Origin of the sequence: Nocardia sp. NPDC049220 (assembly GCF_040647855.1) — a bacterium.
GTDB lineage: Bacteria > Actinomycetota > Actinomycetes > Mycobacteriales > Mycobacteriaceae > Nocardia.
Genome location: NZ_JBEZDA010000004.1, coordinates 304,194 through 347,821, shown reverse-complemented (window position 1 = coordinate 347,821; position 43,628 = coordinate 304,194). Strand labels below are relative to the sequence as shown.

At 65.8% G+C, this 43,628-nt stretch carries 37 protein-coding genes and 2 pseudogenes; 25 read left to right on the top strand and 14 right to left on the bottom strand.

Annotated elements, in window-relative coordinates:
* Positions 1 to 36: 36 nt before the first annotated feature.
* The 6 genes and pseudogenes from AB0C34_RS15470 to AB0C34_RS15445 form a co-directional block, all read left to right on the top strand.
* Positions 37 to 243, top strand: a pseudogene (locus tag AB0C34_RS15470) (lytic murein transglycosylase); the annotation flags it as partial.
* 570 nt (positions 244 to 813) lie between these two features.
* Positions 814 to 1,053 carry a hypothetical protein gene (locus tag AB0C34_RS15465; RefSeq protein WP_357072256.1) on the top strand — a complete coding sequence of 80 codons (240 nt, stop codon included), beginning with the start codon at positions 814 to 816 and terminating at the stop codon, positions 1,051 to 1,053.
* Between the two features lie 395 nt (positions 1,054 to 1,448).
* Positions 1,449 to 2,768, top strand: coding sequence for a hypothetical protein (locus AB0C34_RS15460; protein WP_357072222.1), 1,320 nt, complete (start codon positions 1,449 to 1,451; stop codon positions 2,766 to 2,768).
* A 9-nt stretch (positions 2,769 to 2,777) separates the two neighbouring features.
* Positions 2,778 to 4,001: a serine hydrolase gene (locus AB0C34_RS15455; protein WP_357072219.1), complete on the top strand. Its 1,224-nt coding sequence runs from the start codon at positions 2,778 to 2,780 to the stop codon at positions 3,999 to 4,001.
* 258 nt (positions 4,002 to 4,259) lie between these two features.
* Entirely contained in the window at positions 4,260 to 5,501 is a 1,242-nt protein-coding gene (trpB, locus tag AB0C34_RS15450; RefSeq protein WP_357072216.1) for a tryptophan synthase subunit beta, read from the top strand.
* 205 nt (positions 5,502 to 5,706) lie between these two features.
* On the top strand, positions 5,707 to 6,849 hold the full coding sequence (locus AB0C34_RS15445) for a metallophosphoesterase (RefSeq protein WP_357072213.1): 1,143 nt from the start codon (positions 5,707 to 5,709) through the stop codon (positions 6,847 to 6,849).
* Positions 6,850 to 6,869: 20 nt separating this feature from the next.
* Here AB0C34_RS15445 and AB0C34_RS15440 read toward each other — a convergent pair whose 3' ends face one another.
* Positions 6,870 to 8,516 carry an alkaline phosphatase D family protein gene (locus tag AB0C34_RS15440; RefSeq protein WP_357072210.1) on the bottom strand — a complete coding sequence of 549 codons (1,647 nt, stop codon included), beginning with the start codon at positions 8,514 to 8,516 and terminating at the stop codon, positions 6,870 to 6,872.
* A gap of 64 nt (positions 8,517 to 8,580) precedes the next feature.
* Complete coding sequence (locus AB0C34_RS15435; RefSeq protein WP_357072207.1) at positions 8,581 to 11,208, bottom strand: LuxR C-terminal-related transcriptional regulator; 2,628 nt, start codon at positions 11,206 to 11,208, stop codon at positions 8,581 to 8,583.
* A gap of 417 nt (positions 11,209 to 11,625) precedes the next feature.
* On the opposite strand from AB0C34_RS15435, the gene AB0C34_RS15430 reads away from it, so the two are divergent.
* Positions 11,626 to 12,039, top strand: coding sequence for a hypothetical protein (locus AB0C34_RS15430; protein WP_357072204.1), 414 nt, complete (start codon positions 11,626 to 11,628; stop codon positions 12,037 to 12,039).
* A 571-nt stretch (positions 12,040 to 12,610) separates the two neighbouring features.
* Here AB0C34_RS15430 and AB0C34_RS15425 read toward each other — a convergent pair.
* A complete protein-coding gene (locus AB0C34_RS15425) occupies positions 12,611 to 12,823 on the bottom strand; it encodes a hypothetical protein (RefSeq protein WP_357072201.1) in 213 nt (70 codons plus the stop codon).
* A gap of 166 nt (positions 12,824 to 12,989) precedes the next feature.
* On the opposite strand from AB0C34_RS15425, the gene AB0C34_RS15420 reads away from it, so the two are divergent.
* From AB0C34_RS15420 to AB0C34_RS15410, 3 genes are all read left to right on the top strand, one after another.
* A complete protein-coding gene (locus AB0C34_RS15420) occupies positions 12,990 to 13,328 on the top strand; it encodes an Lsr2 family protein (RefSeq protein ID WP_357072198.1) in 339 nt (112 codons plus the stop codon).
* Positions 13,329 to 13,648: 320 nt separating this feature from the next.
* The gene (locus AB0C34_RS15415; RefSeq protein WP_357072195.1) at positions 13,649 to 14,428 is read left to right on the top strand and encodes a helix-turn-helix transcriptional regulator; all 780 of its coding nucleotides are present in this window, start codon (positions 13,649 to 13,651) and stop codon (positions 14,426 to 14,428) included.
* On the top strand, positions 14,425 to 15,348 hold the full coding sequence (locus AB0C34_RS15410; RefSeq protein ID WP_357072192.1) for a fructosamine kinase family protein: 924 nt from the start codon (positions 14,425 to 14,427) through the stop codon (positions 15,346 to 15,348). The genes AB0C34_RS15415 and AB0C34_RS15410 overlap by 4 nt, the downstream gene beginning before the upstream one ends.
* 5 nt (positions 15,349 to 15,353) lie before the next feature.
* On the opposite strand, the gene AB0C34_RS15405 is transcribed toward AB0C34_RS15410, so the two are convergent.
* From AB0C34_RS15405 to AB0C34_RS15395, 3 genes are all read right to left on the bottom strand, one after another.
* Positions 15,354 to 16,229 carry a TIGR03619 family F420-dependent LLM class oxidoreductase gene (locus tag AB0C34_RS15405; protein ID WP_357072189.1) on the bottom strand — a complete coding sequence of 292 codons (876 nt, stop codon included), beginning with the start codon at positions 16,227 to 16,229 and terminating at the stop codon, positions 15,354 to 15,356.
* A 1-nt stretch (position 16,230) separates the two neighbouring features.
* Positions 16,231 to 16,398 carry a hypothetical protein gene (locus tag AB0C34_RS15400; RefSeq protein ID WP_357072186.1) on the bottom strand — a complete coding sequence of 56 codons (168 nt, stop codon included), beginning with the start codon at positions 16,396 to 16,398 and terminating at the stop codon, positions 16,231 to 16,233.
* A gap of 75 nt (positions 16,399 to 16,473) precedes the next feature.
* Positions 16,474 to 17,061 (bottom strand): XRE family transcriptional regulator, encoded by a 588-nt coding sequence (locus AB0C34_RS15395; protein WP_357072184.1) that lies wholly within the window; start codon positions 17,059 to 17,061, stop codon positions 16,474 to 16,476.
* Positions 17,062 to 17,142: 81 nt separating this feature from the next.
* Between AB0C34_RS15395 and AB0C34_RS15390 the strand changes: the two genes are divergently transcribed.
* A complete protein-coding gene (locus AB0C34_RS15390; RefSeq protein WP_357072250.1) occupies positions 17,143 to 18,162 on the top strand; it encodes an NAD(P)/FAD-dependent oxidoreductase in 1,020 nt (339 codons plus the stop codon).
* A gap of 213 nt (positions 18,163 to 18,375) precedes the next feature.
* Positions 18,376 to 18,630, top strand: coding sequence for a hypothetical protein (locus AB0C34_RS15385; RefSeq protein WP_357072181.1), 255 nt, complete (start codon positions 18,376 to 18,378; stop codon positions 18,628 to 18,630).
* 426 nt (positions 18,631 to 19,056) lie between these two features.
* On the opposite strand, the gene AB0C34_RS15380 is transcribed toward AB0C34_RS15385, so the two are convergent.
* Positions 19,057 to 19,929 carry a hypothetical protein gene (locus tag AB0C34_RS15380; RefSeq protein ID WP_357072178.1) on the bottom strand — a complete coding sequence of 291 codons (873 nt, stop codon included), beginning with the start codon at positions 19,927 to 19,929 and terminating at the stop codon, positions 19,057 to 19,059.
* 647 nt (positions 19,930 to 20,576) lie between these two features.
* On the bottom strand, positions 20,577 to 21,902 hold the full coding sequence (locus AB0C34_RS15375; protein WP_357072247.1) for a family 1 glycosylhydrolase: 1,326 nt from the start codon (positions 21,900 to 21,902) through the stop codon (positions 20,577 to 20,579).
* 609 nt (positions 21,903 to 22,511) lie between these two features.
* On the opposite strand from AB0C34_RS15375, the gene AB0C34_RS15370 reads away from it, so the two are divergent.
* From AB0C34_RS15370 to AB0C34_RS15355, 4 genes and pseudogenes are all read left to right on the top strand, one after another.
* Complete coding sequence (locus tag AB0C34_RS15370; RefSeq protein WP_357072175.1) at positions 22,512 to 23,603, top strand: hypothetical protein; 1,092 nt, start codon at positions 22,512 to 22,514, stop codon at positions 23,601 to 23,603.
* A gap of 1,376 nt (positions 23,604 to 24,979) precedes the next feature.
* Positions 24,980 to 25,117, top strand: a complete 138-nt coding sequence (locus AB0C34_RS15365; RefSeq protein ID WP_357072172.1) for a hypothetical protein — start codon at positions 24,980 to 24,982, stop codon at positions 25,115 to 25,117.
* Positions 25,077 to 25,424: pseudogene (locus AB0C34_RS15360) on the top strand (hypothetical protein); the annotation flags it as partial. The gene AB0C34_RS15365 and the pseudogene AB0C34_RS15360, both read left to right, overlap by 41 nt.
* Positions 25,425 to 25,438: 14 nt before the next feature.
* Positions 25,439 to 25,807 (top strand): hypothetical protein, encoded by a 369-nt coding sequence (locus AB0C34_RS15355; RefSeq protein ID WP_357072253.1) that lies wholly within the window; start codon positions 25,439 to 25,441, stop codon positions 25,805 to 25,807.
* Between the two features lie 70 nt (positions 25,808 to 25,877).
* On the opposite strand, the gene AB0C34_RS15350 is transcribed toward AB0C34_RS15355, so the two are convergent.
* From AB0C34_RS15350 to AB0C34_RS15340, 3 genes are read right to left on the bottom strand one after another with little or no spacing between them, the layout of a single operon-like run.
* Positions 25,878 to 26,594, bottom strand: a complete 717-nt coding sequence (locus AB0C34_RS15350; RefSeq protein ID WP_357072169.1) for a metal-dependent hydrolase — start codon at positions 26,592 to 26,594, stop codon at positions 25,878 to 25,880.
* 55 nt (positions 26,595 to 26,649) lie between these two features.
* On the bottom strand, positions 26,650 to 27,516 hold the full coding sequence (locus AB0C34_RS15345) for an alpha/beta hydrolase (RefSeq protein WP_357072166.1): 867 nt from the start codon (positions 27,514 to 27,516) through the stop codon (positions 26,650 to 26,652).
* Positions 27,411 to 27,914 (bottom strand): hypothetical protein, encoded by a 504-nt coding sequence (locus AB0C34_RS15340; RefSeq protein ID WP_357072163.1) that lies wholly within the window; start codon positions 27,912 to 27,914, stop codon positions 27,411 to 27,413. Before AB0C34_RS15340 ends, AB0C34_RS15345 begins: the two co-directional genes overlap by 106 nt.
* Before the next feature lie 82 nt (positions 27,915 to 27,996).
* On the opposite strand from AB0C34_RS15340, the gene AB0C34_RS15335 reads away from it, so the two are divergent.
* The 5 genes from AB0C34_RS15335 (at position 27,997) to AB0C34_RS15315 (ending at position 34,719) form a co-directional block, all read left to right on the top strand.
* Positions 27,997 to 28,458 carry a MarR family transcriptional regulator gene (locus AB0C34_RS15335; RefSeq protein ID WP_357072160.1) on the top strand — a complete coding sequence of 154 codons (462 nt, stop codon included), beginning with the start codon at positions 27,997 to 27,999 and terminating at the stop codon, positions 28,456 to 28,458.
* Positions 28,459 to 29,017: 559 nt separating this feature from the next.
* The gene (locus AB0C34_RS15330) at positions 29,018 to 30,070 is read left to right on the top strand and encodes a hypothetical protein (RefSeq protein ID WP_357072157.1); all 1,053 of its coding nucleotides are present in this window, start codon (positions 29,018 to 29,020) and stop codon (positions 30,068 to 30,070) included.
* Positions 30,071 to 30,603: 533 nt separating this feature from the next.
* Positions 30,604 to 31,248 carry a hypothetical protein gene (locus AB0C34_RS15325; RefSeq protein ID WP_357072154.1) on the top strand — a complete coding sequence of 215 codons (645 nt, stop codon included), beginning with the start codon at positions 30,604 to 30,606 and terminating at the stop codon, positions 31,246 to 31,248.
* A 191-nt stretch (positions 31,249 to 31,439) separates the two neighbouring features.
* Positions 31,440 to 32,366: an SGNH/GDSL hydrolase family protein gene (locus tag AB0C34_RS15320; RefSeq protein WP_357072151.1), complete on the top strand. Its 927-nt coding sequence runs from the start codon at positions 31,440 to 31,442 to the stop codon at positions 32,364 to 32,366.
* A gap of 148 nt (positions 32,367 to 32,514) precedes the next feature.
* Entirely contained in the window at positions 32,515 to 34,719 is a 2,205-nt protein-coding gene (locus tag AB0C34_RS15315) for a molybdopterin-dependent oxidoreductase (RefSeq protein WP_357072148.1), read from the top strand.
* A 316-nt stretch (positions 34,720 to 35,035) separates the two neighbouring features.
* On the opposite strand, the gene AB0C34_RS15310 is transcribed toward AB0C34_RS15315, so the two are convergent.
* A complete protein-coding gene (locus AB0C34_RS15310; RefSeq protein WP_357072145.1) occupies positions 35,036 to 35,926 on the bottom strand; it encodes an alpha/beta hydrolase in 891 nt (296 codons plus the stop codon).
* Positions 35,927 to 36,050: 124 nt separating this feature from the next.
* Here AB0C34_RS15310 and AB0C34_RS15305 point away from each other — a divergent pair, with 124 nt between their 5' ends.
* Complete coding sequence (locus AB0C34_RS15305) at positions 36,051 to 37,910, top strand: Na+/H+ antiporter (protein WP_357072142.1); 1,860 nt, start codon at positions 36,051 to 36,053, stop codon at positions 37,908 to 37,910.
* A 10-nt stretch (positions 37,911 to 37,920) separates the two neighbouring features.
* Here AB0C34_RS15305 and AB0C34_RS15300 read toward each other — a convergent pair whose 3' ends face one another.
* A complete protein-coding gene (locus AB0C34_RS15300; RefSeq protein WP_357072139.1) occupies positions 37,921 to 38,469 on the bottom strand; it encodes a TetR/AcrR family transcriptional regulator in 549 nt (182 codons plus the stop codon).
* Positions 38,470 to 39,105: 636 nt separating this feature from the next.
* Here AB0C34_RS15300 and fadD11 point away from each other — a divergent pair.
* Together fadD11 and AB0C34_RS15290 are read left to right on the top strand one after the other, a co-directional pair.
* On the top strand, positions 39,106 to 40,917 hold the full coding sequence (gene fadD11 / locus AB0C34_RS15295) for a fatty acid--CoA ligase FadD11 (protein ID WP_357072136.1): 1,812 nt from the start codon (positions 39,106 to 39,108) through the stop codon (positions 40,915 to 40,917).
* Positions 40,918 to 41,160: 243 nt separating this feature from the next.
* Positions 41,161 to 42,069: a MerR family transcriptional regulator gene (locus AB0C34_RS15290; RefSeq protein ID WP_357072134.1), complete on the top strand. Its 909-nt coding sequence runs from the start codon at positions 41,161 to 41,163 to the stop codon at positions 42,067 to 42,069.
* A 103-nt stretch (positions 42,070 to 42,172) separates the two neighbouring features.
* Here AB0C34_RS15290 and mshC read toward each other — a convergent pair whose 3' ends face one another.
* Complete coding sequence (gene mshC / locus AB0C34_RS15285; protein ID WP_357072131.1) at positions 42,173 to 43,411, bottom strand: cysteine--1-D-myo-inosityl 2-amino-2-deoxy-alpha-D-glucopyranoside ligase; 1,239 nt, start codon at positions 43,409 to 43,411, stop codon at positions 42,173 to 42,175.
* Between the two features lie 18 nt (positions 43,412 to 43,429).
* Between mshC and AB0C34_RS15280 the strand changes: the two genes are divergently transcribed.
* Positions 43,430 to 43,628 (top strand): hypothetical protein (locus AB0C34_RS15280; RefSeq protein WP_357072128.1); only part of this gene is annotated, 199 nt, incomplete at its 3' end.

The following is a 43,628-nucleotide window of genomic DNA, read 5'->3' as shown; positions in this document are numbered from 1 at the left end:
GCGGGGGGTGGGCGTACGGATGCGGCGGGGACGACGGTGGGGCGGATCGAGGGTCCGGTGTTGGATGGTCATTTGCCGGGTGATGAGGTGGTGCGAGACGGGCGTGGTGGTTTTGTGCGGGCGGTGGGTCCGATGCAGTTTTTGCCGGAGACGTGGAATTCGTTTGCGGCTGACGGTAATGGTGATGGGGTGGCTGATCCGAATAATGTGTTCGATGCGGCGTTGGGGGCGGGGAAGTATTTGTGTTCGGGGGGTTTGGATTTGCGTGATCCGGGGCAAGAGTTGCGGGCGGTGTTGCGGTACAACAATTCGTTGTCGTATGCGGCGAATGTGTTGAGTTGGTCTGCGGCTTATCGTGGTGGGGGTTCGTCGACGCGGGTGCCGGCGGTTCCGCGGTGGATTCCGCCGGGCGGGTTGCCGGGGGACGGGCGGGATAGGAGGGCGACTGTTCCTGTTGTTCCGCGTGTCGGTCCGGTGGTGCCGCCGCATAGTTTGCCCGTGGTGCCGCTGGCTCCGGCTCCGGCCGAGGTGATGATCAGCGTTCCGGGTTTGCCGCCGATTCCGTGTGGGGTTTTCTGTCCGGCTCCGGGTCCGGTTGCGCCGCCGGCGGATCCGTGTCTGGTGCGGGCGGTTCCGGCGCCGATGCCGCGTTCGGGTCGACCCGCGTTCACGCCGCGACTTGGGCCGGTTCCGGGTCCAACCGACGATGTCGGATCTGGTGTTCCCCGCTCCATACCGGCTGATGCCGGGGATGGGAGCGATTCCGCGGTGGGTGATCTCGAGGATTCGTGGGCCGGTACCTGCATGCCGCCCGTGACCGACCCAGATACCGCCCGCAGTCGGCCCGCGGATTCCGGGAGTCGGTCCGGTGGTGAACCCGGGGAGCACGCGCCGACCACACCGGACACCACCGGCGCCCCGCGGCCGGCCACCACACCCGACCCCGCCCAACCGACACCCCCACCCCCACCCGTCATCACCCTGCCCTTCGGCATCGTCATCCCACTCCCCGCACCCCAGGCAGGTGGAGATACCGAGCCACCCGTGCTCTGACCGCGCTGTTCGGCCGAGGGCATCGCGCACCGTGCGGTGTCGTTCAGCTAGGACCCGGGGCGCGTGTCCGCGCCCTCCGTGGTCCGAACCCGGTGGGGCCGAATCGACGCGCGGCGGGTCGACGAGTGGATCGGCATCGAGAAGGTAGCCCCGCTCGGTAGATATTCCGTCCGCACGGTTCTGGGCCTGCGGACCAGCCCAGCCGTAACGTGCGGCCTGGTCGTCCTGCTCACCGGCCTACCACACGACCACACTGCACGTCGTACCGTGCGCTCGGAGGGCCGGTCGGGAAGCGCCGTTGTCACCGGCCCACTCAGCGGGGATCGCGAACCGTGCCAATCGCTGGGTGCTCTCGTGACGAACCTCTATCGAGAGCGTTCGGAAAGAGGTGATTCATGAGGGCCACAGTCGGAATAGCAGCAGAACAGACCGTGGTGCGCGGGGTGATGCTCTCGTCGCTGCCGCGGACGGGTCCGCGGCCGCCCATGCTGTGCGCGGTCGAGCGCCCGGTCGAGGAATCCACCGCTGCTTCGGTCGCCGCGACGCTCGAAGCCCTAGCGGCCGATGCCGAGCCGAATACTCCGATCGATGAGGTCGGCATCGCTTATCACACGGTGGCCGAACGACACGCGATCGTGTCGGGGCTTTCGTCCGAGTCGTGGTGTACGTCGTCGCTCGTATCGGCCAGAACTGCGCTCCTCGCGCTGCTCGACGAGATGCTGCCGGAACTCGCGCACATCGGCACCCTGTTGGCGCTGGAGGTCGTTGGCTACCACACGTCCTACCTCGTCGTCGGACCGCGACGCGGCGAAATCCTCGCCTCCGATTCCTGGTCGTCCGGCGTCGTCGACGCCGACACGGCGGGCCCGGTGATCGGTCGCATTTGGGCGACCTTGGACGCCATCGGAGTGCGACCCGATGCCATTGTCCTGTGCGGTTCGTCGGCCGGGAAGCCGGAGGTCGTGTCCGCGCTGCAACTCGGACTAGCCGCACCCGTGATCCAGGTGCCCGACTTCGCCACCGCGGCGGCGCGCGGGGCCGCGTTGGTCGCCGCGAGCCCATTCCGGAGCCGTTCGGTGCACGCCCCGCCGAGTCGGCGGCACGCGGGACGCGTAATCGTGATCGGAGCGGCTATCGCCGCCTTGCTCGGTGGAACCGGTGTCGCCGTGATGCAGCTTCGCGACGAGCGGCCGGCGAACGCCGCCGAGGTTGGCAAAACGGTGACGAATCCGATCCCGGCCCAGGTCTCGGAAACTCCGGCGGCCGTGTCGGGGTCGACTCCCGCGCCGGCCGTGCCGTCACCGGTGGCTGAGCCATCGATGCTCCCGGTCGAGTCCGCACCCGGGCCGCCTTCGGTGCCACCGGGGGCCGCACCGGAGATACCGCTGGTAGCGCCGCCGGCAGCGCCGCCCCCGGTCGCGCCTGTCCCCGAGGACCATGTCGCTCCGATCGCGCCCGTAGTCCCACCTGACGCCCAGCAACCGGCCGCGCCGATCGAACCGGCCGCCCCGCCCGAGGCACCTCCGCCCGAGACACCTCCCGCGGAGACTCCGCCGGCGGAGGCTCCGCCGCCCGCACCGGTGACTCCGCCGGACGGCACCTTGCTGTTCCCCGGCGAGCCACCCCCTCCAGCGCTGGATGCCGGTCCCGCGGCCGTGCAAGCCTGGTGGGACAACCACTGGAAGCTGACTGAGCAGTGGTTCGGTGGTCGATAGGCTGGCGGTATGAGCGCGCGTACGGCTGGATCGGTGGCGATTGTCGAGGATTTGGACACGGTGACCACGCTCGGCCGTGAGGATGATCCGGAGGAGTCCGGACTCGGCCGCGGAACTGTCGAGTCGCTGTGGGAGTCGGTTCGGGCGTGGTATCGATTGGGCACCACGCCGGCGATTCAGGTGTGTCTGCGGCGCAACGGCAAGATCGTGCTGAACCGGGCCATCGGGCACGGCTGGGGGAACGCACCGGCCGACGGGCCTGACTCGGTGCAGGTGCTTGCGACGCCGGATACACCGTTCTGCGGCTTCTCGACCGCGAAGGGTGTAGCCGGTGCGGTGATGTTCATGCTCATCGAACAGGGTGCGTTCGGATTCGACGACCCGGTGTGCGACTACATCCCGGAGTTCGCCGCGAATGGCAAGGCCGCCATCACGATCGGTGACGTGCTCTCGCACTCCGCGGGGGTGCCCTTCGTCACGCCTCCGTACCGGGGCATCGATCTGGTGCTCGACGAGGACGTGGCGGTACGCGGATTGGCTGATCTCGTCCCGAGCTGGCGGCCGGGACGTTTTCGGGTATATCACGCGCTGACCAGCGGTCTGATCGTGCGACTTCTGGTGCAACGGGCGACCGGCAAGCGCCTGCGGGAGCATCTGTCCGAGCGAGTGCTCGAGCCGTTCGGATTCCGCTGGACCACGTTCGGTGTGCGCCCGGAGGATGTCGACAAGGTGGTGCCGAGCGTCATGACCGGCGCTGCGCCGGGTCGAGTGGCGACCTACCTGGCGCGCAAGGCGATCGGCGGCGGTATGGATCGCGCCGCACGGTCCGCGACCGCGGCATTCCTGACCGCCGAACTGCCATCGGGCAATCTGATCACCACGGCCTCCGAGCTGTCGCGGTTCTACGAAATCCTCACCCACGGCGCACCGGACGGTCGCACGATCATCACGCCGGAGACATTGCGCGACGCGGTGCGTCCGGCTCGGTGGCTACCGGGTGTGGCCGGGCGGGTCAGTCGCGCGGGTTTCGAACTGGGCGGGCGGAGGTCGAAGTTCGGTCGCGACACCGCGGCGCACTTCGGGCGTAGCGGTCTGACCACGCAGTACGGCTGGGCCGACCCGGCGCGGGGCCTGTCCGGTGCCATCCTCACCAACGGCAAGGCCACGACCGACACCAAGCGGCCCTGGCAGTTGGTTGCGCAGATTTCCGACGTCGCCGCCGAATCTCGGTGATTGCCGCGCGAGCGTGACTGGCGCAGGGACACCGTCATCGGATGTCACCAGGGTGGGGCGCTGCTCGAACCTCCGCGCGCACACGCGCCGGCGATCGCAGCACACCGCGATGGCTGACTATCTCCAACAGTGAGAAGTTGTTAGCTATCCGAAAAACCTAGTGTGTTAACTCTGCTGTTGCCGACCAGTGGGGTTGCGCTAGCACGAGCAGAACAAACTGATCCGTCGAATTGTCGACGGTGAAAGCGTTGGTGTTTGATGAGGATTGATCACGACGTGCCGGCGAGCGAGTATCTGCATGGCATGTTTCCCGACGAGCATGGACGATTCGGCGTGTTCGGCGGAAGATTCGTTCCCGAAGGCCTGATGGCCGCCTTACTCGATCTCGAGCAGTCTTATCGACTCGCCCACGCCGACCCGGGCTTTCTGGGCGAGCTCCGCGAGTTGTTGCGTGACCGGGTCGGGCGGCCCACGCTGTTGCATCAGGTGCGGCGGTTTGCCGAGTTGCTGAGGGTGCCAGGCGTACGGGTCTACCTGAAGCGTGAAGACATGGCGTACACCGGCGCGCACAAGATCAACAATGCGCTCGGACAAGCCCTGCTGGCCAGACGCATGGGCAAGAAACGAATAGTCGCGGAGACCGGCGCGGGGCAGCATGGCGTCGCGGTGGCGACAGTCTGCGCGATGCTCGACCTGACCTGCGTCGTCTACATGGGAACCGACGACATGCGACGCCAGGAAACCAATGTGATGCGGATGAGACTGCTCGGCGCCGAGGTGCGCGCGGTGGACATCGGTTCACGGCGGCTCAAGGACGCGATCAGCGAGTCGGTGCGTGACTGGGTGGCGAATCTGGACACGACGCACTACCTGTTCGGTACCGCAGCTGGGCCTGCCCCCTACCCCAGGATCGTGCGCGATTTTCAGACGGTGATCGGTGCGGAGACCAGGAGTCAGATCCTGCGCAGCGAAGGGCGATTGCCGGACTACGTCCTGGCCTGTGTGGGCGGCGGCAGCAACGCCATCGGCGTTTTTCGTCCGTTCGCGGACGATCCACAGGTCCGATTGATCGGCGTCGAGGCGGCCGGCCGTGGCGTCGAGACCGGTGATCACGCCGCGACCCTCTGCATGGGTAGCCCGGGCGAGATCGACGGCTCCTACAGTTACCTCTTGCAGGATGAGGACGGTCAGATCGCGCGGACGCACAGCATTGCGGCGGGGTTGGACTATCCGGGCGTCGGTCCGGAACTCAGTCATATGAAGGACAGCGGCCGAGTGGTCTACCGTGCGGCCACGGATGCTGTGGCGTTGCGCGGGATGCAGGCGCTCAGCCACACCGAAGGCATCCTGGCCGCCCTGGAATCCGCCCACGCGGTGGGGCACCTGTTGGACATGGCCGACCGCGGTGAGGTCCCCGCCGATTCGGTGATTGTGCTGTGCCTGTCCGGCCGGGGCGACAAGGATCTGGCGGTGGCGGCCGAGCTTCTCGGCCTGTCGTGATCGCTGGTGGGTCCGATGACAGTGCGGACGACCGGACCGCCGGCCGCCACGGTTACGGCCGGCACCGGCTGTGACAGCCCAGGAGGGTGGTGATGGTCACGCGTCCTTCTGCAGCCTCGCGGAGAGGGCGTTATGGTCGATAGCGTCCCTGGCGCGGGGGTTGAGGGGCCGCGCGCCGCTTTTGTGCCTACGAGGATGAGTCTTCTTGAAGTATGCGTCCCGCCTGATCTTGTTTCTGGCTATTCCCACCGTCCTGTTCCTGCTTCCATGGTGGACGCTGATACAAGCGCCTGCTCAGGGAACCGGACCGCTGTTCTGGCTGGGGTCCGCGCTGTTTCTACTGGGGTTCGTCTGCCTGCCGACATCGATGTACCTCGGACACGGCCCCGCGCAGTCGGATGCCGCGTCGATCGTCGGTGACACGCTGCTGGGCGTGATGTGGGTGGTGTTCAGCTGGTCGGTGCTCGGAAACCTCGCACGGGTGGGCTTGGCTGTCGCGGGCGTCGCGGATCCGGCCCGCTCGTGGATCGTCGCGGCAGGCGTACTCGTGGCCACGACCGCGCTGGTGGTGTGGGGAGTGGTCGAGGCGCGGCGCGTGCCGAGGGTACGCACGGTCGACGTGACCATCCCAGGACTCGGCGCGGCACTGGACGGGCTACGCATGGTGGTGATCACCGATACCCACTTCGCCGCACTCGACCGAGTGCGTTGGTCGGAACGTGTGGTCGAGGTCGTCAACGCGCAACGCCCCGACATCGCCTGTCACGCCGGCGATCTCGCCGACGGCTCGGTGGCGAAGCGGCACCCGCAGGTCGATCCGCTGGGCAAGATCGAGGCCGAACTCGGCCGGTTCTACATCACTGGCAATCACGAGTACTTCGGTGACGCGCAGGGCTGGATCGACCACATGGCGTCCCTCGGCTGGCAGCCACTGCACAACCAGCACGAGACGGTGCGCCGCGGCGACGATCAGCTGGTGATCGCGGGCATCGACGACCCGACAGGCGTCGGCCTGACCGGGCACGGGCCCGATCTGCCCGCGGCGCTCGCCGGGGCGGAGCGGCACGCGCCGGTCGTTCTACTCGCCCATCAACCCAAACAGATCGCCGACACCGTTGCCGCGAGCATCGCCCTGCAGATCTCCGGCCACACCCACGGTGGCCAGATCTGGCCGTTCCACTACCTTGTTCGCCTCGACCAGCCGGTCGTCGCGGGACTGAGTCGCCACAGCGAACACACCCAGCTCTACACCAGCCGCGGCACCGGATTCTGGGGACCGCAGTTACGTGTCTTCGCTCCCAGCGAAATCACTGTTCTGGTCCTGCATTCGGAGTCGTCACCCCGCTGAGATCTGCGCCGGCGTCCTGATCAGCGGGTACCGCGGGTCGGGCTTGCGGCGTCGACCGCGGGCGGTGGCTCGATCGGGGCATCCGCTCGCCATGTCTCGGTGACACCGGGTACGCCGTCCTCGACTACGTAGCTTGCCCGGGTGTGGACGGGCGCGCCGGGGCGACGAACGTAGGGCACGACACGGAAATCGTTGCGCCACGTGTGATGATCGAGTTGGACGCGGACGTACCCGCGCTGTGCGTTGAAGAACTCGATGTCCGGGTTCGCGGCGAGCAGCATGCGGCCTTTGTCGTTGAGGTCGGCGCCATCGCCGTTGCTCGTGATCGAGGTCCCTGTGAATTCCGCTGCTACGACGGGGGACTCGGGATCGGAGTAGTCACGGCGTAGGCGGGCGGCCTGGTTTTCATGCCGGTCCCCGGTGACCACCACGAGGTTGCGGACCCCGCGGTCGGCGGCGGCGGCGAGTACCGTGTTGCGGTCGGCGACGTACCCGTCCCACGAGTCGGTGGACACCGCGACCGCTGTGCCGGGGTCGCTGTCGTTCTGGCTCATGCCGACCTGGTTGCCGATGACCTGCCAGCGTGCGGGCGAATCGGTGAAGCCATCGATCAGCCAATCCCGTTGCCGTGCACCCAGAATCGTGCGTCCGGTGGCGAACCGGTCGGTGCAGTGATTCGTTACCGTCCCTCCGCACGCCTGCCGGGTGCGGTATTGGCGGGTATCGAGCATCGTGATCTCCGCGAGGTCACCGAATCGGTAGCGGCGATGCAGGAGCATGGACGGGCCGGACGGTAGTTGTGCTATCCGCAGCGGTTGATGCTCGTACATGGCTTGGAACGCGGCGGTCCGGCGACGGCGGAACAGGGCGGGGATCCGTGAGATATCGAGCCCGGCGCCGGGCGCGTCGCCCGCCCAGTTATTGTCGACCTCGTGATCGTCCATGGTGACCAGCCACGGAAACGCGGCGTGCGCGGCGCGTAGCGGCTGTTCGGCTTTGTAGAGCGCGTAGCGTAGCCGGTATCCGGCCAGATCGACGGCTTCGTCGCGGAACTCCGGCCCCTTCGTGGCTGCCTCGCGGCCGCGTATCCATGCCCGTTCGTAAATGTAATCGCCCAGATGCAGCACCAGGTCGAGATCCTCCCTACTCAGGTGTTCGTAGGCGGTGTAGTAACCGGAGCTCCACGACTGGCACGAGGCGAACGCGAACCGCAGCCGACTGAAGGGCTGTCCGAGTGGGGGAGCCGTGCGGGTGCGGCCGACCGGGGAGATCGCCGAGCCCGCCCGAAACCGGTAGAAATACCAACGGTCTGGCGTCAACCCGTGGACCTCCGGGTGTACGCTGTGGCCGAGCGCCCGGGTCGCCACCGCTGTTCCCCTCGCGACCACCCGCCGGAAATTTTCGTCCTGCGCGACTTCATAGTCGACGGTCACCGGATCCAACGGCATACCACCGAGCCCATCAGGGGCCAACGGGTCCGGAGCCAGCCGCGTCCACAGCACCACACCGTCCGGTGTGGGATCACCCGACGCCACACCCAGCGCGAACGGATCACCCAGCCACCGCGGGGCCGGGTGTCGAGCGCTGCTCGCCGCCGCCGTACCTACCAGCACTGCGGCCGATCCCGCGGCGCCGACTCGCAACAACTGCCGCCGAGAGAATGCCATACATCAGCGTACGGCCGGCGTCTCGCAGTTCGTTCGGACCTGCGCGGACGAAACCGGTGCGGGCTCACAGCAAACCGCTGCGGCGGGCGTTGCCGAGGGCATCGACCCGAGAATTCGAATCCAGTTTCGCGTAGATGCCGCGCAGATGGGTCTTCACGGTATTGACCGAAACGCCCAGTTCAGCGGCGATCTGCTGGGCTGTGCGGCCGGAGGGAAGCAGCTCGAGCACGGTCATCTCGGTGTGTGTCAGGGCCGGGTAGGTTGGCTTGCGGCGCGCGGCGGGGTGCCGTCTGGCGAACTCCGCGAAGCGCTCGTATCGGCCGAATCGGCCGACCGAGTCGTCCAGCAGGGGAATCGCGGTCGGGACATCCAGGAACGGACGCACGAGTCGGTGTGGCGCGGCGGCGCGCAGCGCCTTCTCCAGTGCCGCGACCGACTTCGACGGCGCACCACAGTCATGCTGTGCGGTGGCGTACAGCAACCACCCGGTGATTTCGGTGACCGGCCGCAGGTCGGCCGCATGGTCGAGGACTGGCCCGAGGGCGGCGCAGGTCGCCTTGGGCCGGTGGGCCGCAGCGGTCAGGGCGGCGTCGGCCAGTCGGACATCGGGCAGCTCGCCGACGCTGTCGCGCACTCGATCGACCAACAGGTGCGCAGCTTCGGTCTCCTGCACGCGCAGCAGCGCCCACACCACCGGAAGTAACAGGCTGCTGGTCACGCTCGGTGGCGCCGCTTTCTCCAGCAGCATGAGCAGACTCTTGCGAAGGGCGTCGACCGCCGCACGCACGTCGTCGGCCTGCTCGAGATCGAGCAGGTATCCGATGACCTGGCCGTGCCACCCGGCGACGGGGGTGCTCGACCCGTCGTGATCGACGTGGACGTCGAGCGCGGCGACCACCTGCGCAGACTCGGGTGGGTAACCCTGCAGATAGGCGCCGTATGCGGCGATGGTCGTCACCTGAACGGTGTCTGTTGCCGCGAGCAGGCCGTTCTCGGCGGCGACGGCCAGGGCGCGTGCGGCGCGCTCGCGCATCGCGGTCGCGGCGTCGACGACGCTCGCCGCGACCGTCAGCCTGGTGAGGGCATGGAGCATCAGCCGGGGATGACAGCGGTGTTCGGCGAGCGCGAGACTCGACCGGAGCAGTTGCTCGCCGCGCGCGACGGCGCCTCGGGCGATGAGCGCGGTGGCGATCTGGATCGAGGCATAGGTGTCGAAATCCGGGTCGCCGGTCGGCGCGACGGTGTACGGAACATTGCCGATCACGGTTCCGGCAGTCGCCGCAGTGTCGATCGGCACAGCGATCGCCAGCGCGTTCACTCGATCCGCGGGTGCGAAGGAGCGGGTGGCGGCATGCCGCGCCATTCCCGTGTCGAGACAGGCGACCGCGTCGGTGGTGTCTCCGCGGACCAGCGCATGTACCGCCCGGACAAGCCACAGGAAGGGATCGTCGAGCAGTGCCTGCGCCGCGACAGCGAGTCCGTCGAACAGTATGTCGCCGGCGCCGTCGAGCACCATGGTCAGTGCGCACTCGGACAGGAAGTCGCACAGATGCTGCTGGCCGAGCTCCGCGAGGTGGTGGGGAAGCGCGGCCCGCGGCAGGCCCGCGCAGCGAAACCAACGCGCCGACCGCAGATGCAGATCCGAGCACAGCGCCGGACCGAGGCGATCGGCCTGGGCGAGCAAGTAGGCCCGCACCATCGGGTTATACGTGAACCAGACGTCGGTGCCGCGCACCGTGGCGGTGATCGGAAAGTTGATCCGGTCGAGTTCGTACAGGCAATGCCCGGCGCCGCCGCCGACCAGATCGTCGGCGAGTTTCTCGGTGAACGAGACCGGGACGCTGGTGTAGGTGAGGAACTGGAGCATCGCTGGGGAGAGATCGTCGATGAGTTCGCCGGCCAGGAATCCCGAGATCGCGTACGGCGGCCGCGCGAGAACGGTCAGTGCGTCCGCGCGGTCGTCCGGGTGTGCCGCCAAATGGATTGCGGCGATCCGCACCAGCGCCGCCCAGCCTCGGGTGAGTGCGACGAGTGTGTCCAACTCCGCGTCGGTGAGCTCGCATCCGTGATCGCGACACATCGCGCGAACCTGATCCGGTGCGAGGGCGAGTTCGGCCGCGCCCCAGCGGGTCAGCCGTGCCTGTAGATCGAGGGTGTACCAGCGGCTCGGGGGAGGGAAACGGGCGCCCAGCAGCGTGGTAAGCGTCGGCGGCGCATGGTGCAGCAAGTACTCTAGGCCGGCGAGTGCCAGTGGATCGGTGATCAGATGAGCGTCGTCGAGCACGAGCACCGCGGGCGTAGCCCGTGCGGAGAGCTCCTCGACAAGCTGCGCCGCGGGCGCGGTCGGTGGGCCGAGGTCTCCCGACGCGAGGGCGACGCGGAATCGGGCGGCCAGAGTGGCCCACAGCGTCGTCTGGTTATTGAACCGATCGGTGACGGTCAGCCACACCACGTCGGGTTCGCCCGCTGGGGGTGCGGCACGTCGGGCGGCCCAGTCCGCGAGCAGCACTGTCTTCCCACTTCCCGCAGGTGCGCAGATCAGCAGCACACGACCGGTGTCGGCGCCGATGACGGCGTCGATGTCGGCATGCAGATCTGTCCGGACAAGCGGCGCGAACGGCAACGACGGGATCGCCGGTGCGGCTGTGGTCGAGGACATACGGCGTGGATCGGGGCCATGCGATGTGGTCACGGTGCCTCCCGGGCCCTGTGCTGACAGATCACTACCGCGCCTAGATGTCGGAATCTACCGGGCCGGAACTCTGCGCTGTTCGCCTCGTTCGTCGGCGTTATGAAAAATTCACCCGAGAAGGGGGAGGTCTCACTCGCGGATTCCCGCACACCGTGGTCGAGGGCGCTGCCGGTCGGCGCGCACCGGTCGGCGCCCGCGCCGGTGTGGGCCGCCGGGACGCGCGCGGTGTCCCACCCGCGACCGGCGCCACCATGGCTGCGCGCTGCGATCTGTTGTCCAGCCGCCGGGCCGATCGGCGAGATCACGGGCGAGGTTCGCCTGTCGGCACCGAGTCATCCGAGACGGGTGAAGTGCGGGACCGGGCGGTTGGTGAAGATTCGGAAGACGTCCACCACATCTCGAGAAAGGGCGCGACCGATGACGCACATGACCAAAGCACCACAGCATCCCGTCCGCGAAGGCTTTGCGGCGGGCACCTCCATCGCGGCCGCGATCGTGCTGATGACAGTGGGTGTGTTGTCGATCTTCGAGGGTGTCTCCGCCGTAGCCCAGGACGACATGTTCGTTGTGGGGCCTAGCTACGTCTATCAGTTCGACACCACCTCATGGGGCTGGATCCACATTGTGCTCGGTGCCTTGTTGGTCGTCGCCGCGTTGGGGTTGATGACCGGTGCAACCTGGGCGCGGGTCGTAGCGATCTGTGTGGCGGCTTTGTCCATCATCGGAAACTTCATGTGGCTTCCGTACTATCCGGCCTGGTCGATTCTCGTGATCGCGCTGAACGTCGTCGCTATCTGGGCGATCGCCACGTGGAAGCCGGAGGCGGCCTGACGGGTCTCGGCCCAGGCCGGAATCCTGCGCTGACCTCGGCTCGAATTTGAAAAGCACGCTCTCGGGCCGGATTCGGCGATCGAGCAGTCGCACAGTCCGAGCAAATCCGTGGCATCCGATACCCAGCCCGGCGGCGAGCGGCACCGAATGTCTTGTGGCGCTCGCCGAGGAGCGCCGCGGCTGAGTTCGGACATGCGGAGCTGGTTGCCGTGGGGTACCAGAGATACCGCGGCGCCTTCATGAGAAGGGGGGTCGGTGCGAGCAGTCCGCCTCGCCGCGGCTACGGGGCATGGGTGTCGATGGGTGTGTTCTTCGTGGTGGCTGTCGCACTGGTGTCGGTGGGGTGGCGAGTCCGGTGTTCGAACGCGACGCCGAGAGCTGGCCGCGCTGCTCGACCACCGCGAGGACGATCGTCACGTGTGTTCGTCACTCTGCTGCACAACGCGCGTAGGCGTGCGAATTATACGACGCCGGTCAGGCTCTGCGTACTCGCGGGGACGCGCTGTCGGATGTCAAATGCGAGCTGGGCGCCGATTCCGCCCGGCACTGCGGCGACGTAGACCCTTCCGCATCAGGTGATCACCTCGGCATCGTGCGTCATCGTGGTAAGACCCGCCCACAGCCCAGGAACCCGTGTTGCTACATCGCCGTACGCGGTGACCGGATCAGCGCGATGCATGCCGTCACCGTTGCGCGCGACCTGCTGGCGCGCAGCGCCGCCGCGGCGCCTGCCGAATACCGCCGAACAACTCGCCCGCGTCTGATCACGCTGCTCTGGTCGCACGCATGATCGGCTCTTCCCGGTGCCCCCGGGGGCGGACCGGGCCAGACGAGTGAAATACCCACGCGCCAACACGACCCCGGCGTTTCAGGTCCACAACTGATCTGTTATCTACTGGCTACGATTGTTTTCGACTGCACCCGCTCGGTAACCGTGAAGGGATATCTCTATGGCACGCAAGGTCGTCGTGACACTGATCGATGACTACGACGGCAAGTCTCGAGCCGAGGAAACGGTGTCATTCGCATTGGATGGCGTGGGCTATGAGATGGACTTGTCGGGGGACAACGCCGGGCAGATGCGCGGATTCTTCGAACAGTGGATTCCGTACGCCCGCAAAGTCGGTCGCGCACGGAGGGGGCGGGGCGGCACGCTGCGGTCGGCGACCGATCGCGAGCAGGCCACGGTCATCCGGGAGTGGGCGCGCACGAACGGGATCGACGTTTCGGCTCGCGGACGAATCTCGGCCGAGGTGGTCGAGGCGTACAAGAAGGCCAACAACGGGTAGCGGCGTCGGGTTCGGCCGACCTGATCGGCGCACGGGCAGCTCGGTGTGCTGACCGTGCCCGTCCAGGTCGGCCGCGCTCCGCGGCATGGTGCGCAGCGAGTTCGGTGGTCGGCGGCGCCGAAATGCGACCGCCGCGGCGAAACATGATCATCAGCACGACGATCGGTGACCACAGCTGCACCCAGCGCCGCGGCCGATACCGATGCGACGGCGGGGAGCTGGACGGCGCCGCGGGGCACCACCGACCATCCTCGACCGTATTGTCGTCGATTACCCGAGAGGTAATGGCCCAAGCCGCCTGCCGTTCGTAGGATCGGAGAGTGCGAACCCCAACGGTCGGCGATCTGCTGCGACACTGGCGTCAGGAACGCCGACTGAGCCAGTTGGAACTGGCCGGACGCGCGGAAACTTCGGCACGGCATCTGAGTTTCATCGAGACCGGACGTGCCACACCGAGCCGGACCATGATCGTGCACCTGTCCGAGCATCTGGAGATACCGCTGCGTGAACGCAACCGGGTGCTGCTGGCCGCCGGCTTCGCTCCCGCCTACGCGGAACCTGCCCTCGATACGCCTGCCATGACCGCGGTCCGCGGCGCCATGCGCCAGATATTGATCGGGCACGAGCCGTACCCGGCGCTGGCCATCGACCAGAACTGGACGATGATCGAGGCCAACCGCGGTGTGGCACTGCTGATCGCGGGCGTCGACCCGGCGCTGGTGACCGCTCCGGTGAACGCCCTGCGCCTGAGCCTGCACCCGGATGGCATGGCGGGCCGCATCATCAATCTCGCCGAATGGCGCGGCCACATCTTCGCCCGCCTGGCGCGGCAGGCCGAGGTCACCGCTTCCCCGGCCCTGGCCGAATTGCTCACGGAACTGCGTTCCTATCCCGGCGGCGAGGTCGAGTTGACCCTGCCGGAGCCCGATCAGTCGGTCGTTCCGCTGCGGATCGAACACGAGGGGGAACAGCTGTCGTTCCTCAGCGTCACAACGGTGTTCGGCACTCCGATGAACGTCACCGTCGCCGAACTGGCCATCGAATCGTTCTTCCCGGCTGACGAGGACACCATGAAGCGCCTCACCGCGAACGCTCGATGAGCGTCGCCGATCAGGTGTCCACCCACCTCGGTGTCGCTATCCGAGTCTGGGCCGATCTGGGCTCCCGCCACATGTGGACGCTGCACCGCGCCGAATTGATCGACGGCCGTGGAATTTTCGTCAAGGCATCAGCGGAGCCCACGCCGGTCTTCACGGCCGAAGCGGCGGGGCTGGCTTGGTTGGCTGGTACCGATCCGGCGAGTGCACGCGAACAGGCCGCGGACGCGGCGTCATCGACTTCGGCGAACGACGTGTCCGCCCCGGCGCGCCGCACAGAACTGCTGCCGCAGGTGCTCGCCGCCGACGATCACATGCTCGTCCTGCCGTGGCTGTCCGAAGCCGGGCCGACACCCGAGACCGCCGAGCGATTCGGTCACGAACTCGCCGCGCTGCACGCGATTACGCTAGGGCAGTTCGGCGCACCGTGGCCGGGCTGGATCGCGACGCTGCCGCTGGTCAACACCTCGACGAACGGACCGTGGTCGCGGTGGTATGCCGAGCAGCGCCTCGCCCCGTACCTGCGCCGCGCGGCCGTTCATCTCGGCGGGCACGGAATTCGTCTGCTGGAACGCGTCATCGAGCACATCGATACCCTTGCCGGGCCGGCCGAGCGCCCGGCCCGCCTCCACGGTGACCTCTGGTCGGGCAACCTCCTGTGGACTGCTGAGCGCGTAATGCTGATCGACCCCGCGGCCCACGGGGGCCACCGGGAGACCGACCTGGCGATGCTCGAACTGTTCGGCGCCCCGCACCTGGATCGCATCCGTGCCGCCTATCACGAGACGTATCCGCTCGCCGACGGATGGCGATCCCGCATACCATTGCACCAGCTGCATCCGCTGTTGGTGCACGTGGTGCTGTTCGGCGCGGGTTACCGTGCTCAAACGCTCGACGCGGCGGCAGCCGCCCTCGCCGTCTAGCGCTGTTACCCGTCGACTCGCGCGATGACCTGCTCCGCGAACCGGGACAGGTTGGCGATCTTGGTATCCAGCGGCTCGGTGTCCTGCTCGGTCGTGTACGGCAGCCGAAACCCGACGATCACATCGGTGACGCCCTTGTCCTCGAGGCGTTTGACCCCATCGACGGTGAACCCGTCCAGCGAGATGACGTGCACCTCGAAGTCCTTGCGTGTCCCGCACTCGATCCGCAAGGCGTCGAGCTCGACCAGCAGCCGGACGAGCTCGGCACCGTCCCCGCCGGCGTGCATCCACCCGTCGCCGCGCAACGCGGCGCGCCGCAGCGCGGGCTTGCTGTGCCCGCCGATCAGGATCGGGACCGGCTCCGTCGGCACCGGGCTGATCTTGATCGGCGGAATGTCGTAGAACTCGCCGTGGAACTCGAAGTAGCCGCCGGCCGACAACCCGCGCACGATGTCGATGCACTCGTCCATGCGTGCGCCCCGCTTGTCGAACGACACGCCCATGATCTCGAAATCGTCCGGCCACGGGCTGATTCCGACGCCGAGCCCGAATCGGTTGCCGCTGAGCGCGGCGACCGACGCAGCCTGCTTGGCCACCAGTACCGGCGGCCTGATCGGCAGCTTCAGCACGAACGGGGTGAAGCGCAACCTGGTGGTCACCGCCGCCATCGCCGCGCTCAGCACGAACGTCTCGATGAATGGCTTGTCCTCCAGGAACTCCCGGCTCCCGTCGGGGGTGTAGGGGTATTTCGCGTCGGATTTCTCGGGATACGCCACACTGTCCGCGACCGCCATGGAGGTGTATCCCGCTTCCTCGGCAGCCTTGGCGAGCGGCACGTAATAGGACGGGTCGGTCATCGTCTCGGCATAGGTGAAGCGCATGTCATCCGCCTTTCTGGCGCGTCGAGCGCGGTACGGTCTCGGCGCGGCGCCCGAAGAACGAGTCTTCGCCGAGTTCGCGACCTCCCACCCCGGCGCGCATACGCGCTGCGCCGTTCGTGATCGTCGCCACATTCTCCACGTCGTCCAAGTAAGCATCTGCGCTTGACATCGTCAATAGTGGTGTTCAGTCGTGCGCGGATATATCGACCGACGATGGAAATTGCGTTCTGTCGGGTTGTGCCGGTTAATTCTTCGAGGTGGGACGGGTACGCAGGTGCGCGCGTTCCCCTTGTTTGCCGAACAGGCTGAGGAACTCGACCGGCTCGGCGCCGGCCGAGCCGAACCAGTGGGGTACCCGGGTGTCGAACTCGGCCGCCTCACCAGGGGAGAGCACCAGATCGTGTTCGCCCAGCACGACACGCAGCCTCCCATTGAGGACATAGAGCCATTCATAACCCTCGTGAGTCTTCGGATCGGGTTCCCTTCGGCGACTGCTCGCCGGGATCACGAGTTTGTAGGCCTGGATGCCACCGGCGCGGCGGGTCAGGGGCACCATCGTCATGCCGTGACGGGTAACCGGACGAAGGTGGATACGTGGATCACCGGTGGGCGGGGCACCGACGAGTTCGTCGAGTGTGACGCCGTGCGCTTTGGCCAGCGGCAGCAAAAGTTCGAGTGTCGGCTTGCGGGCACCGGACTCCAGCCGGGACAGGGTGCTCACCGAGATGCCGGTCGCGGTCGACAGGTCGGCCAGTGTGATTTCGCGCCGGCGACGCAGGGCGCGCAATCGGGGTCCGACCGCGTCGAGCGCTTGCCCGAGATCGTTGTCCATGCCTACCAGTTTGCCATGACAGCAAATCTCCTTGCCGAAATGTCGGCCGACCTCGCACAGTCGTCGAAGGAGGTGGTCATGATGACCGATCAGTGGAGAAACAGTTATGACGTGGCAGTAGTCGGCGGTGGCGCTGCGGGATTGAGCGGCGCGCTGATGTTGGCCCGGGCACGGCGATCGGTGGTGGTGTTCGACGCGGGCGCCCCGCGCAACGCCCCCGCCGCAGGCGTGCACGGGTTGCTGGCTCTCGACGGGGTCGCGCCCGCGGAACTACTCGAGCGCGGCCGTGTGGAGGTCCGTGGCTACGGCGGTCGAGTGGTGAACGGAGAGGTCACCACCGTTGCCCGGGATGCGGACCGATTCATCGTGACGATGGCAGACGGCAGGTCTGTGCGGGCGCGGCGGCTGCTGGTGACGACCGGCGTGGTAGACGAACTTCCAAACGTGCCCGGACTGCGAGAACGGTGGGGTCGGGATGTGCTGCACTGTCCGTACTGCCATGGTTGGGAGGTCCGTGATCAGGCCATCGGTGTTCTGGCCAGCGGGCCGTTCGCCGTGCATCAGGCGCTGCTGTTTCGGCAGTGGAGCGCCGAGGTCACCCTCTTCACCGGCGTAATGCCGACGCTGACCGGTGCCGAGGCGGAGCAAGTGGCCGCCCGTGGGATCCGTGTGGTGGACGGAGCGGTGGCGTCGCTGGAAACCGTCGACGACCGCCTTGTCGGGATTCGGCTCGTCAACGGCACCGTAGTGGCCCGTTCGGTACTGGTAGTCCAATCGCGGATGGTCGCGCGTGCAAGCTTTTTGGCACCGCTCGGGCTGCGGCCGATGGAACATCCCTCGGGCACAGGCGAACACATCCCCGCCGACCCGACTGGCCGCACCGAAGTTCCGGGGATCTGGGTCGCGGGCAATGTCACCGAGCCGGCCACTCAGGTCGGCGGCGCTGCCGCGGCGGGTGCTGCGGCAGCAGCCCAGATCAATGCCGATCTGGTCGCCGAAGAAACCCGCGAGGCAGTTGCCGCCCACCGATACCCGTTCGCGCGCGACATGGAAGCGCAAGTCTGTGAGCGTGTGATGGGAGACCGTCGCCACGGACTGTGAACGAACAGCCATCGCGTGGGTGATGGGAGATCGGGCCAAGTCCTGGCGGGCAGGGTGGCGCTCGCCTCGCTCGCTACGCGAAACGAGCATTATCGATCTCGGGCGAGCAGTCGACGAATATGCAAGGATCAGTTAGGTCTCCGTTCGTGGAGGTGTCCGCCCCAAATATCGAGCGGACACGAGTTCATACCCGTCCGGGGAACTGCGAGGCCCATGCTGCTCGGCGAGACGCCGATTCGATGGCGATACGTCCTGAACGGCACCGTCCGAACAAGGGGGCTCCGCATCAGCGTCTCCAGCGCGGAGGAAGTCATCGTGATCGAGAACCCGAGTGTGAGTAACGCCGACGATCTGGAACGAGATCGCGTAATTTGGCCGGACCCGAGTCCGCTGAGTGCGTGGTGGGCCGATGTCATGGCCCACCGCGTCAGCCGAACCGAATCGACCACCGACCCGATCCGGAACTGATTCGGATGCGCTCAGTTCCATCAAGTCTCCACCTCCGCACCCGGAGAGCCCGCTATCCCGGTCGCGCGGTCTTCGCCGGAACGCGACCGATTCGTTTCGGACGAATACGATCTCGATGATCGCAACCCGTGGTCGCGAGTGTCGGCACGGCTAACGTCTCATGGCATGCGCAGTGCAGGTGGGCGACCGCGGAAGACCGTGCCGGGAGTCGGTGGCTCAGGCACAGTGGGCGCCATCGCAATTGATCCGGGCAAGTCGCCAGCTACGTCGTTGACCGAGATCGCGAGCCTCGCCGCCGCCGACGAATTCGACAGCCAATCGGTGCACCGCGCGCGTAGGGAAATTCCGCGCAGCTGCCGAGCGAGCCGTGCCGGCGCGACGCCGAAGGCGCCGCCACCGTTCACGGTGGCGGCACCCATAACGTTGTCAGCCGATCAATATCGGGATGCGCGACCGGTGATCGGACGCCTCGTGCAGCGGCACGGCCGACGGGTCCTGCACCAAGGTGAGGACGGCGACTACATCGTCGTCGAAAACCAGTTCGTCCCATTTGGGCGGCATCTGATCGGTCCGTGGCTCGTCGACCGCGACCGCCACCGCGGGCTGCGTCGTAGTCGGCTGCGGCACCGGCACGCGCCCCAGCAGGTTGTCGGCGTACCGACGGATGCCCTGGGCGAGCGTGACCACCGCGGTGGCGAACGCTGCCACAACACCGACCATCGCGGCAGGAGTCAAGCCGGCGCTGGCGGCGTGCCGGGTATCGGCATCCGACGTCGTCGACTCGCCGAAGAACTTGTCCAGCAGCGACCCGTGATCCTTGGGCTGGTTGATCAGGCTGCGCAGTTCAGCCCCTTTGGCATCGAGATACACCATGGTGATCAGGATCAGAATCGCCGCGGCCGTACTCGAAGCCATGATCAGTCGGCTGAGCCCCGCGGTGCGCATCCGATGATGCGCCATCACCGCGCACACAGTTGTCAGTAGTGCGACGCTGGCCAGAAAGCCCCAGACGCTGCTGATGTTCGTATCCCGGGACGCCGTCCATTCGTCGAAGCTACTGGCGACCTCGTCGACGCGACCGAAGGCGTCGGTGCTGACCTCGCCGTCCGAGCCGGACGCCGAAAGCCACGGCTGGAACAGGAGAATGAAGGTGATCACGCTGCCCGCCGCGGCAGCCAGATAACCCCAATCCGCTCGGCGGTCCACCCCCAGTGGCGTCGCGCTGAGGGTCGGGCGGTCGGAGCCCTGGTTCCGACGGGATCGCGCATCGTTCACGTGCCAGGGGGTTGGTTGGGTCATTGCTCCAGTTTCTGCGGTGCCGCGTGAATTATTCAGTCACCCAGGGCAATAACGGCTGAATCAGACCGAGGCCCCGAGGTCGGAAACACGACTATCGGTAAGGCGGAATTCGAATGGGCGACTTCGGCCATCGACAAAGACAACGTTAAGGGCCTCGGCAGAGCGGATCAAGCGTGATCGATGTCCCATGCGTTACCACAGATCTCGGCGCCGCGGACCAGCAGCTGTGACCCAACCGGCGGGTAACTTTTGCCGGCCCCGCTGATCATGCCTTTTGTCGTTCACCTGGGTGACGCGAACTCGAACGTCGCGCGTCACCACGGCGTCGTCGAACGCCGGGCACCGCTATTCCTGTGACACGCTTAACATGTCAACTATGGGAGTTTGCTCACATTCGCCAGCTGCGGCGGAGTGCGCCGCGACCACGAACATCGATACCGATCGCTCGATCGACTATTGGACTCGCTCGCTCGAGTCGATCAGCGCGGCCGGATCCGACGAATCCGGCGCGCCACGTGTCCCGTGCACCGAACCGGCCGACTGCTCCAACGGCTCCAGTTCGTCGATTCACGCCGTGGCGCACCACTCATGCCGTGTCGCAGTACGACCACCCACGCGGAACCCGCGGACGTCGGACGACGCCCCATTCAGCCTTCGCCGAGACCTTCCTCTGCGCAGGTGTCCGGCGCATCGATCTGAAGGCAGGGGACCCCGGCGCGCGTCGGCTCATAGGTCGGCGCGACACCGCCGGCACGGATGAGCCGGGCATACGCCTCGACCGCCTCCGTCGGGCGGCGCGCCACTGTCGGATCGGTCAGCACATCGACCGTGAAGAGACCGAAGCGCGGTGCGTAGGAGCCCCATTCGTAATTATCGGTGAGACTCCAATAGTTGTAGCCGATCAGGTTCATGCCGTCGGCTTTCGCGCGTTGCAACCAATACACGGTGTCCCGTAGATGGTCGGCGCGGGTATAGCCGTCGGGACGAGACTTCCCGTTCTCCGTCGGGATGCCGTTCTCCACCACGTACAGCGGCCGATCCGGGAACTGACGCGCGTAATGCCGCAACGCGTAATAGATACCCTCGGGATGCACCGGCAACTCCCAGATCGGCGGACCTCCCGCCGAGCCGCCCTGCGCCGACTCCCCGGTCGCGGGCAGTGGAGCGAAGTAATAGTCCACGCCGATGAAATCCAACTTCGACGCGATCCGCTCGACGATCGGCCCGTTGACCTCCGTCTCCGCTCCCGCCACATAACCCAGATTGCTGGTCACCTGTGCATTCGGCCGGAGACCGTGGATAACGTCGTAGATCTCGTTGTGCGCCTGCGCGATGCGGTCGAGCATCGCGGGCGCCTCCTCGACGCTGATCCCGCCGGTGCGCAACTCGGTGCCGACATACGCGGCGGGCTCATTGAACGTCACCCACAACGGATCCCGGGACGCGTAACGGCTCACCACCTTGCGCATGTTCACCAACCAGTCCTCCACCATGCCCTGGTTGCGCCACCCGCCACGGTCCACTGCCCACCCCGGATATACCCAGTGATCCAACGTCAGCATCGGTCGCATCCCTGCAGCGAGAATCCGGGCGATCACATTGTCGTAGAAACCGAACGCAGTCTCATCCCAGGTATCCGGTCTCGGCTGCACGCGCGCCCACTCGATACCGACGCGGTAGACCCGGACCCCTAACCGTGCCGCCAGATCGATGTCGGTGATGTACCGGCGAGTGAAATCCACCGAATCCCGGTACGGGTCCGCTGTCGCTCCTGAGGCGATATACCGCGTCCAGTTGCTGTCAGGCGCGTGCCCTTCGGACTGGAACCCGGACGCCGCCACGCCCCACAAAAAATCCGTACCGAGCGTCGGCACCTTCCTGGGTGGCTGAGCTGCAGAAACGCCGGAAGTCACCCATACGGCCGCTGCGGCGGACAGTGCCACCCACCCGCGGCGATGTCTGCGTCGACGCATCGCGGTAGCGTAACTGGAAAGTTGCTGCATGGCGATGTCCGACGGGCGTGTCACCGATTGCAGTATCGTCACGGTCTGCCTACCCGCCGGCAACACCCTCAGCGAGAAATCGCCGTAATCGGTATTCGTCGGCGCAGCACGGTGTGCCTCCCATGCCGCCGTCGCGTCCGCCTCGACCGGACGCCCACAACATCGCGCAGCATGATCCAGGTGCAGCCGCCAGCGGGCCTCGCGCAAATCCGACACAGCGACCGCTACGTGTATCGGCGTTCCGGCTCGCGACTGCACTCGGTCAGCCGACCACTCACCGTGCCGACTGTCCATCCAGGAGTCCCCGTCGCGAACGACGTCCATGACGACGTCGCGTCGGCCGGACCGGCCGGCATCGTGGTACACGACGCTTCGACGTTCTCGTCTAGTCTGCCGCCGTGAGGGTGCGCCGCCCCCGCGCGATTGTGAGCGACCGCAGAACCGACGAAGTTCCTGGGCAGCACCGTGTTCGACCCTCGCCCCTCGTGTCCCAGCGAGCCACCGAGAAACGCCGCGAACTGTCACTCGGTGTCCCGATTGACCGCGCGCATCCGCCGCCGATCGAGCAGACTTGCCCGAGTGACCCGATACGCATTCGACGCCGACCGCTCCGCCCTTGTCGCCATCTGGGCAACCGGACGCGGCGACGTCGCCCGAACCGTGGCCGCACTGCCCCCGCAGGTGACCACCGACCAGGCCACCGACCTGGCGTCGAACCTCACCACACTGTCGCGGTTCCAGTGGCGCACCTACACCCACCCTGCCAGCGCCGTGGGCGACCCCGACGTCCCCAACAGTGAGGCATGGCGTCGCGCCGAGGAACGCAGGAACTTCAAAGAAGTCGAAGCCGGCCTGCGCACTCCCAACCTGCCCACCGACGAAGGACTGCTGGTCTCCTACAGCGGCGTCATCGAATCCGCGCACTGCGTCGGACGCACTCTCCACGAGATCGACGACGACACCCTGCGCGATACTGTGGTCGCCGAAGTAGGCACAGAACAGGAAGCCATCGAATCCGCCGAACGCGGAGATCTCTCCGGCCGTGCCCGACAAGCCGTCGAACTGTCTCGACCCGATGTATCGCCGGCGCAGGTCCACGCCGCTGACACCCTCCTGCGCGCCGATCCGCTCGGGACCATCGAATTGTTCACCGAACTCGACCCCGCGTCTGCGTCGGTAGCTGCCGCGCATTGGCTCTATGCCGCAGCCGAAGTGGCGGGGGAGGTGGCGAGTGTGCCCACCACCGATGTCGTCACCGAAGCCGACGACATCGAGGCGCTCCAAGTCGAGACCCCCACCCTGGTCCTCGAACGCCTCACCGCGGGAGAGACCCCCACCGACGTCGTCGTCGACCTCATCGCCGAAGCAATGGCGGTGCACGAAGGCCGTGTCCCCGCGCCATGGAGTCTCGTCGCCCGGGTCGCCGACATCGAGGCGCAGGCGCATAAATTCGGCGTCGACGCCGACACTCGCGACGCGATGCTCGCCGGGTTCCGGATCAGCCACCTCGATCCGGCACGCCCCGCCCTCGACCTTCTGGAAGACCTGCTCGATGGCATCCGCGGCTGCCTGCTGCTGTATACCGCCCATACCGACGCCATCGAACCGGAAGCACAGTTCGCCGCCGATGTTCGTCTCGAGGCCGACGCCGATCCTGAAGACCTCCTCTGACCTGTCGGCAGGATATGGCTGTGGCAGATCGACCCGTCCCGCTCGGTATAAGTCGGCCGGCGTCCCGACGTGTCAACCCGCCTCGCCTGCTAATGCGCTTGATTGCGGGATATTTGCGTCCACCCGCAAGCGCGGCGGAGTGACCGATCCGACCCGGAGCGGTCACTCCGGGTCGGATCGTCACTGATCCACCTCCTGCTGTGCGGCAAGGACCCGTGCCATGCACCGCGGATGAAGGTGAAGCGCCGAGTGGGCGCGCTGCCCGCTCGGCGAGTTCGTCCACAGCTGCCGGCGCGCCGCGGTAGACGCCGTCGCCGATCGTGTCTTACACGACTCCGACACCGATGGCGCACTTGGCGCTCGCGAGTGGCGGCCGAGGTCTGCCAACGGTTTCGCCAGCTGGCGCGGGGGACTCGCGGCCGGTTCGATGCTGAGGATCGCCTCGGCGCAGTATCCGCGGGGCTGCCGAGAGGGGAGTGCATCACCTTCTTTCGTCTGCTGCCGAATATCTCGCACCACCTGACCTCGGCTAGCGACACGGTGGGTCTGCGTGAGCTGTGGCCGCATTGTCGAGGCGAGTTCCACGCCAGAGTTGATGGGGGAGTGCGGAACTCTGCGCAGGCCACTTGCGGGGGGTGGAATTGCGATTCTGTGGCGGCGCACGAGAGCACGGAACTCGGCGAGCGTACCCATTGGGTACGTGTCCGCCGCACACATATTTACTTACGTAGATATGCGCATCTAACTATATATTTTGGCAATGCGACATCACCAAACCAACTCACTCGAAATACAAGACAGCAGCGGACGGCCCAGCTCTCCATGCTCACGGCAGTCGGCTCGCTCGCAGCGCGCAGGACTGGGGGAGAGGATTCGGAGAGACGATGTGCCTCGACAACGTCGCCGCCGACGTCGATAATGCGGAGTGGAAGTCGAGGAAAACTCGACGAGATCGAGCGGCGCTCTTCATGATTTGACTACCATGACAGCTTTCCCGAAACACTAACTACTCGAACTCGGCCTACCCATGCGTGAATTGAGACCGGGCGGATCCCTGCAACACATTCTCGGCTCAGCTGAACGAGAGCTTGTCGATCTCGCCTTCGGATAACCGGCAAGCTACACGACGACATGTGCACAGCAGCCGACGGAAGCAGGCATTTCGTCACGACGGCGACCAACGGTGATGCCGAGTTCGCTGAACGTATCGGTTGTACCAAGCCTGCGCTCGCCCCGTTGATGCGGGGGTGCGGCGTGCATGGTGTGCGTGCCGACGTTCAACCGATCGTCGACCTCGATGAGGTTGTGGCGCTGGTCAATCGCCGGTCGGCGGAACTGGGTTATACACTCCGGCCCGGCGCGCGTTGGAATCGAGTTTGCTGATCGACGAACCGTTTCTGCACGTAGCCCTGGTCTCCCGTCAAACGCATCCGGAGTTGCTGTTCGGCATGCGGGAATGGGCAGGCTATTTGGATGCCCGCGCGTTCGCGCGCCGTCAGGCGACCAGGAGTTGAGCGTGCCGTTCATGGTCGAACTGCATCAGCGGTTGTCGCGCTTCACCAAACCCGACCATGGCGGCATTTTCATCCGCCGCTGTCGGTCGGCGCCTCAGTTGTATCATTGGCCGACCGGGAGATCAGCCTCATCGAGGCGAATCCCTTCCTCGAATTTCGGCCTTCGGGAACCGGTGGAATCAAGTACCGCATGTCTTCACCGGAAGAGGTGCGGGCTGAACTCGAGTCCCTGTCCGCCTGGTGCAACACACACCGCCAGCCCGGCGTTGACCCTTATCGGCTCGCCTCCGAACTGCAGCAACGGTTTATCTCTATACACCCTTGGGACTACGACTACAACCGCCGATCATCCCGGCTGCTGATGAATTGTCGCTGGAGCGCGACGGGCTGGCGCCGAGCGCCAGTGCGGATTTCAACAAGGATCTTTTCTCCACGACCGAGGAGTGGACCGACATGGTGAGAGCGGGCAGCGATGCGTTCAGTGAACGCGCCCAGCGCCTGGAACGGCTCGGGAACGCGGCTGATCCAGTGACAGTGTTCGGCTTGGAGCGCGAACGCGAGCGCTTCCTGCCCCTGCTCGGGGACGACGAGACTCCACTGTTCGAGCCAGGGGCAATGCACGACATCACGATTGCCAGGGCTCTCCTGGAGCGATTTCGCGGCAACGATCGATACGAACTCTGGATCTAATGGCGGCGCACGCTCCTCCACTCGTCGAAGCCGGCCGATTCGTTTCCGGCAGCGGCTGGCAGCTCTGATGTCAGGGCTGGTGGGTGATCGTGTACCAGAGAATGGCGAGGGTGCCGAGTGTGAACAGCGGTGACACAACCCAGATCTCGACGTTATTCCCGGTTCGGTCGATGATCGGGAAGCTGATGCGGAGGTCGAAGGGCCAGAACAATCGACAACCGTGATCGGTGAGACAATCGCCGATCAGGTGGGCCAGAGCGCCGAGGCCGACGGCGAACGGCAACCAGACCGGCTTGTCTGCGATCCAGTGGTCCATGGCGAATGTGCCTGCGGTGGCCAGCACCACGATGGGCCCCCAGGCCTTGAAGCCATCGCCGGACGGGCACAGATGCAGCGCTCGGACAGCCAAGGCCAAGAGGAAGAACACAAGTCCGAGCGTGAACCATCGTCCGAGCCAGTGCTCGCCCGCCCAGGTGCCGTAGCCGACAGCCGCGACGAACACAAGGGAGTGGGTCGCGTGGCGATGGCCCCCCGAGATCCACGAGATGAGCTTGCACGCAGCATGTGTGATCGGGCCCAAGGTGTGCGCGAGCGTTCCATTGGGATGGTCGGCGTCGGGGAGTAGTGCCGCGCCCGCAGTGAGGAAGACCCCGAGCAGCAGATCGACAACGCCGAGATGCCCCGCCGCATCGTGCAGAGCCGGAAAGGTCAACACCGTGACCGGAAGCGCCGCTGCCGCCGCGGACCAGGCCAACGCGCCACTGGTCGCATGTGAATGTCCAAGCACTGGTTGAACATTAGTTCAGCTATGCATCGGTGTGCGAATGCTGGTGCTGCTCGGCTCAACTTTCCGCCGTGGCAGCCTCTGTTATTTCACGAGGTGTCCTGCCGAGCCACCAGGCGGGTTGGGCGGTGCCGTCCGTGGTGCGGCCGTCGTCGTGAACGTAGTGCCGCTCGTCTCGGCCGGGCTCTCTCCAGCGGCCGACAAGGGTTTGCTCGAGCCACTCGGAGCCGAAACGGAAGACCTCGGCGGCAGTTCCGCCGAGGGGGTGGAACTCGTTTTCGTACACTCGCATCTGCTTCGGGGCGTGGATGTGCTCGTAGCACGCAAGGGCTTGCTCGAGCCGGGTGAGTTCGTCGAACTCGCCGATGCCCATAAGGACGGGACAGGTGATTCGGGTGACGAGATCGCCGAGGGGCATCCGCCCGGCAAGCTCTGTGTCGAAGCGGCGTTCGTCGACATATCCGGACATGTACATGTAGTTGTTCTTGAAGGTCGGCTGCGCCCGATGGAAGATTGTTTCGAAGTCGCCTGTCACGCCCTCGAAACTTGCCAGCGCCCCCAGGCGCTCGTCCGTCGCGGCAGCACGCAGTCCCCAGTAACCGCCCATGCTGATTCCGAACATGCCGATCCGCTCGGCATCGACCCCGGTCAGATCCGTGAGGAAATCGATGTAGCGGCTGATCGCGCGTTCGTAGTTCGTGAGGTCCACGGTCAGTCCGCCGGCACGGGATTCGCCCTGCCCGGGACCTTCGATGGATAGTGCCACCATGCCGCGCGAAGTGTAGTAGCGCTCAGCCGCGTAAATGTAGTCCTCCTTGATCATGTCCATTCCGGGACCGAGGAGGACGGCCGGCGCGTTGCGGACCTCGCCTGCCGGCAGGTGCAACAGGGCATAGATGTGCTTGCCCTCGAACTCGAGGACCACGCGGCGAACGCGGTTGTCGCGTAGTTCGCCCAGTCGAGCCACGCAGTCGTTGCAACGTTCGCGGAAAGCGGTCTTGCGCGGGTCGTCCGCCTCGAAGATCGAATACTGGGCCCGACCCCCCACATCACCGCGGCCCGTAGATACAGATCGGCCGCGGTCTGCCGGTAGCCGTGGGACTCGTGATGGTGGGCGCGCTGCTCAGCCTGCCCGGCGATGGTGGCCCATGCCTTGGGCAGCATGGCGCCGCTCTGCACGAGAGCGAACACTTTATCGAAGTCGGTCTGGTCGTGCCCCAGCTGCTCCATGGTGCCCTTTGCGGCCGGGTGCAGCGCGTTGAAGCCGCCCTGGGCGAGGGCGATGTCCAGCGCCCAGTTCTGGCCGACAGAACGCTCGGTCATGGGGACTCCTTCCCGGCATTTGACTAAGTACTTATGATGTAAGTACTTAGGTTATAACCATGGACAACGAGAGGCAACTGCCGTGTCGTGCACACCGCCGTCCGCAGGCGATCGACGTCGTGCGATCGATGCCCTGGCGCTGGCTGCTTACAGCCTCAGTGCCGCCGACGCTCGTTTGCGGGGCCGTGCCACTCGACAGCCGGGAGCGCTGTCGCTGCCGCACGCACGCGCCCTGCGCGTCCTGGCAGAACAAGGGCCCCTGACCGTCAAAGAACTCGCCGAACTTGTTCAAACCACCGCAGCGGCAGTCACGCAGCTGGTCAATGGTCTGGAGCGGGCCGGGTACGTGACCCGCGAACGGCGGGAAGGTCAGCGGCGCTCCGTGGCCGTCACTCTGACGCGTCTGGGCCTCGAGCGTCATCGCGCACGTGAGCAAGCCCTTGCCGCGGCCCTTGGCGACACCCTCCGTCACCTGGGCGACGACGCGCTCACCGCGGCGACCGAGGTCCTCCGTGGTCTTGCCCTCGTCTATGACCGTTTGTAGCTGATGTGACAGGCTCGCGCCTGCCTTCGTCAGCTACTTGTCCGCCTGATCGTGTCGTCGGCCGGAGCGGGCCGGTCTGCTTGTGCTGGTTCTTTGTAGAAATCATCGAAATACGCTGATATGCGTATAGGAACATGTATTTGTGCCAACAGCACTCGTTGAGCCGCCATCAAGGGACTCGTTTTCCAACTCTGCCCAGATGCCGGGACTTTATCCTCGGGGTGTCTACGCGAGAATGAGAAGTCCGCAGAGGTGACTGGGCCTCCGGGGCGCGCCGAGCTGATGGCAGTCAGAACTTTGGCGTCGTGCTCGTGTTGATTCGGTTGAAATGTCGAAAAGGACTGGGGGAGTGCGATATTCGTGGATCACGGCCTGGCCGGGTCGCGGGCTTCCCGAGCATGGGGAGCTCGTGTAAGCGTTCGTGCTTACGCTGCATCGCGTAGCGCGACCTGATCGCGAGTTGTGACCTGTGCGCGCACCGTCGCACGCCTCGAACCGTGCCCGAGATGGTGTGTCGACTATCCGGTTTCGACCAGGTCGGCTCGATCAGTGATAGGCCATGCGTAGGGAGATTGTGGTGGGTAGAGGTCGCGGAGTTCACCTGTGTGGCAGCGTGCCATTGGCTGATGCGCGAACGGTGTTCTCGGAGGCAGCGCAGCGAATGGGCGCCGAGTTGAAGCGTATCCCGGACGGCGAGACCGGCGTGCGCGACAACTGGGTAGTGTGGCAGCTGCCCAAGATCCAGGCTCACCCGGACCTGGAAACCGTTCCGCCGCCGAGCCCGGAATACGGGCCCAGCGAACGAGTGCAGCCCAAACCGGGCGTAAACGCGGCGTCGATCGATTTCGGCCCGTTGGGCTATGCGGACGCCGCGTTGGAGTCGTGGCAGGTTTTCCGGCAGCTCCGTGTGGAAGGCGCGATCCCGGCGCACACCCGGTTTCAGGTGTCCCTACCGACGCCGATCGCGGTGGTCGGGGCGTTCGTCGCCGGACCGCAAGGGGAGTTGGAGCGCAGATATGAGGCGCAGTTGCTCAACGAGTTGGCCGTGATCCTCGACGGCATTCCCGCGGAAGACCTTGCTGTGCAATGGGATACCGCGGTCGAGTTCGCCATTTTCGAAGGCGTGTTCCCGTCTTGGTTCGGCGCCGACTACCCGACGCAGCTCGAGGCAGTCGGGGAGCGGCTGGTTCGGTTGGGTGCCGCGGTGCCCGAACCGGTCGAACTCGGGTACCACTTGTGCTACGGCGACTTCGGTCACCGCCACTTCGTCGAACCCGCCGACACCGGTCGGTTGGCGGCGGTCGTCAACCGGATCGTGACGGGGCTCGGCCGGCGCGTCGACTGGGTCCATATGCCGGTCCCGCGGTCGCGCACCGACGCCGACTACTTCAAACCGCTTGCCGACCTGGACCTTCCGGCAGAGACAGATCTCTACCTCGGTCTGGTGCACGCAACCGACGGTCGTGACGGTGGGCTGCGACGAATTGAAGCTGCCCGCACCGCGATTGCGGAATTCGGCATCGCCACGGAGTGCGGAATGGGTCGACGTCCGGCCGCGCAGATCCCCGGATTGTTCGACTTGCACGCGGAATTGGCAGAAGCGCTGGCCTGACTCGGATCGGTGCCGTACGACCCCGGGCTTGTGCCTCCGGGGTCGTACTTTGCTCGCTGCAGAAGGCCGCCGATTGGCTAGTGACATAGGGGATCGACCTGGGGCTCTGTCGCGTCCCCGCGACACAACTTGACATAATGTTGATTATCGGCACAAGAACGGGGTCGATGGCTGACCTGCTCGGCGATGTATATCGTTGCTGGGGCTGATATTTCGTGTGTGGAGTCGGTCGCCCTGGCTCCGCCGGCGGTCGTCGTGTCTGAATCATTCACTGCGGACCGACGCCATTCATCGGCATGCTGAATGGAAATTTTCCGACAATTATTATAAATATCCGTAGATTATTCTGTCGTCTCCGATATCCGCCAGCCTGTCCTCCGAGCGGATTTTATTTTCGTGTGGTGAACTGTCACTGTGACGAATTGTGGCCCGCGAGGGTTTATTTCGACGACCTCGGTGTGGATGTGTCGTAGGCGTCCAGTAGTTGATAATTGGCTCTGTTTCTGAGGTCCACCTGTCGGCATGCTGGGTCGGTGCTGGTTCGTCGGTTGATCGCGTTGTATGTCGGGTTGTGGTTGTACGGGTTCTCGATGGCGGTGATGGTGCGCGCGGGACTCGGGTTGGATCCGTGGGATGTGTTTCATCAAGGGGTGGCGCGGTATGTGCCGATCAGCTTCGGTGCGGTGACGGCGCTGACGGGTATCGCTGTGTTGCTGGCATGGATTCCGTTGCGGCAGTTGCCTGGGTTGGGGACGGTGAGCAACGTGGTGGTGATCGCCCTGTCGGTCGATGCCGGGCTGGCGTGGTTGCCGGCATGGGAGGTGCTGCCGGTTCGGGTGGGCGCGATGGGCGCCGCGGTGGTGCTGAATGCGGTCGCCAGCGTGTTGTACATCGGCGCAGGCATGGGCCCGGGGCCGCGGGATGGGCTGATGACCGGACTGGTGCGTCGGACGGGTAGGTCGGTGTGGGTGGTGCGCACGGCGATCGAGGTGACGGTGTTGTCGACCGGGTTTGTTCTTGGTGGCAGCGTCGGTGTCGGAACGCTCGTGTACGCGTTCGGGATCGGTCCGCTGATGCAACTACTGATCCCTATGGCGAATCGGTACTTGCCCGGGTTTCATGATTCGCCGAACCGGGAACCCGCCGCCGCGGTGCCGGACGCGGTGTCACGTGTGTAACTGAGGATTACTCCCCCGGCCCTCCGTTCCTCGTTGGAAATGAAACGTCACAGTGACAAAAATTGGGCGATTGGTCGGCCGTTCGGAAGCGTTTTCGTTCTACGGTTCGTGAACTGACTGACGCAGTCGGCTGCGTCTGGTGGTGTCTGGTCGGCAAGAAATACTGCACCATGTTCGTTAGCATCGGGCGGATGACCGGATTAGCTGGAAGTCGGCTCACGGGTAGGAGTGGGGCGATCGGGGTGGCCCGCATGCTGGTCGTGTGTGCGGCGATCGGAGCCGCAATCCCTGGTGTGCAGATGTCGGAGGCGTCTGCTGCTCCCCCGTTCGGTACGTACGTCGCCCTGGGCGACTCATGGGCCGCCGATGCCTCGTTGAGTCAGCCGACCGACGAGTTCGTGGTACCGGGATGTGCGCAGAGTCGCGACAACTACGCCAAACAACTGGCCGCGGCGCTAGCGGTACCGCTGTTCCGCGACGCGACCTGCGGTGGTGCCACCACCGCGCACATGACTGCTCCACAACGCACTCTGCTCGGAGTGAACCCGCCACAGTTCGACCGACTTACTCTGTCGACGGATCTGGTGACTCTCGAAATCGGTGGCAATGACGCGGGTTTGGCCGCGATGGTTCCACGCTGTGTGACTGTCGACCCCGCGGTGTCGCCGTGCCGGAATGCCCGGGTGGCTACCGGCGTGGATCAGATGTCGGACAATATCGCGGCGGCCGCATCGAAAGTGGCGGCGGTGATCGACGGTATTCGTGCGCGGTCGCCGCAGGCACGAATTTTGCTGTTGGATTATTTGGATGGTGTCGGCACCGGACCGGGTTGTTTCCCGGTCATCCCAATTTCGGATGTCGATGCGAATTGGCTGGGCACCAAACTGATCGAGCTCAATGCCATGCTGGCGCGGGTGGCGCGGGTGGCCGGCGTCGAGTTCGTCGACTCCTACAGCACTAGCGCGGGGCATGACGCGTGTCAGGCGCCCGGGACGCGTTGGGTGGAGGGCCTGATCCCGTTCTCGACCGACCCGGTGGGGCCGGCGGTGCCGTTCCACCCGAATCAGCTGGGCGCGGATCACCAAGCAGGAAGCCTCCTGGCGGCGTTGGGCCGGTGATTCCGGAGCGTCCAGTGACAATGTCGAGGTGCCTGAGCTGATACCCGAGGTGGTCGTCGCCCGACGTGTTCGGTGACGGACCCAGCCAACCCTGTCGGGTGACATGGTGACGTTACGCTGGTAGTGGGATCTGGCAGAAGGTGAACCTATGAGTGCTTCCACCATCGCCCGGCAGTGCACATTGTGTGAGGCCCACTGCGGAATACTGGTCACTGTCGAGCAGTACCGGGTGACGCGGATCGAGGGGAATCCGCAGGATGTTCTGTCGAACGGGTACATCTGTCCGAAGGCGACGGCGATGGGCGGGCTGCACCATGACCCGGACCGGTTGCGCACTCCGGTGCGGCGGGTGGGTGCGTCATTCGAGCCGGTCGGGTGGGAGGAGGCGTTCCAAGAGATCGGGCAGCGGCTGCGGAAGGTGCGTCGCGAGCACGGACCGAGCGCAATCGGCATGTACCTGGGTAATCCCGCCGCGCACAGTTCGTCGGTGCTCTACGCGATATTGCTGCGTGCGGTGTTGCTGACGAGGAACTTTTTCTCGGCGTCGTCGATCGATCAGTTTCCGCAGGAGTTTGTGGCGTGGCGGATGTTCGGTTCGAATGTGTTGATGCCGGTGACCGATATCGATCGGACGGATCGGCTGGTAGTTCTGGGTGCGAATCCCGCGGTGTCGAATGGATCGATCACGACGATGCCGAATGTGAAGCAGCGGATTCGTGCGGTTAGGCGTCGCGGTGGGAAGGTCGTGGTGATCGATCCGCGGCGGACCGAGACGGCACGGTTGGCTGATCAGCATGTCGCGGTGAGTCCGGGTGGTGACGTGTACCTGTTGCTGGCGATGCTGCATGTGCTGGTCACGGAGGATCTATGTGACGAGGCGGCGATTCGCTCGGTGAGCACGGGGTGGGATCAGGTGTGTGCCCTGGTGGCGGAGGCTACAGCGGAGCGGATGGCGCCGCTGGCAGGTGTGGACGCGCAGACGATCCGTGTGCTCGCCCGTGAGCACGCTGCGGCTGCGTCGGCGGTGTTGTATGCGCGGGTCGGGGTGAGTCAGCAGGTGACCGGTACGTTGACGCATTGGTTGGTGAACATGATCAACGCCGTGACGGGGAATCTGGATCGGCCGGGTGGGCAGATGTTCGCGACTCCGCCGGTCGATGTTGCTCGGTATACGAAGTATCTGCCGGTGGGGTACGGGGCGTGGACGGATCGGTCCGGCGCTTACAAGTCGTTTCGTTCGGAGTTGCCGGTGGTGGTGTTGGCCGAGGAGATTCTGGCCGAGGGCGAGGGCCAAGTCAGGGCGATGATTTCGTACGCGGGCAATCCGGTGTTGTCGACGCCGCAGCGCGGCCGTCTGAGTGCGGCGCTGGAGTCCTTGGACTTCTATGTGGCCGTGGACATGTACATTACGGAGACGACTCGGCACGCGGACATCATTCTGCCGCCGGTCTCGCCACTGGAGCGCGAAGACGTCAACATCCTGTTCCCGGTGTTCAGTGTGCGTAACAACCTGCGGTATGACGCGCGAGTATTCGATCCCCCTGCGGACGGGTTGGAGGATTGGCAGATCATGGCGCGGTTGATCACCGAGATGCTGCCGCTGCCTGCGCGTCGGTTCTCCGGGCGGGTGCTGAATGCGGTGTTCGATCGGATCAGTCCGGTGCGGGTGGCGTCGTGGGGGGTGGCGGTGGGTCCGTACGGGGTTCTGCGGCGCGGCCGTAAGGGGTTGACTGTCGCGAAGGCCCGGGCAGCGGGGGGTGGGATAGATTTGGGTCCGTTGCGACCGCGGTTGCGGTCGTTGATCGGGACGAAGGATCGGAAGGTGCGCTTAGCGCCGGAGGATTTCGTCGCGGCGGCGCGTGTGGTACTCGATGACGCGCGGCAGGGGAAGGCGTTGACGACTCCGGCCGAGGGGTATGACCTGAAATTGATCGGTCGCCGTCATCTGCGTAGCAACAACTCCTGGTTGCACAATGTGCCTGCGATGGTGCGGGGGCGTCACCGGTGTACGGCGCTGATGCATCCGGTGGATGCGGCCGGGCGTGGGCTCAGCGATGGTGAACTGGTCGCGGTGAGTTCGCCTATCGGGTCGATTGTGGTGCCACTGGAGGTCAGTGCGGATATCAGGGTGGGTACTGTGGCGATTCCACATGGGTGGGGGCACGGTGAATCGGGTGTTGGTTGGACGGTGGCGGCGTCGGTGCCGGGGGCGAACGTGAATCTGCTGCATGATCCGGCGTTGACGGACATGTTCTCGGGCGCTGCGGCCGTGAACAGTACGTGGGTGGCGGTGACACGGGCGCCCGCGGGGTCGGGTGGCGGTACCGGGGTTGGGGCGGTTGAGCGGGAGTAGGCGTCGGCCGTGTGATCGACCGGCGAGACGCCTCGGGGCGGTCTTAGGCGGTGTCGGTGTCCACGTTGACGGCATGGCGCGCTGCCCTGGCATTGACCTCGATCGCGCCGACGATCAGGTGCCGCCGGGTGTCTGCGCGTGCGCGTTGAGCCGGCCGCTGCGGGGTCGGCGGATTGTGGCGATTCAGCGATGTTGTCAGTGTGGCGTGATCGGTGAGTGTCGGTCCGAGTTCGTTCGCGGGTAGGTCGGACCCGGGCGGGGCCAGGCCAAGCGGCGCGGTCGGTACGACCGCGCCGCGATCAGTGGGGTTGTGGGTTCAATGCACTCGGTGGCCGTGGAATTCCAGGAAGGCCGCGAGTGTCTCCTCTGGGGCCTCGAGTTGGGGGTAGTGGCCGATCTTCGGCAACTCCACCACATCCGGGCCGGGGATCAGTTGGCGGTAGCGGCGGACCATGTGGGCGCCGGAGACCGGGTCGACCGGGCCGGCGATGAGCCGGACCGGAACCTGGGCCTGCTGGAGTGCGCCGACCCAGCGTTCGCGGTGTTTGCGACGCTCGGTCATGTAGCGGATCAGCTTGTGTCCGTTGCGTTTTCCGTGCTTGCTGCACCACAGCAACCAGAACTGGTGCAATTCGGTGTCACTGGGTTTGGTGTCGGGTCCGAATACCGCGGCCAGGTTGCGGAAGAAGGTGCGGTCGGTTCCGAGCACGCCGACCATCGGACCGAGTGGGCTCGCCAGCAGTCGCTGCACGAGCCGGGGTCGGTGGGCTTCGGGGAACAGTCCGCCGTTGAGCAGGCACACCGATTCGATCATCAATGATTCGTCGCCCACCGCTCGGCGTTCGGCGTCACGTGCGAGTAGTTCCTGTGCGACGGTGTCGCCATAGTCGTGGGCGAGGATGTGGAAACGGGTGACGCCCTGCTCGCGTAGCAGGTTCTCGTGGATGTCGGCCTGGTCGGTGATCGTGTAGTCGTAGTGGCGTGGCTTGGCTGACCAACCGAAGCCGATCATGTCTGGGGCGATGACCCGTGCGAATCGTTCGCAGAGGCCGGGCCAGACGGCATGCCAGTCCCACGATGCGGTGGGAAATCCGTGGATACAGACGAGCGTGCCGTCGGTGCCCGTGCCGCCGTCGCGCCAGAAGATCTGATGGCCGCGGTGGGTGTGCCGTCGTCCTTCTGCTCGCCAGGACGCAAACTCTTCCATGTCTACCTCCTTCGTCGCCGACAAGCATGACGCGTGAGCGCGCCGGGCACAGCAGTTCGGCCGACAGCGCACATGTCATATACCGCGCGGCCGGTTTTCTCTGCGTGTGCTCTGCGAGAATGCGATGGTGCATGTCGCGATCGGCCTGGTTGTTCTCGTCGCGTCGGCGGCCGCGTTAGCGGCGCTGGCGCGTCGGTTGGGGGTGTCCGAACCGTTGGTGTTGACACTGGCCGGGGTGGCGGCGTCGTATCTGCCGTTCGTGCCGGAGATCCACCCGGATCCGGAGATCATTCTGCTCGGTCTGCTGCCTCCGTTGTTGTATACCGCCGCGCTCCGCACGTCGCTGGTGGATTTTCGTGCCAATGCGGGCACCACCCTGCTGCTGTCGGTGGGGTTGGTGCTGTTCAGTACGTTCGCTGTCGCGGTGGTGGTGTGGTTGCTGTTGCCGGTGCCGTTCGCGGTCGCGGTCGCATTGGGCGCGGTGGTGGCGCCGCCGGATGCGGTGTCCGCGACGGCGGTGGCACGCCGGATCGGGATGCCGCGACGGATCGTGCGGATCCTGGAGGCGGAGTCGCTGTTCAATGATGCGACCGCGCTGGTGGCGTTGCGTACGGCGATCGCGGCGACGGCCGGAACGCTGTCGGTGTGGCAGGCTGGTGGTGACTTCTTACTCGCGGCGGTCGGCGGCGCGGTGGTTGGTATCGTCGTCGCCTACCTCTTGGCGCTGCTGCGGCGGCGGCTCACCGATCCGGTGCTGGACACGACGCTGTCTTTCCTGGCGCCGTTCGTGGCGTATCTGCCCGCCGAGGGTATTCACGCCTCCGGAGTGATCGCGGTGGTCACCTGCGGCATGATCCTCGGGCACAACGCGCAGGCATGGCAGAGCGCGGCGTCGCGGACCGCCGAACGCATCAACTGGCGGACCATTCAGTTCCTTCTGGAGAGCGTGGTGTTTGTCGTCATCGGATTGCAGATGCGCGCGATTCTCGAGGGTGCGTGGAGCAGCGGTCTCGACCATCGGACGCTGCTGTTGTCGGCGGTCGCGGTGCTCGCGGTGACGATGCTGGCACGGCCGGTGTGGGTGTTTCCGTGGACGCTGCTGCCGCGCAGGTTGGGAATGGCCGACGATGTGCCGCTGGCCTACCCGGTGGTGGTGTCCTGGGCGGGGATGCGCGGTGTGGTGACGTTGGCGGCGGTGCTGTTGCTACCGGAGGACACTCCGCAATTGCCGGTGTTGAAGCTGCTTGCGCTGGTTGTGGTGGCGGGAACGCTGCTGGTGCAGGGGGGTTCGCTGCCGTGGCTGGTTCGGCTGCTTCGGCTGCGCGGACCGAGTCGCGCCGAGGATGCGTTGCAGAAGGCCAACCTGCTGCAGCAGGCGACCGCGGCGGGTCTTGCGGCCCTCGACGAGCGGATCACGCCGGAAACCTCGCCGATCGTGGTGGCGACGTTGCGTGATCGCGTCACGTGGAAGACCAACGCCGCGTGGGAACGGCTCGGGCGCGCGGAGTCCGAGTTGGTGACCCCCACCGCCGAGTATCGGCGGCTTCGGCTGGAGATGTTGCGCGCTGAACGTGCGACCGTGCTGTCCGTGCGGGATTCGGGTGCGGTGGATTACGAGATCCTCCGGCATGTGATGGCGCAGCTGGATCTGGAGGAGTCGATGATCGAACGGTTCGACGAGGAGGAGGAAGAGCGTGTCGAACCGTTGGCCGTCCCACTGGACGACCAGACCTGCTCGCATCTGCGTGCCGCGCCGCTGGTGCGTGATTCCACCGGAGGCGACACGTGCGCTGAATGTGTGGCGGAGGGGCTGGTGTGGGTGCATCTACGGATGTGCTTGTCGTGTGGGCATGTTGCCTGCTGTGACTCGTCGCCGGGTAATCATGCGACCAAGCACTACGCGGGCAGCGGGCATCCGGTGATGCGCAGTGTGGAGCCGGGTGAGGCGTGGCGGTGGTGCTATGTGGACGAGCTGCTCGGCTAGAGCCGGATGTTCAGTGCTCGGCGTGCGAGTAGATCAGCCGCGCGTATTCGGTGAGCAGCTGATCCAGTGAGAGGTTCTCGCCGCCTGCGGCGATCTGCTGATAGCCGACGAGCATCGCCATGCCCAGCGAGGTCACTACGGCGGCGGTGTCGTCGTCGCGGACGACGCCTTTGATCGCTTTGTGCACGGTGCGTCTGCGGGAATCGTCGACGCGTTTGAGTGCGAGGTTGACCGATTCGTCGTTGGCGGCCCACGCGCGGATCGCGGCTTCGGCGGCGTGGTGGAGTCCGGCGGCGAGGTCGGACATGGCGCGGATGTCGTCGTCGGGGTTGCCCTGGTTGAACTTCAGGGTGCGCAGGATTCGGACCTGCCGGTTCTCCCAGTGGTCGAGCAGGGTGTCGACGAATCCTTGCCAGCTGCCGAAGTGGTGGTAGAAGGAGCCACTGGTGACGCCGAGTCGTCGGCATAGCACGCCGATGTTGAGGCCCTTGAAACCGAACTCGGCCAGCACCTCCAGTGCGGTATCGAAGTACTGCTCCTTGGTGACCACACGTGACATTCGGTGCGCCGTTCTGTTTCGTTCGGGCAGGGTCGAAGGACCGAACAGTACCCCATTGTAGCGTCGGCTGGGCCGAGGCCGGTGGAGTCGTCGCGCTCAGGTGCGGGCGACCCGTGGTAGCTGTTACCGACTGAAATAAATAGTGGCTGTTGGTGATCGGACGTGGGGACAGCATTCCACGGGACAGGCAAACGTATTACGTCGGAGCGCTGCCGGCGTGTCCAGTTCATGCGCGGAATTGTTGGGCCGCAGCGGTTTACGCGCCGCATGTTGATTCCGTCGCGGAAACAACGCTGGTCGACGCGGCGATCGATGACCGGCTCTGTAATCGCCGTGCACGGGGATACCTCCGGAACGCCGTGTGCGGGATCCTCGCGGTCGGCCCCGTTGTCGTAGTTCCTCTCGTCCGTCTCCCCCGGCCCGGGGATCTGCACGATGGCCCCGGTGTGACGCATAGGCGCGGTGTGGCCAGGCATCCGCGCGACCGTTGGCGTCCGGGTTCTCGAGAACAGCCGCCTGCGCGACCGTGTGCTTCCTGGAATGACCGTATCGCTGTCGATCGACCGAAAGGACTCCGCGCCGCGGTCGGGCACCTTACTGTCTCCGGAAAGCTGATGTACTGAATGAGGTTGTGCGATGTCCGAACCGAACACGTCCTGCGCCGCTTTTCAGCGTATCGCGGTCATCGATCCGGAGGCCGTGGCCGTGCGGTCCATCGGCGGCACTCATACGCTGACCTGGCGGCAATACGCCGACCAGGTCTGTGAGATCGCCGCCGGGTTGCATGCCCTCGGGATCGGTCGCGGTGAGACAGTCGCGTTGATGATGGCCAACCGGGTGGAGTTCTATCCGATCGAGGTCGGCGTCCAGCACACGGGCGCGACCTCCTTCTCGGTGTACAACACCCTGGCCCCCGAACAGTTGCAGTATGTATTCGGGAATGCGGGTAATCGGGTGGTGATCTGTGAGCAGCAGTACGTTGAGCGCATCCGCTGCTCGGGCGCGCCGGTCGAGACCATCGTCTGCCTCGACGGCATACCGGAGGGCACTATCGGACTCGATGAACTGAAGGCTATGGGCCGCTTCGATTTCGACTTCGAGGCGACCTGGCGGGCAGTGCGACCCGACGACGTCCTCACCCTCGTCTACACCTCCGGTACCACCGGCAATCCGAAGGGGGTCGAGATCACGCACGCAAACCTGCTGGCCGAGGCGCGAGCGTTCCACGCCGTGCTTCCGGTGGAGTTCGGCGATCGCCAGACGTCCTACCTGCCGTCGGCGCATATGGCCGACCGGTTCTGCAACCTGTATCTACAGGAGGTGTACGGCATTCAGCTCACGGTCGTGCCTGATCGGTCCCTGCTGCCCGCCGCTTTGGTGGACGTGCATCCGACGATCTGGGGTGCGGTCCCGCGGGTGTGGGAGAAGCTGAAGGCGGCCATCGAGTTCTCGGTCGCCAACGAGCCCGACGAGACCGTTCGGGCCGGGTTGGATTGGGCATTGGGTGTGGCGGCACGTAAGGCCGCCGCGCAACTTCGTGATGAGCCGATCAGCGCCGAACTGGCCGCGGAATGGGCGAAGGCCGACGAGCAGGTGTTGTCGGCGTTGCGCGCGAAGATCGGGCTGGACCAGACGAAGTGGGCCATGTCCGGTGCCGCGCCGATCCCGCCGCAAACGCTCGGATTCTTCTTCGGACTCGGAATCCCGATCTCGGAGATCTGGGGAATGTCGGAGCTCACGTGCGTGGCCAGCGCCTGCGCGCCGGAGCAGGCGCGGCTGGGTTCGGTGGGCCGGATGCTGCCCGGGATGCAGTGGCGGATCGCCGAAGACGGCGAGTTCCTGGTGCGGGGTCCGCTGGTGATGAAGGGGTACCGCAAGCAACCGCAGAAGACTGTCGAGGCGATCGACCCGGATGGCTGGCTGCACACCGGCGATATCCTCACCGTCGACGGCGACGGCTACCTGCGCGTGGTCGACCGAAAGAAAGAACTGCTGATCAACGCCGCCGGAAAGAACATGTCCCCGGCGAATATCGAAAACGCGATCAAGGCCGCGTCCGCGCTGGTCGGAGCTATCGCCGCGATCGGCGACGCGCGCCCGTACAACACGGCGCTGATCGTGATCGATGCCGAGACCGCCGCGATGTATGCCGCTCGGCGCGGACTTGCGGATGTGTCGGCGGGCGTTCTCGCCGCTGATCCCGACGTGATCGCCGAGATCGCGCGCGGTGTCGCGGCGGGCAATGCGACGCTGTCGCGCGTCGAGCAGATCAAACGTTTCACCGTGCTGCCCACTTTCTGGGAGCCGGGTGGCGATGAGATCACCCTGACGATGAAGCTGCGACGCAAGCCGATCGCGGCCAAGTACGGCGACGAGATCGAGCAGCTCTACGCCGAACAACTCGCCCCCACGGTGCACGAACCGGCGGACGCGCACTCGGCGGGATAGGCACGGTGAAGACGTACCCGACGTGTATGGCACTGGTCAGAGCGTGAACGTGAGCTGCGCGGACGCGCAGTGTCCGCCGGATCGTGCAGCGCGCAATTCCGGTCGCCGGGTGGCCGTGAGCCGTGACACCTCGACGCCGCGTGGCGGGTAGTTGTCGGCAGCGCCCGCCGCGAAGTCGGCTGGACGGCGAGTGAGCGGTGGTCGATTTGACCTTCCAGTGGGTGGAAGGTGCAGGTTGGTGGCATGGAGGAAGAGACGGACCGCTACACGATCGGAGAGCTTGCTCGCCGCACCGAGTTGTCGACTCGCACGATCCGATTCTGGTCGGACAGCGGAGTCATACCACCCGTAGAACGGTCTGCGGGCGGCTACCGCCTATACGGTGCCGACGCGGTCGGTCGCCTGCATCTGGTCCGGACACTTCGTGAACTCGGCCTCGGCCTGGATGCGGTGCGGGAGGTTCTCGACCGACAGTCCACGCTGGCCGAGATCGCCGCGATCCACGTCGAAGCCCTGGATACCCAGATCCGGATGTTGCGGCTGAACCGCGCGGTCCTCCATAACGCCATCTGTCGCGAGAACAAGATCGAAGGACTGTCCCTGATGTACGAACTAGCCCGATTGTCGGCCCGTGAACGGCAGCATCTCATCGACGGCTTTGTCGACAAGATCTTCGCCGGCGTCGACGATGCGGACGCTCTTGCCATTGCCGACTTCATGCGCGAGATGCCGCCACAGCTGCCGGAAGACCCGACTTCCGCGCAGGTGGACGCCTGGATAGAACTGGCCGGACTTGTCTCCGACGACGACTTTCAGCGCACGATGCGGCAGATGGTGCTGCGCGGCGAATCCGACAACCGCATCGAGTTCGGCCTCAATATCCGGCCACTGGTTCTCGTCCATGCGAGTCCAGCTGTCGAGAAGGGAATCGCGCCGGAATCCGACACCGGCCGCGCGATAGTCGATCACATCGTCCCCGCCGATCTCGCCGATACCGAGTCGCGCGCACTGCTCGAATGGCTGGACCTGGTGGCCGAACCCCGCGTCGAGCGCTATTGGCAGCTTCTGAGTCTGATCAACGATCGCCCGCCGGGTCCACCCAGCGTGCCTGTTTTCGCGTGGCTGGCTGCCGCCGTGCGCGCGCACCGATAATCCGCCACGCCCGGCCTCGCTGAGGGGACAATCCCTGGGAGACTTTCGTGTTACACAGATCGCCAACTCCGGCTCGAAGTGTCCGTGTGCGCGGAGTGAGCGATCAGAGGCGGATGCCGAGCAGAGCGTCGACGGCGGTCGCGAGCAGTGCGGGCGCTTCGATGTCCTGGCCGCCGTAGTCCAGGGCCTGGTGGGCCCAATTGTCCACGGCGTCGAGCGCTTTGGGCGTGTCCAGGTCGTCGGCCAGATGCCGGCGCAGACGTGCGACGGTGTCGGTTGCCGATGGGCCCGATGCCAGCGCGGCGGCGGTGCGCCACAGCTCGAGTCGACGCTGGGCCTGTTCGAGCACGGCGTCGGTCCACATGCGGTCTTGCCGGTAGTGGTCGGCAAGCAGGCCGAGGCGGATCGCGGCCGGGTCGACGCCGTTGCGGCGCAATACGGAGACCAGCACCAGATTGCCCTTGGATTTCGACATCTTCGCCCCGTCCAGCCCGATCAGGCCGGCGTGCACGTAGTGGCGGGCGAAACGACGGCCCGCGATCAGCGCTTCGCCGTGCGCGGCGGAGTATTCGTGGTGCGGGTATATGAGGTCGCTGCCGCCGCCCTGGATGTCGAATTCGGGGCCTATCCGGTTCAAGGCGATCGCCGAACACTCGATGTGCCAGCCGGGCCTTCCCGCGCCGAACGGCGCGGGCCAGGACGGCTCGCCGGGACGGGCCGAGCGCCACAGCAGTGCGTCGATGCTGTCTCGCTTGCCGGGACGGTCCGGGTCGCCGCCGCGTTCGGCGAACAGTCGCTCCATGGTGGCGCGGTCGTAGCCGGATTCGTAGCCGAACTGCTCGGTGGCGTCGGCACGGAAGTAGATGTCGGGGTATTCGTCGTCGTCGACGATGTAGGCGGCGCCGGAGGCCAGCAGCTTCTGCACGAGTTCGATGACCTCGTCGACGGATTCGATGGCGCCGATGTAGTCGCGGGGCGGCATGATGCGCAGTGCGGACATGTCCGCTCGGAACAGGGCGACCTCGGAGCTGCCCAGGTCACGCCAGTCCACGCCGTCGCGGGCGGCCCGCTCGAACAGCGGATCGTCGACGTCGGTGACGTTCTGTACGTAGTGCACGGCGTGTCCCGCGTCTCGCCATACCCGGTTGACCAGGTCGAAGGTCAAATAGGTCGCGGCATGCCCGAGGTGGGTCGCGTCGTAGGGGGTGATCCCACATACGTACATGGTGGCCGTAGCACCAGGGGTGACCGGCCGCACCTGGCGGTCCGCGGTGTCGTACAGCCGCAATGGCGGCCCTGCTCCGGGGACGGTCGGAAGGGCGATATCGGACCACGACTGCATGATTACGAGGGTAAAGGTGTGCGCGAGCGCAGCTACTTCCGCCCCGGTCCTGTGGTCGGCGGGACGCGTCGTGGAGTTGAGCGCGACCTGCATATTCCTGCGCATCGTGCGATGTCGAGGTTTTGGGTCTCGCTGAATCAACTGTCAGTGCGCCGGGTGGGATCGGCGATCGTGTTCCGGGCGATGGTGAACGTGCCGTCCAGGTCTGGAATGTCGG

What these genes read in the sequence shown, in the direction of transcription:
- AB0C34_RS15460 (WP_357072222.1), top strand. Translation starts at nt 1,449, where the DNA reads ATGAGGGCCACAGTCGGAATAGCAGCAGAACAGACCGTGGTGCGCGGG.
- AB0C34_RS15455 (WP_357072219.1), top strand. Translation starts at nt 2,778, where the DNA reads ATGAGCGCGCGTACGGCTGGATCGGTGGCGATTGTCGAGGATTTGGAC.
- trpB (WP_357072216.1), top strand. Translation starts at nt 4,260, where the DNA reads ATGAGGATTGATCACGACGTGCCGGCGAGCGAGTATCTGCATGGCATG.
- AB0C34_RS15440 (WP_357072210.1), bottom strand. Translation starts at nt 8,516, where the DNA reads ATGGCATTCTCTCGGCGGCAGTTGTTGCGAGTCGGCGCCGCGGGATCG.
- AB0C34_RS15430 (WP_357072204.1), top strand. Translation starts at nt 11,626, where the DNA reads ATGACGCACATGACCAAAGCACCACAGCATCCCGTCCGCGAAGGCTTT.
- AB0C34_RS15420 (WP_357072198.1), top strand. Translation starts at nt 12,990, where the DNA reads ATGGCACGCAAGGTCGTCGTGACACTGATCGATGACTACGACGGCAAG.
- AB0C34_RS15410 (WP_357072192.1), top strand. Translation starts at nt 14,425, where the DNA reads ATGAGCGTCGCCGATCAGGTGTCCACCCACCTCGGTGTCGCTATCCGA.
- AB0C34_RS15405 (WP_357072189.1), bottom strand. Translation starts at nt 16,229, where the DNA reads ATGCGCTTCACCTATGCCGAGACGATGACCGACCCGTCCTATTACGTG.
- AB0C34_RS15400 (WP_357072186.1), bottom strand. Translation starts at nt 16,398, where the DNA reads ATGTCAAGCGCAGATGCTTACTTGGACGACGTGGAGAATGTGGCGACG.
- AB0C34_RS15395 (WP_357072184.1), bottom strand. Translation starts at nt 17,061, where the DNA reads ATGGACAACGATCTCGGGCAAGCGCTCGACGCGGTCGGACCCCGATTG.
- AB0C34_RS15390 (WP_357072250.1), top strand. Translation starts at nt 17,143, where the DNA reads ATGACCGATCAGTGGAGAAACAGTTATGACGTGGCAGTAGTCGGCGGT.
- AB0C34_RS15385 (WP_357072181.1), top strand. Translation starts at nt 18,376, where the DNA reads ATGCTGCTCGGCGAGACGCCGATTCGATGGCGATACGTCCTGAACGGC.
- AB0C34_RS15380 (WP_357072178.1), bottom strand. Translation starts at nt 19,929, where the DNA reads ATGACCCAACCAACCCCCTGGCACGTGAACGATGCGCGATCCCGTCGG.
- AB0C34_RS15375 (WP_357072247.1), bottom strand. Translation starts at nt 21,902, where the DNA reads ATGCGTCGACGCAGACATCGCCGCGGGTGGGTGGCACTGTCCGCCGCA.
- AB0C34_RS15340 (WP_357072163.1), bottom strand. Translation starts at nt 27,914, where the DNA reads ATGACCGAGCGTTCTGTCGGCCAGAACTGGGCGCTGGACATCGCCCTC.
- AB0C34_RS15330 (WP_357072157.1), top strand. Translation starts at nt 29,018, where the DNA reads ATGCGTAGGGAGATTGTGGTGGGTAGAGGTCGCGGAGTTCACCTGTGT.
- AB0C34_RS15320 (WP_357072151.1), top strand. Translation starts at nt 31,440, where the DNA reads ATGACCGGATTAGCTGGAAGTCGGCTCACGGGTAGGAGTGGGGCGATC.
- AB0C34_RS15315 (WP_357072148.1), top strand. Translation starts at nt 32,515, where the DNA reads ATGAGTGCTTCCACCATCGCCCGGCAGTGCACATTGTGTGAGGCCCAC.
- AB0C34_RS15310 (WP_357072145.1), bottom strand. Translation starts at nt 35,926, where the DNA reads ATGGAAGAGTTTGCGTCCTGGCGAGCAGAAGGACGACGGCACACCCAC.
- AB0C34_RS15305 (WP_357072142.1), top strand. Translation starts at nt 36,051, where the DNA reads ATGGTGCATGTCGCGATCGGCCTGGTTGTTCTCGTCGCGTCGGCGGCC.
- AB0C34_RS15300 (WP_357072139.1), bottom strand. Translation starts at nt 38,469, where the DNA reads ATGTCACGTGTGGTCACCAAGGAGCAGTACTTCGATACCGCACTGGAG.
- fadD11 (WP_357072136.1), top strand. Translation starts at nt 39,106, where the DNA reads ATGTCCGAACCGAACACGTCCTGCGCCGCTTTTCAGCGTATCGCGGTC.
- AB0C34_RS15290 (WP_357072134.1), top strand. Translation starts at nt 41,161, where the DNA reads ATGGAGGAAGAGACGGACCGCTACACGATCGGAGAGCTTGCTCGCCGC.
- mshC (WP_357072131.1), bottom strand. Translation starts at nt 43,411, where the DNA reads ATGCAGTCGTGGTCCGATATCGCCCTTCCGACCGTCCCCGGAGCAGGG.